The sequence below is a fragment of the Anaerolineae bacterium genome, from assembly GCA_025062375.1.
Lineage (GTDB): Bacteria > Chloroflexota > Anaerolineae > SpSt-600 > SpSt-600 > SpSt-600.
On sequence record JANXAG010000003.1, the window covers coordinates 19,008 to 76,678 of the forward strand.

The 57,671-nt window shown below is 52.1% G+C and carries 48 protein-coding genes and 1 riboswitch (1 of these 49 only partly in view); of the genes, 18 read left to right on the forward strand and 30 right to left on the reverse strand.

Going from position 1 to position 57,671, the window contains the following annotated elements; translation table 11 throughout:
• The 4 genes from NZ653_01505 to NZ653_01520 all read right to left on the reverse strand — a co-directional run.
• A partial coding sequence (locus tag NZ653_01505) for an MFS transporter (GenBank protein MCS7285805.1) occupies positions 1 to 195 on the reverse strand: 195 nt, incomplete at its 3' end.
• A 531-nt stretch (positions 196 to 726) separates the two neighbouring features.
• Entirely contained in the window at positions 727 to 1,086 is a 360-nt protein-coding gene (locus tag NZ653_01510; GenBank protein ID MCS7285806.1) for a hypothetical protein, read from the reverse strand.
• Between the two features lie 478 nt (positions 1,087 to 1,564).
• Positions 1,565 to 3,508 carry a GH116 family glycosyl hydrolase gene (locus NZ653_01515; protein MCS7285807.1) on the reverse strand — a complete coding sequence of 648 codons (1,944 nt, stop codon included), beginning with the start codon at positions 3,506 to 3,508 and terminating at the stop codon, positions 1,565 to 1,567.
• A gap of 10 nt (positions 3,509 to 3,518) precedes the next feature.
• A complete protein-coding gene (locus NZ653_01520) occupies positions 3,519 to 5,396 on the reverse strand; it encodes a hypothetical protein (protein MCS7285808.1) in 1,878 nt (625 codons plus the stop codon).
• Between the two features lie 607 nt (positions 5,397 to 6,003).
• Between NZ653_01520 and dnaN the strand changes: the two genes are divergently transcribed.
• From dnaN to NZ653_01570, 10 genes are all read left to right on the forward strand, one after another.
• Entirely contained in the window at positions 6,004 to 7,218 is a 1,215-nt protein-coding gene (gene dnaN, locus NZ653_01525) for a DNA polymerase III subunit beta (GenBank protein MCS7285809.1), read from the forward strand.
• A gap of 3 nt (positions 7,219 to 7,221) precedes the next feature.
• Positions 7,222 to 8,499: an exodeoxyribonuclease VII large subunit gene (gene xseA / locus NZ653_01530; GenBank protein MCS7285810.1), complete on the forward strand. Its 1,278-nt coding sequence runs from the start codon at positions 7,222 to 7,224 to the stop codon at positions 8,497 to 8,499.
• Positions 8,500 to 8,515: 16 nt separating this feature from the next.
• Positions 8,516 to 9,826 (forward strand): acetyl ornithine aminotransferase family protein, encoded by a 1,311-nt coding sequence (locus NZ653_01535; protein MCS7285811.1) that lies wholly within the window; start codon positions 8,516 to 8,518, stop codon positions 9,824 to 9,826.
• Positions 9,823 to 11,313: a hypothetical protein gene (locus NZ653_01540; GenBank protein MCS7285812.1), complete on the forward strand. Its 1,491-nt coding sequence runs from the start codon at positions 9,823 to 9,825 to the stop codon at positions 11,311 to 11,313. The genes NZ653_01535 and NZ653_01540 overlap by 4 nt, the downstream gene beginning before the upstream one ends.
• Positions 11,274 to 12,857 carry a hypothetical protein gene (locus tag NZ653_01545; protein MCS7285813.1) on the forward strand — a complete coding sequence of 528 codons (1,584 nt, stop codon included), beginning with the start codon at positions 11,274 to 11,276 and terminating at the stop codon, positions 12,855 to 12,857. Before NZ653_01540 ends, NZ653_01545 begins: the two co-directional genes overlap by 40 nt.
• 95 nt (positions 12,858 to 12,952) lie before the next feature.
• Positions 12,953 to 13,948, forward strand: a complete 996-nt coding sequence (locus NZ653_01550) for a hypothetical protein (protein MCS7285814.1) — start codon at positions 12,953 to 12,955, stop codon at positions 13,946 to 13,948.
• Between the two features lie 4 nt (positions 13,949 to 13,952).
• Entirely contained in the window at positions 13,953 to 16,778 is a 2,826-nt protein-coding gene (locus NZ653_01555) for a glycosyltransferase family 39 protein (GenBank protein MCS7285815.1), read from the forward strand.
• A gap of 159 nt (positions 16,779 to 16,937) precedes the next feature.
• Positions 16,938 to 17,148: riboswitch (cobalamin riboswitch) on the forward strand.
• A 173-nt stretch (positions 17,149 to 17,321) separates the two neighbouring features.
• Positions 17,322 to 18,296 (forward strand): ABC transporter substrate-binding protein, encoded by a 975-nt coding sequence (locus tag NZ653_01560; protein MCS7285816.1) that lies wholly within the window; start codon positions 17,322 to 17,324, stop codon positions 18,294 to 18,296.
• Positions 18,283 to 19,323 (forward strand): iron ABC transporter permease, encoded by a 1,041-nt coding sequence (locus tag NZ653_01565; protein ID MCS7285817.1) that lies wholly within the window; start codon positions 18,283 to 18,285, stop codon positions 19,321 to 19,323. Before NZ653_01560 ends, NZ653_01565 begins: the two co-directional genes overlap by 14 nt.
• Positions 19,324 to 19,335: 12 nt before the next feature.
• A complete protein-coding gene (locus tag NZ653_01570) occupies positions 19,336 to 20,121 on the forward strand; it encodes an ABC transporter ATP-binding protein (GenBank protein MCS7285818.1) in 786 nt (261 codons plus the stop codon).
• Positions 20,122 to 20,177: 56 nt separating this feature from the next.
• Here NZ653_01570 and NZ653_01575 read toward each other — a convergent pair whose 3' ends face one another.
• The 13 genes from NZ653_01575 to radC form a co-directional block, all read right to left on the reverse strand.
• Complete coding sequence (locus NZ653_01575) at positions 20,178 to 21,641, reverse strand: NADH-quinone oxidoreductase subunit N (protein MCS7285819.1); 1,464 nt, start codon at positions 21,639 to 21,641, stop codon at positions 20,178 to 20,180.
• 22 nt (positions 21,642 to 21,663) lie between these two features.
• Entirely contained in the window at positions 21,664 to 23,175 is a 1,512-nt protein-coding gene (locus tag NZ653_01580) for an NADH-quinone oxidoreductase subunit M (GenBank protein ID MCS7285820.1), read from the reverse strand.
• Positions 23,176 to 23,207: 32 nt separating this feature from the next.
• On the reverse strand, positions 23,208 to 25,262 hold the full coding sequence (nuoL, locus tag NZ653_01585; GenBank protein MCS7285821.1) for an NADH-quinone oxidoreductase subunit L: 2,055 nt from the start codon (positions 25,260 to 25,262) through the stop codon (positions 23,208 to 23,210).
• On the reverse strand, positions 25,263 to 25,574 hold the full coding sequence (locus NZ653_01590; protein ID MCS7285822.1) for a hypothetical protein: 312 nt from the start codon (positions 25,572 to 25,574) through the stop codon (positions 25,263 to 25,265). It abuts the gene before it with no gap.
• 1 nt (position 25,575) lies between these two features.
• Positions 25,576 to 25,881: an NADH-quinone oxidoreductase subunit NuoK gene (gene nuoK / locus NZ653_01595; protein ID MCS7285823.1), complete on the reverse strand. Its 306-nt coding sequence runs from the start codon at positions 25,879 to 25,881 to the stop codon at positions 25,576 to 25,578.
• A gap of 6 nt (positions 25,882 to 25,887) precedes the next feature.
• A complete protein-coding gene (locus NZ653_01600; protein ID MCS7285824.1) occupies positions 25,888 to 26,376 on the reverse strand; it encodes an NADH-quinone oxidoreductase subunit J in 489 nt (162 codons plus the stop codon).
• Positions 26,377 to 26,392: 16 nt separating this feature from the next.
• A complete protein-coding gene (locus NZ653_01605; protein MCS7285825.1) occupies positions 26,393 to 26,917 on the reverse strand; it encodes an NADH-quinone oxidoreductase subunit I in 525 nt (174 codons plus the stop codon).
• A gap of 15 nt (positions 26,918 to 26,932) precedes the next feature.
• The gene (gene nuoH / locus NZ653_01610) at positions 26,933 to 28,066 is read right to left on the reverse strand and encodes an NADH-quinone oxidoreductase subunit NuoH (protein ID MCS7285826.1); all 1,134 of its coding nucleotides are present in this window, start codon (positions 28,064 to 28,066) and stop codon (positions 26,933 to 26,935) included.
• On the reverse strand, positions 28,063 to 29,172 hold the full coding sequence (locus tag NZ653_01615; protein ID MCS7285827.1) for an NADH-quinone oxidoreductase subunit D: 1,110 nt from the start codon (positions 29,170 to 29,172) through the stop codon (positions 28,063 to 28,065). The genes nuoH and NZ653_01615 overlap by 4 nt, the downstream gene beginning before the upstream one ends.
• Positions 29,173 to 29,187: 15 nt before the next feature.
• A complete protein-coding gene (locus NZ653_01620; GenBank protein ID MCS7285828.1) occupies positions 29,188 to 29,694 on the reverse strand; it encodes an NADH-quinone oxidoreductase subunit C in 507 nt (168 codons plus the stop codon).
• Complete coding sequence (locus NZ653_01625; GenBank protein MCS7285829.1) at positions 29,691 to 30,203, reverse strand: NADH-quinone oxidoreductase subunit B; 513 nt, start codon at positions 30,201 to 30,203, stop codon at positions 29,691 to 29,693. The genes NZ653_01620 and NZ653_01625 overlap by 4 nt, the downstream gene beginning before the upstream one ends.
• Positions 30,204 to 30,207: 4 nt before the next feature.
• The gene (locus NZ653_01630) at positions 30,208 to 30,564 is read right to left on the reverse strand and encodes an NADH-quinone oxidoreductase subunit A (GenBank protein MCS7285830.1); all 357 of its coding nucleotides are present in this window, start codon (positions 30,562 to 30,564) and stop codon (positions 30,208 to 30,210) included.
• Positions 30,565 to 31,102: 538 nt separating this feature from the next.
• The gene (radC, locus tag NZ653_01635; GenBank protein ID MCS7285831.1) at positions 31,103 to 31,813 is read right to left on the reverse strand and encodes a DNA repair protein RadC; all 711 of its coding nucleotides are present in this window, start codon (positions 31,811 to 31,813) and stop codon (positions 31,103 to 31,105) included.
• 28 nt (positions 31,814 to 31,841) lie between these two features.
• On the opposite strand from radC, the gene NZ653_01640 reads away from it, so the two are divergent.
• Positions 31,842 to 32,807: a LysM peptidoglycan-binding domain-containing protein gene (locus tag NZ653_01640; protein ID MCS7285832.1), complete on the forward strand. Its 966-nt coding sequence runs from the start codon at positions 31,842 to 31,844 to the stop codon at positions 32,805 to 32,807.
• Here the strand turns inward: NZ653_01640 and minC are convergent.
• The 5 genes from minC to NZ653_01665 are packed head-to-tail and all read right to left on the reverse strand — an operon-like array spanning position 32,804 to position 37,660.
• Positions 32,804 to 33,436, reverse strand: coding sequence for a septum site-determining protein MinC (gene minC / locus NZ653_01645; GenBank protein ID MCS7285833.1), 633 nt, complete (start codon positions 33,434 to 33,436; stop codon positions 32,804 to 32,806). The genes NZ653_01640 and minC overlap by 4 nt on opposite strands.
• Entirely contained in the window at positions 33,433 to 35,343 is a 1,911-nt protein-coding gene (gene mrdA, locus NZ653_01650) for a penicillin-binding protein 2 (GenBank protein ID MCS7285834.1), read from the reverse strand. The genes minC and mrdA overlap by 4 nt, the downstream gene beginning before the upstream one ends.
• Complete coding sequence (mreD, locus tag NZ653_01655; GenBank protein MCS7285835.1) at positions 35,340 to 35,858, reverse strand: rod shape-determining protein MreD; 519 nt, start codon at positions 35,856 to 35,858, stop codon at positions 35,340 to 35,342. Before mreD ends, mrdA begins: the two co-directional genes overlap by 4 nt.
• Positions 35,821 to 36,696: a rod shape-determining protein MreC gene (gene mreC, locus NZ653_01660; protein ID MCS7285836.1), complete on the reverse strand. Its 876-nt coding sequence runs from the start codon at positions 36,694 to 36,696 to the stop codon at positions 35,821 to 35,823. The genes mreD and mreC overlap by 38 nt, the downstream gene beginning before the upstream one ends.
• Positions 36,656 to 37,660, reverse strand: coding sequence for a rod shape-determining protein (locus NZ653_01665; GenBank protein MCS7285837.1), 1,005 nt, complete (start codon positions 37,658 to 37,660; stop codon positions 36,656 to 36,658). The genes mreC and NZ653_01665 overlap by 41 nt, the downstream gene beginning before the upstream one ends.
• A gap of 550 nt (positions 37,661 to 38,210) precedes the next feature.
• On the opposite strand from NZ653_01665, the gene NZ653_01670 reads away from it, so the two are divergent.
• Positions 38,211 to 40,067, forward strand: a complete 1,857-nt coding sequence (locus tag NZ653_01670) for an aldehyde ferredoxin oxidoreductase family protein (protein ID MCS7285838.1) — start codon at positions 38,211 to 38,213, stop codon at positions 40,065 to 40,067.
• Positions 40,068 to 40,176: 109 nt separating this feature from the next.
• Entirely contained in the window at positions 40,177 to 41,460 is a 1,284-nt protein-coding gene (gene hisS / locus NZ653_01675; GenBank protein MCS7285839.1) for a histidine--tRNA ligase, read from the forward strand.
• Positions 41,461 to 41,500: 40 nt separating this feature from the next.
• Here the strand turns inward: hisS and NZ653_01680 are convergent, their stop codons facing one another.
• Positions 41,501 to 43,048, reverse strand: coding sequence for a hypothetical protein (locus NZ653_01680; GenBank protein MCS7285840.1), 1,548 nt, complete (start codon positions 43,046 to 43,048; stop codon positions 41,501 to 41,503).
• 457 nt (positions 43,049 to 43,505) lie between these two features.
• Between NZ653_01680 and NZ653_01685 the strand changes: the two genes are divergently transcribed.
• The 4 genes from NZ653_01685 to NZ653_01700 all read left to right on the forward strand — a co-directional run bounded on the left by NZ653_01685 (position 43,506) and on the right by NZ653_01700 (position 48,030).
• Positions 43,506 to 44,291 (forward strand): citryl-CoA lyase, encoded by a 786-nt coding sequence (locus NZ653_01685; protein ID MCS7285841.1) that lies wholly within the window; start codon positions 43,506 to 43,508, stop codon positions 44,289 to 44,291.
• Between the two features lie 15 nt (positions 44,292 to 44,306).
• Entirely contained in the window at positions 44,307 to 45,521 is a 1,215-nt protein-coding gene (locus NZ653_01690) for an acyl-CoA/acyl-ACP dehydrogenase (GenBank protein MCS7285842.1), read from the forward strand.
• Positions 45,518 to 46,612 carry a peptidoglycan bridge formation glycyltransferase FemA/FemB family protein gene (locus NZ653_01695; GenBank protein ID MCS7285843.1) on the forward strand — a complete coding sequence of 365 codons (1,095 nt, stop codon included), beginning with the start codon at positions 45,518 to 45,520 and terminating at the stop codon, positions 46,610 to 46,612. Before NZ653_01690 ends, NZ653_01695 begins: the two co-directional genes overlap by 4 nt.
• A gap of 200 nt (positions 46,613 to 46,812) precedes the next feature.
• The gene (locus tag NZ653_01700) at positions 46,813 to 48,030 is read left to right on the forward strand and encodes a hypothetical protein (GenBank protein ID MCS7285844.1); all 1,218 of its coding nucleotides are present in this window, start codon (positions 46,813 to 46,815) and stop codon (positions 48,028 to 48,030) included.
• A gap of 4 nt (positions 48,031 to 48,034) precedes the next feature.
• Here NZ653_01700 and NZ653_01705 read toward each other — a convergent pair whose 3' ends face one another.
• From NZ653_01705 to NZ653_01735, 7 genes are all read right to left on the reverse strand, one after another.
• Complete coding sequence (locus NZ653_01705) at positions 48,035 to 49,177, reverse strand: SPFH domain-containing protein (protein MCS7285845.1); 1,143 nt, start codon at positions 49,175 to 49,177, stop codon at positions 48,035 to 48,037.
• Between the two features lies 1 nt (position 49,178).
• Positions 49,179 to 50,294 (reverse strand): hypothetical protein, encoded by a 1,116-nt coding sequence (locus NZ653_01710; protein MCS7285846.1) that lies wholly within the window; start codon positions 50,292 to 50,294, stop codon positions 49,179 to 49,181.
• 439 nt (positions 50,295 to 50,733) lie between these two features.
• Positions 50,734 to 52,011: a nickel-dependent lactate racemase gene (gene larA, locus NZ653_01715; protein ID MCS7285847.1), complete on the reverse strand. Its 1,278-nt coding sequence runs from the start codon at positions 52,009 to 52,011 to the stop codon at positions 50,734 to 50,736.
• Positions 51,968 to 52,486, reverse strand: coding sequence for a (2Fe-2S)-binding protein (locus tag NZ653_01720; protein ID MCS7285848.1), 519 nt, complete (start codon positions 52,484 to 52,486; stop codon positions 51,968 to 51,970). The genes larA and NZ653_01720 overlap by 44 nt, the downstream gene beginning before the upstream one ends.
• Positions 52,487 to 52,594: 108 nt before the next feature.
• Complete coding sequence (locus NZ653_01725) at positions 52,595 to 55,069, reverse strand: penicillin acylase family protein (protein MCS7285849.1); 2,475 nt, start codon at positions 55,067 to 55,069, stop codon at positions 52,595 to 52,597.
• A gap of 39 nt (positions 55,070 to 55,108) precedes the next feature.
• Positions 55,109 to 55,693, reverse strand: coding sequence for a hypothetical protein (locus NZ653_01730; GenBank protein ID MCS7285850.1), 585 nt, complete (start codon positions 55,691 to 55,693; stop codon positions 55,109 to 55,111).
• A gap of 1 nt (position 55,694) precedes the next feature.
• The gene (locus NZ653_01735; GenBank protein ID MCS7285851.1) at positions 55,695 to 56,825 is read right to left on the reverse strand and encodes a DNA double-strand break repair nuclease NurA; all 1,131 of its coding nucleotides are present in this window, start codon (positions 56,823 to 56,825) and stop codon (positions 55,695 to 55,697) included.
• Between the two features lie 139 nt (positions 56,826 to 56,964).
• On the opposite strand from NZ653_01735, the gene secD reads away from it, so the two are divergent.
• On the forward strand, positions 56,965 to 57,671 hold the beginning of the coding sequence (gene secD / locus NZ653_01740) for a protein translocase subunit SecD (GenBank protein ID MCS7285852.1). 760 nt of this gene lie beyond the right edge of the window; only the first 707 of its 1,467 coding nucleotides appear in the window; the start codon lies at positions 56,965 to 56,967; its stop codon lies off the right edge, out of view.

Below are 57,671 nucleotides of genomic sequence, written 5' to 3' on the forward strand. Positions count from 1 at the left end.
GGGGTCGGTTATAGCATCGTAGACCTTGCTCAGCAGGATGACCAACCCGGCCAAGCCTGGCCTCAAGCGTACCACATCGGTCAGAAACATGAGGTAATAAAAGGATATGAGCACTCCAGAGCCACCGCCGTATATATCCCCCAGGCCATAGCCGATAATACGCCAGAAACCCAAGCGCTCCTTTGGGTGTTCCATGGTTCCTCCTCATTTTGTAAGCTTCCTTCCCCATGGGCCCATGGCTTCAGGCCTCCTCTGGGGACGAAGGTGTGAAATATTTTTGCTGCCTTCAAATCGTGGTAACACCTCCAGAGTTCCCTCCATTTCGGGCAAGCTCGTATCTTAGGAAGCTATAGATTCTGCAGTTCTTTTTCCAGCTTTGTCAGACGCAGAATCAAAAGGTCCGTGACCTGATATAAGGCCCACACTCCCGCTCGCTTAAGTGCTGAAAATCACCACCCTGGGCGAGAAATTGCCGCAGTCGCTTGACATAAGCCAAATGATGGTTGATAAGCGTGTAAATTTTTTGCAGAAATTGCTCCATAGGGCCTCCTCTTTACCGGAACTGTCTTTTTTTAACATATCGCACAAATTTTAGCAAATTTTGACTTTGCCCCAATCTGTGGTTGGCTTCCAGCCAGGCATGGATCCTCTTTGCCTTCAGTGGCAGATTAAGGCTGGTCCCACGGACTTCGGCGATTTGGGGTCCCGAAGCTATACATAGGGAGCCTATCTATTTCTAAATTCGCGCCGAAGGATTTCCCTCAGCGAAGACTTAACGGGACAAAACTCCTGAAGGGGCAGTCCTGGACGACAGAGGCTTATATAATCTCCTTCGGGGCTATAATGTATGTGAGCGAGCATCGCCGAAACGCTGGCTGGACTACGGGGGTCTACATCCAGGCGCTTATAAAGGATCAAATCCACTCCATAGGGCAAAGATTGAGGATCTGGTCTGATTGTTGTGCAATCCCCGGAAGCAGCGGTCAGGAAGAGTCGGACGATTTCCTGGACAACCGGTTGTTCAGTTAGCGGGATACTGTATTGCTCCACCGGAACCCCTCTCGGGCTGTATTTGAAGATTTTCACCTCTACGGCACGGGTTTCAGAAGCAATACGGTCAGGGTTAAAGGTTAAGTCTATAGCCGGCAGAGGCGTCGGCGTAGGGGTAAAAGCGAGTTCCGGTGAGGGTTCACCCAGGCATCCAACAAAAAAATGGTCAGGGTAATCAATCTTTCAGTTTGATGTTGTCAGGTCATCCGGAATGTCCGCCTAACCACTCTTTATACAGCCACCAACAGGGCGAAGGCACGGCGACTCCTTGAAGGGTAAAAGAGCGATGCGGACCGATCCAGAAGGCCTTCCATGGAAAATTTTGCGTCAGCCTCATCCACTAAGATGCCTCCGCGGAGTCACGCTGGGCCACATTTGGCAGATAGCCATCGTAACTTCGTTCAAACCAAGCCAGGACAACGGAGACGGTGCTGGCTATCAGCAATATCCCAAATGCCGACAACGGTTGGTTAAAATTTTGCAAAGTGTCCACTGCTCCCCGAAAGCCCCGCTTTCACCCTCTGCTTCCTCCCAGAAACCGGGAGGGGATTGTCCAAGTATGGGGTGAAAGCAAAGCTGCTGCTGGCATGGAGCTCCATCCCTGGAGCTTTCCCCCCTCGGGATAAGGGGGGGAATAATACTCCACAGGGGTGAGCCATCCCCGCTCCAAGCCATATTTCCACCATCGGGTTAGCACATACCAGGCATCTTCATCCCCCTGTTCCAGCAAAATCGCCCCATACACGCCGTCCCAGAAAGGCCAATCAGCACCGTTGTGGTAACAGTAAGGATAAACGCTTTTACCAAAGAGGTCCCTTTTATGCTGGTAAGGTGGAAACACACACATCACACCCCAGTCCCCAAAGGGCTGCTCTTCGTTAAAGCGGGTCTGAAGGCGACGGGCAGCCTTGAGAAGGCTTGAGCTCTTCTCCTCATCGGTCAGCCCGAAGTAAATAGCTATGAGGGTATCAATAGAAAAGTTCATCTCCACGCAGTCAGGACGAAGGTAGTTTACATAATACCCATGTTCGGGGATCCAGAGGTAACGGTCCATGGCTTCCAGGGCTTTTTCGGCCTGAGCCCGGTAGTGGTTTGCCAGCGCTTCCTGTCCGATGCGAGAAGCGATAACAGCCCCAGCCCGCAGAGCAGCCACGTAGAGGGCCTGGTCGTAGGTTACCCAGACACTGCGCCGGATATTGTCCGCCCAATCATTTGGCTTCCAGGGTTTCTCCAGGAGTCCGTCCCCATCATGGTCCTGAGAAGAAAGATAAGCCAAAGCCTTTTGGGCCAGAATCCACAGGGAATGCTTGCCTTCACCAACGGGCGCTTTCAAGATGTCCCAGTCCTCCGTGAAGCGAAGGTAATCGGCCAGAAGAAGGACGAAAAATGAAGGCGAGTCCAGATGGTTTGGCAACCAGTCAATTAAATCTCCCAGGAGGTCCGGTGGGAAAACTCCACTGGGGCAACGACCGTCGGAGTGCACACCGCGCGCTAAACTGAAAAGATGACGCTTCACCAGGTCCGGACGCCAGGGCAGAACAACCTGAGCTGTCCAGTAACCATCACGGAAATAGAGGCGGGGTGGGTAAAAATATTCTGGTCCCGCTGTAAAACCGGCAAAATCTTCTCCTAATTCTTTAAAGACGCTCAGGGCCGTATTAAGCCCGGCCGCAATCAAAGAACGGGTCAATGGGTCGCTGCCCGAAGAAGCTACCCTCTGAAGCCAGCGGGCATAATTTTGCGCCGACTCCAGCTCACGCACCCAATGGTTCAATCCCTCCAATGTCGGCCCCAGGCTCCATACGATTTCCTCCTTACCACCAGCGGGAATTTCCAGAGCATATTCCAGGACGACCTCTTTTCCCGTGCAGAGCATTTCCTCAGGAACACGGTTTCCCTGCCATACCCACCGCCATCGCCGGGGGCCTTCCACTTCAATCTGACCACCTTGAAGCCGCAAGCGCACCTCAGACGGCAAAAAAACTTTTGCCCATCCCTCCTCCCACAGTTGCTTCTTTCCTATTAGCTTTGGGATCCAGTTTGCCAGAAAATGAAGCGTTCGCTCGCGCCAGGAAACAGGCAGATGGGGAGACCAGCGAAGCCGGATTTTCAGGGATTGACGCTGAGGGGATCGGTTATGCAGAGAGCATCGCTGAAAAATTGAAGCTTTTTCCGAAAGGAACGAGGTCAAAGTAACATGACACTCTTCTACCTCCCCCTCTAACTCCCAGAGGCGCCCGAGAGCGCGGGCCGTCTGGAAAGAGAGGGGATGCCCTCCAGCAGTGATCTGAAGGCTCCACCGACCAAGGAAAGTCCCATCCGTCAAAATAGCACGATTCACACCGCCCAGACCATCAAAGGTCACGAATAAATGCAGGTTGCCCGTATCATAAAGGCTGGAAGCATTTGGAAAGTTCACCCTCAATGAGCCATCCTCAAGAGGCACAGCCACACGCATTTCGCTTCCCCTATTCAGAGGTTTTCTGAAGCAATATAACTGCGTATACGTCCAGAGGGAGGGTAAACTCAGGCCCCATAGCTTCTCTGGACTTCCCTTCGGGGGTTATTATACGCACCGGTCCAGCTTCGCCAAAGAGAACCCGTACTTCCTGGGGGGCATCTGCATAATTGACAAGATGCAAGGCTTTCGCTCCGGTTTCAGGATTTCGCCAGATTTCCAGCAGGACTGGGCTTTCCCCCTTAACCCGCGGGCCCGATACAGGCCCTAAAGCGTTGAGGAGGGCCTGGCGCCAGGGCTCTGGAGGCAGGCGGAAGTGAGGAGATTGGGTAAATAAACGCACCATACCGATACGATCAAATATTCGTCGAGCCCCTCGGCTTTCAAAGTAAGCCCTATACAACCGGGTAGCGACTGATTGGGTTAAAGTCCTGAGCCAGGGCTTATGCTCCAGAAGGGAAGTTTTCCGAGGAGACCAGCCCGGGATCTCAGCCAGAGCTACCCGGCGAGGGTGGGTCTCCGGGTGGGAGACTGCATGGGATCGCGCATCCAGAATAACTTCCAGCCCCTCTTTGCTGTCCTCCTCCCGCACGACCCGCCATGGGATCCCGGCAACTGTAAGGGTTTGAGCTGCACCGAAAAAGAGAGGAGCTACCACAGGCCACTGTTGCCAGAGAGCATCGCCAGGGTAGAGTAGGCCCACCGGCGCAACAGGCGCCCACCCCTGATAGAGGTCCGCATGTGCTTCCAGCCACCGATGGTAGTGTCCAATTGCCTCCCGCTGAGGGGCATATTCCGCAGCTGTTAGAAGGGTAAAAACCCTGCGTTCCACGTATTCTGTCCCTTTGATCACTGCGATGGCACCGCAGGCAGCGGCTTCGGCAATTGCCTGACGGAACCGCCGGGGTGGATAAACCGGATCAAAGCCGATCCCCTTATCGTAAGGTATGGTGCTGATGGGAGTCTGACCAGCCAGAGCCCTGGCAACCCGCAAAGTCAGGGTATTATTTACCAGCAAAGGACGCTTCTTTCCATCCGGACTCCAGCGAGGCAACCCGAAATCCTCTATCATCAGTATGTCCTGGACTCTGGCCAGTGCGGGAAGATCAATTCCCAGGACGAGATAGCTGGGCCGCATTACGGCATCAAAGTTATTTGCACTGATCAGCACATCTGGTTTTAGGGAACGGGCGAACTCAGCCAGTTCTTGGAGAGTGGATGTGACCACCCGGGCACGCCAGTGCAGGTAAGCCTGGACTTCCTCCTGAAGGGGATCTATGGTCACTGGGATCTCCAGACCAGTATCGCGGCGGAAAGCCTTTTTACAGCGTTCGCAGTGACACCCGGCCACCCCGAGCCATACACCTCCGAAAAAGAAAGGCTGGGCCCCCATCCATGGATTGTCAAAGAAAACGCCATCGGCCCCGGTTTCCACAACCCGGCGCACCATCTGTTTGAGATGTTCCTTCCACTCAGGGTGAAGCCAGCAGACCATATAGCGGCCGGTGTAATAGTAAAAGGGGCGCCCATAAGGGTCGCGGGCATACCAGTCTTTTCCTTCAAACGATCCTGAGTTTACATAATTAGAGGTTTGAACGTAACCGAAGACCTGGATCCCGTGGCGGTGATAGACTTTTACAGCCTGGCGAAAAACTTCCCAATCTTCTTGTTCCACTTCAGGGGGAAATCCCCAATTGCAGGTGAGGTAGGCCCAATTGCAGGCTGCCTCTTCAGCCACCCGCTTAGCACCCTGATCAGTGTAAGCCTCCAGGTGGACTGCTTCATTTACCGGTGCCCCCATGAACTTGAGGCGGTTCATCCGGATTGTGCCTGGTCCAGCCCATAGGTAAATTGGGCGGTGCAAACCTACCGTTAGAGAGAAACGCATTGGCTCACCTTGCTCTGTAACTATGAGTTAGAACGCTGAATAAATTAAACTGCAAATGCGTGCATCTGTCAAGCCACACCGCTGGAGGGGGTAGGGGAGGGGATATCTTTACATAAATTAAAATGAGTTTACTGGGGGCTCTGGCTATAAATAGATGCCTCCGGGGAGGGGATTAAGCCCGAATTTCGCCGATTTCTACAATCAAAAGCCTCCCGATGCGTTTGGTCTGGAGCCTGAGACCTGGGCTTCGAAGCGGGTTATCTGGCCTGTCCTCGGGGCCAAGCGAGTGATTTTGGATGGTTCAGATTATTTAAGATAATGTACCTTATCGTAAATTTACCTCAATGCCCCTCCACCCTTGGCCCTCTCCCACCTGCCCCGCTGAAAACTGCCAGCTCGCCCCCTTCCCCAAATCACCTCCCTCCCGCTGACCTTCCCCATCCCTCTGGCTCTGTTCCATTCACCCTGCTGGAACCTGTTGCCTCACCTCACTATTTTTCAAACAGGGAGTGTTAATTTATGTAAAGCTACCCACCCTTACCATTCCGGCGAGGACCCCCACCCTAGGAACTGCACTTGATTGCCAATATTGGACCTTTAAGGTATAATGAGCCGAAAAATTCGGGAGGGATTGGCCGTGAGATTAATTTGCCTTCAGGATAATCTTTCCACAGCTCTTTCAATTGTGGAGAAAGCCGTAGCCACCCGCAGCACCCTACCTGTCCTCAGCAATGTCTACCTGGAAGCCAGAGAGGGGAGGCTCATGCTCTCAGCCACAAACCTGGATATAAGTATAACATGCTGGATAGGAGCAAGTATCGAAGAAGAAGGAGCCACTACCGTCCCCGCCCGCTTGTTTTCCGATTTTGTGGATTCCCTTCCTTCCGAGCCCGTAGAGCTTGAATTGATCGTCCGAACTCAGACCCTAAATATCCGATGCGGCCGCTTTGAAGCCAACATAAGAGGGATAGATGCCACTGAATTTCCAGAAGTAATGACAGCTTCCAGGCTGGAAGGCCAGAGCACCCGGATTATTACCCCCCTGAGGCCAGCAACTTTACGTAAGGTTATCCAACAGGTGACCTTCGCCGCTGCCTCTGAGGAAACCCACCCCTTTCTGAGCGGGGCTTTCACTTCTCTGGAAGGGGACCGGCTAACTCTCGCCGCTACGGATGGATATCGTTTGTCAGTGAGGAATGTAACCCTGCCTCACCCCGTGGAAGAATCCCTTGAAGTTATAATCCCGGCCAGAGCCCTCAATGAGTTGGCCCGTATCGCCTCCGAAGCCGACGAATCCCAGCCAATTGAAATCCTCGTTCCCCAGGGCAGAAATCAAATCCTCTTCCATCTGAGAGGACGACCCGAAGGCCCCCTTATGGCCATTGAGCTTCTATCTCAGCTGATAGAAAGCACATACCCCGATTTCCGGGCCCTGATCCCCAGAGAATATACGACCAGGGCGGTGATAAAAAGGGATGCTTTTCTCAAAGCCCTTAAAATCGCCCACCTTTTCGCTAAGGATAGAGATAACATGGTAAAGCTGGATATAGCGCCAGCTTCAGAACTTCTCCCGGGTTCCCTCACCGTAAGCGCCACAAGCCGCCAGTTCGGGGATAATGTAAGCCAGGTGGAAGCCAGGGTACAGGGCGAGCCTTTGGAAATTGCCTTTAACGTGAAATATCTTATAGAGGCCCTTTCGGTGATGGAAGAAGATCTGGTAGCCTTAGAGGCCACCACCTCCTCAAGCCCCGGAGTCCTCAAACCGGCCGATGGGGAAGAATTCATCCACGTAGTTATGCCTATGTACCTTGAGGAGGAATGAATTTTGCTGGAAGAAGTAAGATGCCTGAGGGTTTCGGAACTCACGGAACACATAAGGCTCTTGATTAATTCCGATTTCACCCTTCAGGACGTCTGGGTCGAAGGGGAAATCTCCAATTTCTCCCCGGCTCTTTCCGGCAATTATTATTTTTCCCTCAAGGACGAAAAAGCCGTAATTCAGTGCGTCATGTGGCGGGAATCAGCTTGGTCCCTCTCCTATGTCCCTTCCGATGGCGACCACGTTATAGCCCATGGCTATGTGGACATTTACCCCACGAAAGGGGTTTACCAGCTTTACGTTGATAAGATAAAGCCCGTAGGAATAGGTCTTTTATATGTAAAGCTAGAGCAATTGAAAGCTCGCCTGAGCCAAGAGGGGCTCTTTGACCAGAGCCGCAAAAGGCCGCTACCACGGTTCCCTTGGCGCATCGGGCTTGTTACTTCGCCTTTCGGAGCAGCTATAAGGGATATCCTCAGGATTATAGGCAGACGCTACCCCCTGGCCGAAATAATTCTCTCACCGGCCCAGGTCCAGGGAGAAGAAGCCCCCTCCAGCATCGTCAGAGCTCTTCAGCTCCTTAATACCTGGGGACAGGTGGACCTGATAATTCTGGCGCGCGGTGGTGGATCCTTTGAAGAACTTATGGCTTTCAACGATGAACAGGTGGTAAGAGCCGTGGCCTCTTCAAACATTCCGATCGTCTGTGGCGTTGGCCATGAAGTGGATTACACCCTGGCCGACCTGGCCGCTGACCTCCGGGCACCAACCCCCTCAGCAGCTGCAGAAATAGCCGTCCCCGACCGGGAAGAGCTCCGGCAACACATCCGAAATTTTGAGAGAAGGTTAGAACTTGCCCTTCATAATAAGCTTCAAGAAGCAAAGCAAAAGGTGGAAAGGGAAAAGAGAGCTCTTGCAGCTTACTCTCCCCTGACAAAAGTCACCCTTTGGCGCCAGCAAGTGGATGAACTTGAAGCACGCTTGAGCCAGAGTTCCCTTACCGCTTTAGCGATGAGGAAGGGCAAAGTTGAGGCCTTAAAGGAAAAGCTGGAGGCCCTCAATCCCCTTGGGGTTCTAAAGAGAGGCTATGCTCTGGTTTATTCCAGACAGGGGAGGATAATAAAAAGCGTAAAGCAGGTTAAACCAGGCGATAAGTTTAACGTCAGGCTGTGGGATGGAAGCTTTAGAGGGAAAGCCATCGCAGACAAAGAGCCCAAATCTCCCCCCGGGCCGAAAAAGCGAGGGGCTCTACCCCTATTCAAGCCCGAAGAGATAGAAACCTGAGCAAAGGAGGTGTTTTATGAGACCTGGACTCAAGGCCAGAGAGTGGGTTGAGAGAGACCATAAGGTCCTGTCCCCCTCTTACACTCGCCCTTACCCTTTTGTAATGGAGAGAGGCTTCGGTGCTGAGGTCTGGGATGTAGATGGAAATCGGTACATTGATTTCAACGCTGGGGTTGCAGTAGTGACGGCAGGCCATTGCCACCCCGAAATAGTCCAGGCTATAAAAGATCAGGTTGAGAAATTCATCCACATGGCCGGCACGGATTTTTATTACCCCCTTCAGGTGCTGTTAGCGGAAAAACTCAATGAGATCGCCCCGATGGAAGAAGAAGCCATGGTGTTCTTCACCAATTCGGGGACTGAATCTGTAGAAGCAGCTTTCAAGCTCGCCCGCTATGTAACCAGGAAACCGCTGACGCTGGCCTTCATAGGTGGCTTTCACGGCCGCACCATGGGCTCCCTGAGCCTGACGGGTTCCAAAGCTGTCCAGAAGCGAGGCTTTTTCCCCCTTGTCCCTGGGGTAATTCACGTCCCTTATGCCTACTGTTACCGCTGCGCTTTTCGCCAAGAATACCCTTCCTGCGACCTTTACTGTGTGCAATTCATTGAAGAGGTAGTTTTCAAGACATACGCCCCAGGAGATGAATTTGCGGCCGTCTTTGTAGAGCCAATCCAGGGCGAGGGCGGATATATAGTTCCACCCCCTGAGTTTTTCCCCCGCTTGCGAGCTCTGGCCGATAAATACAAGTTCCTCCTCATAGTAGATGAAATCCAGAGCGGAATGGGACGCACAGGCAAGATGTTCGCCATTGAGCACTGGGGAGTTGAGCCAGATATCGTCTGCATAGCCAAGGGGATAGCTTCAGGATTGCCTCTCGGGGCTATGGTGGCACGCAAATCCCTCATGATCTGGCCTTCAGGAGCCCATGGCAATACCTTTGGTGGCAATCCTCTCGCCTGCGCCGCCGCTCTGGCTACCATAAAACTCCTTGAGAACGGGCTCATGGAGAACGCTGCTCAGGTAGGTCAACACGCTCTTGAGCGCCTTCGTCAAATAGCCGAAAGGCACCCCATTATCGGGGATGTGCGAGGGAAAGGGCTGATGATAGGGATTGAACTGGTAAAGGACCGCCAAACCCGTGAGCCCATACCCGAAGTAAGAGACAAGGTTCTCTACCGGGCTTTTGAGAAGGGCCTGCTTATCTTGGGCAGCGGTCTGACTTCCATAAGAATAATGCCTCCTCTGGTTATAACCAAAGAGCTTATGGACGAGGGGTTGGAAATCCTGGAAAGCGCCATAGCCGAGGTGGAGGAGGAGATACTTTGAGGAGAAGCCCTCTGATCCTGGCTGCCCTCCTCATCCCGGCAGTTGCCCCCCTCACTTATCCCGGTTTCATCCGCACCCTGGCCACATTCCTCCCCACCTACAGGGTCGCGGACTGGACCTGGAACCCCCTAAGTGAGGGGGGCTTCCTAGCCTGCTGGCTGGGTTCCCTGCTCTGCAGGGCTGGCCTTCCAGGACCAGAAGCAGTAAAAGCCATATGGGCTCTTAGTCTGGTTTTAGCCGGAACGGGGGTTTTCCTCCAATCCTGTAAAGAAGGTCCCATGGTCGCTCTGCTAGCTTCGCTCCTTTATGTTTACTCCCCTTTCGTGCTGGCAGTAATTTATGTGAAGGGGGAGCTGGCAGAGCCCCTGTTCTGGGGTTTGTTTCCCTGGCTCCTTGCAGCGCTCAGCTGGGATAAAAGAGACCCCTGGGCTAGCCTTGCTGCCCTGTTTGTATTCTTTCTGCTCTTGATGGCGCACCCGGGTCTGGCTATCTTCGCCTTGATGGCAGGCTTGGCCTGCGGCGCAATTTACCGGCGCTGGACTTTCCTCCCTCTTTCCCTGCCATCCCTATGGGCTTTTTTCGCCCTGAACCGGGGAATCTTGCTCGAGCCCAATGAAGAATTCTTCGCTCACTTTGTTCTTCCCTTCCAGCTCTTTTCAGCGTGGTGGGGGGTAAAGGCAAGTTCTCCGGGATGGATTGAAGAAATGCCCTTCCAGCTCGGAGTTGTGCCTCTGACTCTGGCCTTTCTGGCTTTGCCAGGCTGGGCAAAGGTTAGAGATAGAGAGGGAAACTTAGCCCTGGCTCTGGCTATAACCCCAGTGATTTTAGTTATGCCCATTGCTTCTACCTTCTGGAAACTCACCCATAGCTGGAAACTCCTCCGATATCCGTGGGAAATCCTGGGGTTTGCCGCCCTGGGCCTGGCTCTGCTGGGAGGCTTTTCCCTCAAGTACATCCCTTCCCTAAAGGATTGGCCTGTATGGGCTGGCCTGGCCATCCTGGCTCTGCTGGGAAGCTACCGTTACCTTGAGCCTGAGTTTGTGCCTTTTACCCCACGCTACGAGCCCTTAGCTGTGATAGGCAATGACAACGCAATACTTGTTGAGTGCGAAATAAAAGGGAAGCCAGCACCAGGCAGCGGACTGGAGATTGAACTGCTTTGGCAGGCTTTGAGGCCTTTTGACCGAGATTATTCCATCTTTGTGCACCTTCTGGATGCGCAGGGCAAAAAGTGGGCTCAGCGCGATCAGCCCCCTCTAAACGGCGAAAGACCCACTTCCTCATGGGCTCCAGGTGAGCTCCTGAAGGATAGATACCCCATGGTTCTTGGCCCTGATTTGCCCCAAGGACCTTTCTCTCTGGCTGTAGGGATATACCGATGGGACACAGGGGAACGATTGAAAGTGCGAGGGCGAGAAGATGGACAGGCGGTAATCCCCCTGGAATTATGCAGGGGGTGGGAAGGGACGAGTGGCTCTGGACAGTGACGGCTTCGGTTTTTATCGTAATTCTGACCACTGTCCCTTACCTGGCAGGATATCTGCTATCCACGCCTGAGAGAGCATTTACCGGCGCTATTTACGATCTGAGCGATTACAACAGCCACTTAGCCAAGATGCAACAGGGTTACCAGGGCAGCTGGCGGTGGAAGCTTCTGTTCACTTCGGAGCCTCACGAAGGGAAGTTCGTTAACCTTTTTTACCTTTCCTTAGGCCATTTAGCTCGAGCCCTCCGCCTGGACCTGGCCTGGACCTACCATCTGGCCAGGCTCTCAGGAGGTATACTGGTTCTGGTTCTGGCTTACAGGTTCATAGCCCTCTTTTTGGAAGAGAAGGAATGGCGCCGGACGGCATTCCTCATGGCTTCTCTTGGCTCGGGGTTAGGGTGGCTTCTCCTGCCTCTCTTCCCGCCAGACCTTTATCCCATAGATTTCTGGCTCAGTGATTTCTACCTTTTTTTCTCCATCATGGCTTTCCCCCATTTCTCTTTTTCCATCTCTTTCATGCTTGCAGCCTGGATCCTACTCTTAAGGCAGAAGAAGGGTCTGGGACCACTGGAGGCCCTGGGAGCAGCTCTCTCCGGCCTGGCCCTTACCCTGATCCACCCCTACATGCCCCTTATCCTGAACCTGGTGCCGGCTCTTTTCTGGACTATAGAGGCCATCGCCGAAGGACATATCCCTTTCCGGAAGTTCGCCATCCTGGGGCTAATGTTTCTCTTTCAGATTCCCTATGTTCTTTATTGCTACCTCCTTTTCACCCGCGATCCCGTTTTTTCCGGGTGGACATCCCAGAATATAACCCTCTCCCCTCCCCCTCACTATTACCTGCTGGGGGCAGGGCTGGTGGGCCTTCTGGCGCTTCTGGGAATTTTTGCCCCCACTGTGCCCTTCAGGAAAAAGGCTTTTCCTCTGCTCTGGGCCATCCTTACCCTGGCTCTGGCCTATGGTCCCTGGAACTTCCAGCGCCGCCTCACTCTGGGATGGATGCTGCCCGGTAGCATTCTGGCCTCGCGGGGATGGCACAACGTCCTGGAACCCCTCCTACCGGGGGCTCTTAAGGAGAAAGCCAGAACCTTAAGGTTCGCCCTGGTGGTCTTTGCCTCCGTCTCAAATCTTGTGCTCATAGCCCTGGCTCTCTACAACCTGGTGACAGGTCATCCCGATTCCTTTTATCCTGTGGAAGTAGTGAAAGCTGTGGACTGGCTCGGAGCCCACTCCGCTCCCGAAGAAATAACCCTTTCAGCCTACCGGACAGGTAACTTCATTCCAGCCCGGACTGGACGTCGGTCCTTCCTGGGACATGAGATGGAAACGGTAGATTTCGCCAGAAAGAAGGAGGTAGTTCAGGCTTTCTTCGGCAATCTTAGCGGAGAAGAAAAGTGCGCCCTTCTTGAAGGTTACAGCATCAGCTTCATCTTCTTTGGCCCCTACGAGAGAGCCATCGGCTCCCTGAACCCCGAAGAGCTTAAGTGCATTGAGCGGATATACCGGGAAGGGGGTGTGGAGATTTTCCGCTATCTGGGGCGTTAAAGCACCGCTTTCCGCAAATCGCCGGGCAGAAGGAGCTCTTTGAAAGTTTGACATCCCTCCTGTTTTGTGATATAAGCTGGCCCGGGAGGTGCCCGTTGTGGGGGAAAATTCGGCTTTTTTTTATTTCGCTGAACACCGCATCAATCCTCCTTTTGCTTCTGACTATCTTCTCTCTCCTGGCTGGATTTTTCCCCCAATTTCCTCGTGATTCCATAAAGAATCCATCTGAAGCTCAATGGTGGTGGAACGCAGCCCGCGAACGATACGGCATTTTCTTTCCGATCCTTAAAGCTACCGGGCTGTTCACTATCTTTTACTCCCCTGTTTTCTGGGTGCTTTTAATTCTGATCTTAATTGGGGTACTCTTTTGTTCTTGGACCCAGCTTCCCAGAGGGTTCCATGTGCCCCGCTTGAGCTCTATCTTGGCCCATTCCGGGCTTCTCCTTCTGGCCATAGGGTTAACCCTTTCGGGGTTTCTCCGATACACAATAGATAGCCCTCCCCTACCCCCGGGGGGAAGGTTTGACCTGAACCGAACCTCTTTCACCATCAGCAGGGTGTGGGTTGAACGCTCGCCAGAGGGCGCGCCTCTGGCTTTCGGCTGCGAGGGGAAGATTGAAGGAAAAATCCTCAAGCTCTCCCCTGGATGGCCGGCTCTGGCCGAAGGGTTCTGGATCCTTCCCCTTTCCTATGGGCCCGCCTGGAAGATCAGGGCAACAGGGCCTGCGGGGGAAGCCCTGCGCTTGACTTGGAAAGAGGAAGCGGAAGGCGAGCTCATAATTCCGTTTGCACGCTTGGGAGAAATGCAGGAAATAATCATCCCGGACGCCGACGCCAGGCTGGAAATATCGGTTCAAACCCGGGGCACTTTTGTAGATTTTTACGAGAAAGGGAAGCTGGCCCAGCGAATGATTATCCAGGAGGAAACGGAGATTAAAGGCGAAAGGGTGCGCTTACAGTTTTCCCCTGAGCATTACATTGTCCTGCGGGTGGTCAAAGACCCGGGGTTCTGGCCGGCTATGGCGGGCGCCGTTGTGATAGCGGTGGGTTTTGGAATTGCTTTCCTTACTACCAGAAAAGTGAGCACCTGAACCCATGAAAGCCAGGCTTATAATCCTCCTAATGATCTGCGGTGGGTTCCTCCTGCGGCTTTACAGACTCGGAGCTCAAAGCCTCTGGTATGATGAGACCGTAAGTTTGCTTCTGGCTCACAAAAGCCTGCCCGCTCTGACCGCTCACACGGCAAGAGATATCCACCCTCCCCTATATTACTACCTTCTGCATTTCTGGATCAGGCTCGCCGGAGACTCAGAATTCTGCGCTGCTTTCCTTTCCCTCTGGTTCGGAGTTCTCCTCCTGGCTCTTATCTTCGGACTATCCCGTCGCCTTTTAGGAGAAGAAGTAGCTTATATAGCCTGCTTTCTGGCGGCCATTTCTCCCTACCAGCTCTGGTATTCCCAAGAAGTCAGGATGTATACTTTGGGAGCCTGCCTGGGGCTTCTGGCGGCTGATTTTCTCCTCCGTTCCCTGACTCATCCCCGTCGCCCGGGCAATTGGGTGGCTTACAGTCTGGTGGCCGCAGCAGGGCTTTACACCCTTTATTACTTCGCCTTTCTCCTGGTGATTCTGGCCCCTTTCGCTTTGTGGGCTGGTTTCAGACGCTGGGGTAAGAGGTACATGCTGCCCTGGCTCGGAGCCCAGGTTCTTGCTCTGGTCTTTTACTCTCCGTGGATTGGGATCGCCTTCCGCCAGGCCACGAATCCTCCTGTGCCGCCATGGCGGAGCTTCACCCCCTGGCCGGAGGTTTTAACCCTTTCCTGGTCTACTTTCTCTTTCGGCCATTCGGCAGAGCCCGAAAAGGTGTGGCCTTTCTTGCTGATAACTCTCGCCTTCTACTTGATTGGACTGAGACCTCAAAGGGTTCAGAACCACTACGGCCTTTCGCCATGGGAACGTTCCATAATCCTGGCTCTGTATTCCTTTGGCCCACTGGCCTTAATTCAGGGCCTTTCCTACATTACCCCCCTTTATCACCCTCGTTATCTTTTCCCCTTCTCGCCCCCGTTTTACATCGTGCTGGCGCATGGTGTGCTGGGATTTCGCAGCAGGAAAACCTCTTTTCTGATTTTAGTGTTCATTGCTATGGTATCTAGCTGGTCAATTTTGCGGATGCATTTTGACCCCAAATTTGCTCCTGATGACCACCGCAGTGCCGCTAAATTTCTGGAAGCGCGGCTCAGAGCGGGCGATGCAGTCCTGATAAATGCGGGATACGTCTATCCAGCTCTGATGTATTACTACGAAGGCCCAGCAGGTTGGATCGGGAGGCTCGTAAACTATAAGCCATCGGGAGGTGAAAGCCCCGTTTTTCTGATGACGGGCTCCATAGGAGGAGCCGAATCTTTGGGCTGGGGAAACCCCGAAGCAGATTTCTACCCCACTACAGCCGAAGAAACGGCCCGAGCCTTGAGGGAAGTTTTTGCCCATCACCCACGGGTGTGGGTTTACCGGTGTTACGATACTGTGGTGGATCCGGAAGGGTTTATACGGCGCTGGCTTGAGGATAACGGAGTAAAATTTGAGGATGCCCTTTTCGCCGGGGAAAGCTTCATAAGAGTGCAGGGATATCTTACCCATTACCTCCCACCCTATTCCTCCAGAGCAGGGGTCATCTTTGGGGACTTTCTGGAGCTGGAAGGTTTTTCCATTCTGAACACTGAAGTGGAATCAGGCAGCTCTGTGGAGGTAGCCCTGTACTGGCGTCCCTTAGCGCCCCTCCAGAACGATTACAAAGTCAGCTTGAGGGTTTACACCAAAACCGGGAAACTCTTAGCTCAGTCTGACGAGCAACCTCTGGGCTCTTCTTATCTTCCCTCTAACTGGCCACCGGGCAGGACTATCTACCACCCGATGAAGGTGATTGTTCCCGCAGGCACTCCTCCAGGCCTTTATTTCCTGGACCTGCTTGTATATTCTCCCGGCACCATGGTTCCCTTGCCGGTAAGGGATGAGAGCCGGGTAGTGCAGGGGGTGAGAGCCAGGCTGGGAGAAGTGGAAGTCCTCAGGCCTGCGGAGCCTGTAGCCCCCCCTGAGCTTCCACGCAGATTAAGGGTAAACTTCAGTGGTATGGTAGAGCTTAGAGGAACAGGAGAGATTCCTGAAAAGCTCAAGGTCGGAGAAGCCCTGCAGTTCAAAGTTCTCTGGCGATCCCTCAGCTCTTCCTTGCCGGATTTGATCGTTTTCGCCCAGCTCCTGGATAAGGATGGTAACCCTGTGGTCATAAGAGAGGCGATGCCCGCTGATAATCTCTATCCCACAAGCCGCTGGGAAAAGGGGGAATTTGTCCTGGAAGAGATAAAATTTTACGTTCCTGGCGAAATCCCCTCAGGCCGTTACCCCCTCATCCTGGGGCTTCTCAAGGCCGATACCCGGGAATATATCGTGGCGGGTAAGAGGAAATACGTGCTTTTGGGGCACGTTGAAATAGAAGGGCGCAAGCCTGAGTTTCATTACGAAAAGCAGCCTTCCCATCTGGTGAACGCTCAGGTGGGGGATTTTGCTGTCCTGCGTGGGTTTGATTGGGAAAAGGATGCTGGCCATTTGTTACTAACCCTTTACTGGGAAGCCCTAGGTTCTGCGTCCGAGCCTTACAAAATTTTCCTCCACCTCGTAGCGCCTGATGGCCGGGTTCTGGCCCAGGCCGATAGCTTTCCTCAAGGGGGCACATTGCCCACCACAGCCTGGATCAAAGGCGAACGGCTGCTGGATAAACTGAAACTGGCTCTGCCTCCTGACCTCCCCCCCGGCCTCTACAGATTGATAGCTGGGATGTATGACCCTGATTCCGGTAAAAGGGTCCCAGTGATTAAGGGAGATGTGGCTCTGGACCACGTGGTTCTCGGGTTGATGGAATTGCCCTGAGATAACGCCTCAAAGTTTTTCCTTTGTGGTTGTGGCCACAAGCGCCCAACTTGGAAGTCCGGGCACTTTTGATGTGGAACTACCATGGTTTTTCTTCTGTCCCAGGCCCCTCAATTTGCCTAAACTTGCCTGGCGTGCTATAATGCCTTTGCACCTTACCAGTTGAATAGGCGGCGAGGTGAGCCTGACCGAAAGGCAGGCCTTAAAAGGGGAAGTCCGGTGATCTAACCTGAAGCCCCGTCAGGTTAGAGAGGCCGGCGCTGTGCCGCAACTGTAATCCTGTCCGGGGGTACGCAAAAGGCCGGGGCTTTTTAAGCCGCACCCTGCGGACAGGAGAGCCAGGATACCTGCCTCGTCGCAAGGGCTCCGTTAACTTTTCCATGAAGAGCGTTTTCGGGGCCCGGTTCCAGGAACCTGCGAGCACAGGGGAATGGAATGATGAGTTCCCCCTTGTCTGTAGCGCAGGCAAGGGGTTTTTAGTTTCTGCCCCCCAGCCAGCAGGGGGGCTTTTTGTTTGATCAAACCTGAGCAAGGAGGTGCTCTATGAGGCGATTAATATCCGTAGCAACCATAATCCTGACCATCATCGCTTTCCTTATGGCGGGATGCCAACCGGCACCCACACCCACTCCCACTCCTCCGCCTCCAACTCCAACCTTCACCCCTGTGCCTCCGACACCCACCCCGACCCCCTCGCCTTACCCCATGACTGTAACGGATCCGGCCGGCCGTCAAGTTACCATCAAAGCCGAGCCTAAAGCCATCGTCTCCCTGGCCCCTTCTATAACCGAGATTCTGTACGCTCTTGGGCTTGAGGATAAAGTAGTGGGGGTAACTGAATTCTGCAATTATCCGCCCGAAGCTCAGGCCAAACCAAAGGTTGGAGGCTTTGCCGACGTTAGCATTGAGAAGCTTCTGGCCCTGAACCCCGATCTGGTGCTGGTCTCCAGCATCCATATCGCCCAAGTCCTTCCCGAGCTGGAAAAGCTCGGCCTTACAGCAGCGGTGATAGATGCCCACGACCTGCCTCAGGTTCTTGATAGCATTTTGCTCGTGGGAAAAATGACCGGCAGGGAAAAAGAAGCAGAAGCCCTTGTGGCCGAAATGCGGAAGAGAATGGACGCTGTGACTAAAGCAGTGGAAGGAAGGAAGAGGCCCAAGGTCTTCTGGGAGCTATCCAGCGACCTTTGGACGGTAGGGCCGGGCTCCTTCGTCCACGACCTCATCGTGAGGGCTGGAGGTGAAAATATCGCCACAGGCCAGCCTTACCTGCAGCTTACCAGCGAGGCCATAATCTCCGCAGACCCGGAGGTCATAATCTTGGCCGATCATCCTTACGGGGAAACGGCCGAAACCGTGGCCAAGCGTCCGGGCTGGAACAAGATAACGGCTGTGAAGGAGGGACGCATCGTTGAGCTAACCCAGGAACAGACAGACATCGTTTCAAGGCCGGGTCCCAGGGTTATAGACGCCCTGGAGCTCATAGCCAGGACGTTACATCCAGATGCTTTCCGTTAGGCTGAGCTTAAGGAAGCGGCGATGGCTCTCCTTGGCTGTCGCCGCTTTCTTCCTAATAATCGTCGGGTTGCTGGCTACAACCTGGGGTGCTGCTGGCATCCCCGTCTCGGCGGTGGTGAGAATACTGATGGGCGCCAGTGTGGAGCCAGCGACCTGGGAGACCATAATATTTCAAATTCGCATTCCCCGGATCGTGCTTGGGGGGATTGTGGGAATGACTCTGGCCATAGCCGGAGCTGTCTACCAGGCTATTTTCCGCAATCCCCTGGCTGACCCTTACCTCCTCGGGGTTTCTTCAGGGGCATCCTTTGGGGCAGCGGTGGCCATTTATTTTGTCTGGCGTTTCTCCTGGGGAGGATTGAATGCCGTATCCATAGCGGCCTTCGGGGGAGCTTTGCTGGCCACCGCCACCATCTATTCATTAGCCAGAGTGGGAGGCAAGGCCCCTGTAACAACCCTTATCCTGGCAGGTGTGGCTATAGGAGCTCTGCTCTCATCAGCCACTACCTTCCTCATGTTTACTACTCGCGAGGCCTTCCACACCATTAACCTTTTAGGCTGGCTGATGGGAAGCCTGGCTCTGGCTGACTGGACCCGGGTTAAAACCGCAGCCACCTATATAGCTATAGCCTTAAGCGTCATCGCCTATTATTCTTACACCCTGAATGTCCTCCAACTGGATGAAGACCAGGCCATGGCTTTAGGGGTGGAAGTGGAAAGGGTCAAGTTTATCATTATAGCTGCCGCTTCCCTGGCCACAGCTGCTGCCGTCTCCGTTAGCGGGGTTATCGGCTTCCTTGGGATAATAATCCCTCACACGGTGAGAATTCTGTGGGGTTCCGATTACCGCTTTCTTTTACCCATGAGCGGAATTTTGGGAGGCCTTTGCCTCATCTTGGCTGATGGTTTTATCCGTCTGCTCTTTGCCCCCAGAGAACTGCCCATTGGAGTGGTGACAGCTTTCTTAGGAGCTCCTTTTTTCATTTATCTATTGCGCCGCTATAAGAAGGAGGTTTTTCCATTTTAAGGGAGGGAGGACATGTTACCGCTGGTGGTCAGAGGAGTTCATTTCAGTTACGATGGTAGACCGGTGCTCAGAGGGGTTAGCTTAAGCGTTGCTGGAGGAGAGGTGGTAAGCCTCATAGGCCCTAACGGGGCTGGAAAATCCACCCTGATCAAGCTCATAGCTGGCATTCTGTCACCACAAAAGGGGGAGATTGAGGTTCTGGGTTGTCCCCTGCGAAGGTGGAAAAGAAAGAGCCTCGCCCGAGTAATAGCCCTTGTCCCCCAGGGAGCTTACATACCGCCTACTTTTTCCGTTTGGGAAAGCATCTATCTGGGCCGAACGCCTTACCTTAATTTCCCGGGAATCGCCAGAGACAGGGATATTAAAGCCATTGAGAGAGCCATGCGCTGGGTAAAAGTAGAGCATTTGAAGGACAACCTAGTGGGGGAACTGTCGGGTGGGGAACGCCAGAGGGTGATATTAGCCAGGGCGCTGGCGCAGGAACCGAAGATCCTGCTTCTCGATGAACCAACAGCTCATCTGGATATACACCATCAGGTATCAATCCTAAAGTTTATCCGAAAACTTGCCCGTGAAGAGGGCCTGGCGGTTTTAGCCGTGCTTCATGACCTCAACCTGGCCTCTTCTTTTTCCGATAGAATTGTCCTTATGGCGGGGGGAGAAGTTCTGGCCCAGGGGGCTCCGGAGGAAGTTATAAAGTGGGAGAGGCTCCGAGAAGTTTACGGCACTGGCATTATAGTGATGCCAAGGCCCGATGATTCCCGCCGCCCTGCAGTGCTCCCGGAATTTTCCCTTTAATGGCTGACCTTCTTCTGGCTAAAACAAAAAGCCGGGGGTCTTCCTGTCCCCCGGTTTTAGAAAAGGGCAGAGCCCAGGATATGAACGGCTTCGGTTCCTACGGAGATGAAGGGGTGTGGGTAAAGGCCTATGATGAAAACCATTACCAGGCTTACCACCACAGCCCATCTGAGGGAACTGCTCACCGAAATTGGACTTTCGTCCCCGGGCCTGAAGAACATTTGCTTGACCACATTTAGATAATAGAAAGCTGAAATCACGCTGTTTATTATCCCCACAAGAGCCAGGATGTAAAACTGCATCTGAATAGCAGCACCAAAGACGAAAAACTTCCCCACGAACCCTCCGGTCCCCGGTATGCCGATGAGAGATAGCAGAAAGATGATCATGGCGCCTGCCAGAAGAGGGTCGCGCTTTATAAGGCCGGCATAATCGGCGATGCGGTTGGAACCAATAGCTCTTTCCACCGCTATCACTACGGCGAAAGCACCGAGGTTAGTGAAAAGATAGGCCATGAGGTAAATGAGCACCCCGTTCAGCCCGGTGAAATTGCTGGCCACTCCGCTCACCATGCATACGATACCCATGAGGATGTAGCCGGCGTGAGCGATGCTGGAATAAGCCATCATTCTCTTTATGTTTTCCTGACGAAGGGCTATCAGGTTCCCCAGGGTCATGGTCACCATAGAAATTCCCGCCAGGAGGGCAGTCCAATCCGGCTGGAAATCGGCGAGGGCGGTGATGAAAACCCTCATGAGCACTGCCAGGCCAGCAGCCTTGGGCCCCACCGAAAGGAAAGCTGTCACTGGAGTGGGGGCTCCCTCGTATGTGTCAGGGGACCACTGATGGAATGGGACGAGGGCGATTTTGAAGCCAAATCCTGCCAGAAGAAGGATCATGGCGGGAAAGGCCAGCCATCCTCCTACCTCGCTTTTCTTTAAGGCCGGCCCTATTTCAGTCAGATACAGCGTTCCCGTGACCCCGTAGAGAAGCGACATGCCGTAAAGCATCAGAGCCGAGGCTGTAATTCCGTAGAGGAAGTACTTTATAGCCGCTTCGCTGGACTTGCCTTCCTCCCGCAGGTACCCCACCAGGATATAGGAGGTGAGGCTGAGGAACTCAAAGGCCAGGTAAAGCATGAGCAGGTTTACGGAGCCTACCACCAGCAATATGGCCAAAGTTACCAGGAGAAAGAAGGCGTAGAATTCTCCCCGGTAAGGGGTGTGGCCCTCCAGATAGCGGTAAGAAGAAAGGAGGACAAGCCCCGTGCCTACCAGAACAAGCCCTTTGAAGAAGAGAGCAAACCTGTCGGAAGCCAGCATACCAAATAGAGGGGAGGCGGAAACTTTCCCGAAAAGGAGGAGCAAGAGGAAGGAAAGAGCTGTGAAAGCCACAGCCAGGCTCAAAATTACCGCTTCTTTCCTTTCTTCTGCCCTTCTCCAGGCCATATCCAGGGCCAGAAGGGTCAGCCCTCCCAGGAAAAGGGCCAATTCCGGAGCAAAGGCTGAAAGAATGTCCATGACGCTCAAGGCTGACCTCCTTTTACAGTTTGCCCATGAGAGCTGTTGTAGCCGTGTTAATTATGTTGAGCAGAGGTGCGGGATACAGCCCGAATCCCACCATGAAGAGCAAAAGCGGCCACATGGTTACTTTCTCAAAGGCTTCCATATCGGTTAGGTAGCCCCACTTTTCCTCGTTGAAAGGTCCCAGGAACATAAACTGCACTACTTTCCAGAGGATGTATCCAGCCGTGGCTACTACGCCGATAACTCCAAAAGCGGCAATGTACGGGATAATATGGAAAGCGCCCCTGAAGACCAGGAATTCTCCCCAGAACCCGGCCAAACCGGGAAGACCGAGGGAAGCCAGACCAGTAATCATAACCACCGCATAGTAATAGGGGAGCTTGGCTCCGAGACCTCCGAAAACCTGAAGGTCTCTGGTGTGAGCTCGCTCGTAAATCATGCCCACCAGGAAGAAGAGCCCCCCAGTGATGATACCATGGTTGAACATTTGCATTGTGGCACCGTTCAAGGCAATGGCTGCGCTCTCCTTGAATGAAGGGTGGTTGAAGTTGAGGCTGGCAGCCGCCGCTGCAATCCCCAGAACCACGTAGCCCATGTGAGCTACCGATGAATAGGCGATGAGGCGTTTGAGATCCCACTGAGCCATGCACACGAAAGCCCCGTAGACTATGCTTATAAGCCCGAGGATAGCCACGATGGGAGCATAGAACCTGAAAGGTTCGGGGAAAATGGGGAGGACTATCCGGAGGAGGCCGTAACAACCCAGCTTCAGCAGTATTCCGGCCAGGATAACGCTGCCGGCGGTGGGAGCTTCAGTGTGAGCATCGGGCAACCAGGTGTGGAAGGGGAAGCTCGGGACCTTTATGGCAAAGGCGACAAAGAAAGCCCAGAATGCCAGGCTGGCCAGAGTGAAATTGTCAGCGAAGGGGTGAACTTCCGCTGCCTTGAGGATATCAAAGCTCCCGGTGGTGAAGTAAATTCCCAGAATGGCCAGGAGCATAAAAACGCTGCCGGCCAGAGTGTAGAGGAAAAACTTTATGGCTGCATACTCACGGTACTTACCACCCCAAACTCCGATAAGGAGATACATTGGCACGAGGCCTATCTCCCAGAAGACGTAAAAGAGGACAAAGTCCAGAGCCACAAAAACGCCATTCATGCCGGTCTGAAGCAGGAGGAAGAGGAAGTAATACTCCTTGACTCGTTCATGGATGGTGTAGGCAGAGTAAAAGTAGCCCAGGGTTGAAAGGAGAGAGGTGAGAAAGAGCATTGGGACGCTTATCCCATCAACGCCCACGTGATACCAGACATTGATAGCGGGTATCCAGCGGTAGCGCTCCACGAACTGGATTCCGCCCTCGCTCTGGTTATAAGCAATCCAGAGATAGGTTGAAAGGGCCAGAGGTATGAGGCTCACTGCGATGGCGAACCACCTTATGAGGTTGACCCTCTCCTTGGGGAAGAAAAGGATGATCAACGCTCCAAGGGCTGGGATAAAAGTTATAGCTGAGAGAATCGGGAACTCCATTTCTCAAGCCTCCTCTTTACAAGATTTCGGCTTCATCTGACCATGTATAGTCCAATGAGCATCAGCACGGTAAGGACTGCTACCAGAAGGTAGTTTTGAGCTTTGCCAGTCTGGGTAAGGCGCAGAACACCACCGAAGGCTGAGGTAATTATCCCCAAGCCGTTGACAATCCCATCTACAACCTTAACGTCAAAGAGCCCACCTATTTCGGAAAGCTTCCGGCCTAGTTTTCCAACCCCATCCACAATGGGGTCAATGATCCAGCGGTCATCGAACTTAAAGGAGATTTCCGAAAGCCAGAGAGCGAAGCGCACAACAGTGGCCTGATAGAGTTCGTCAATGTAATACTTGTTCTTGAGGACAGTGTAGATGGGGCCCAGGGAGATGGAAAGGGGATCGGGCTGGCCAGCCTTGAGGGGCTCACGCCCGTAGACCACCCAGGAAAGAGCGAGGCCTGAAAGGCCCATGAGCACCGAAAGGCCCATAACCCCCAGGTTGAGAGGGGCAGCCGGGAATTCTTTTCCTACCAGGTGATGGAATGGGTTGTTGAGAGCAGGGCCGAGGATCGGGAAATCGTGAGGAACTCCAATGAATCCCAGGAAAGTGGAGAAGATTGCAAGGATTATAAGGGGCACAGTCATGACCCATGGGGTTTCGTGAGCCTCTTCAGCGTGGTGGCTGCGGGGCTCACCAGCAAAGGTGAGGAAAACCTGGCGGCCCATGTAAAAAGCCGTTAGGAAAGCCGCCAGAGTCCCCAAAATCCACACAAACCCGGGCCAGGATAAGAACCCTTCTTTGGAAGCGTGATAAAAAGCATGTCCGATGATTTCATCTTTGCTCCAGAACCCTGCCCAGGGAGGGATTCCCGCCAGAGCCAGAGTTCCTGCAAGGAAGGTCCAGAAGGTTATGGGCATCCGTCTGCGGAGCCCTCCCATCTTCATCATGTCCATTTCGTGATGGGTGCCGATGATCACAGAGCCGGAGCCCAAGAACAGCAAAGCTTTGAAGAAAGCGTGCGTTACCAGGTGGAATACGGCAGCTACATAAGCTCCAACTCCAAGGGCAGCGATCATATAACCAAGCTGGCTTATGGTGGAATAGGCCAGCACTCTTTTTATATCGTTCTGAGCGATGGCTATGGTAGAGGCGAAGAAGGCCGTGAAGGCTCCGATAAAGGCTACGAGTCCCAGCTGAGGCCCGTGCTCCACCACGGAAAAGAGGGGGAAAGAACGGGCGACGAGGTAAACCCCCGCAGCTACCATGGTAGCAGCGTGGATTAAAGCGCTCACAGGGGTAGGACCTTCCATGGCATCGGGGAGCCAGACGTGGAGGGGGAACTGAGCGCTTTTGCCCACCGCTCCACCGAAAAGCAGTATCGCTATAACTGTGGCGACAGGGAGTTCACCCACAAGCGGCAGGGTCACTGTAGAGTGGGCGAGCTCTTCCAGGACTTTGGGCTTGAAAATTTCGGAGAAAGTCAAAGAGCCAGTGCGGGAGTAAAAGTAGATAATTCCCAGAAGCATCATAACATCGCCGATGCGGGTGGTGATAAAGGCTTTGAGACCTGCCCGCATAGCTGAAGGCTTCTCAAACCAGAAGCCAATGAGTAAATACGAACAAAGGCCCATAACCTCCCAGAAAATCATGAGCATAAGGAGGTTATCCGCGAGAACCATCCCTAACATTCCGCAAGCGAAAAGAGAGATATAGGCGAAATAGCGAGAGTAACGGGGATCACCGTGCATGTAGCCCACTGAGTAAATGAAGATAAGAAGGCAAACGAAAGGCACCATGAAGAGCATAGCCAGAGTGAGGGGGTCCACCATTACGCCCATCTTGAACCAGGTGGGGCCAGTAGGGAACCAATTCCAGCTCATATGAAAAGCTTTTTCACCCGTGCCTACGTGGTGCTTTATCCCTTCGTAGAGGGCACCCCAGGAAAGTATCCATGCCAGAGCGATGCTTCCTATAGCTACGGAATGACTGAGCTTCTTGCTGGGGTTGGTGAAAAGCACTATTATCCAGAAAGAAGCCAGGGGCAGAAGAGGTATCAGCCAAACCAGCTTAAGGAAGAAGATCCCCTCCATTCACTGCCTCCTTAAGAAGGTGCTTATGGATTCCCCAAAGGCTTCAAAATCACCTGTGTTTTCCCGGACAAAATTAAGAAAGGGGCGAAAGCGCACCATCCTCACCAGGCCCCTGGCCAGGGTTTCGCCCGTGCACTCCATATTATTGGTTGGAGCCCGATACGCCACCCTGGCAAAGGGGAAGCAAAGGTCCATCTCATAACCGAAGGCATTCAGGATCTTGGCCCGGTCCAGGTCGTTGAAGGAACCGTGGATATAGGCGAAAATGCTCTTTTCCTCTGGCTTCAGAAATTCCTTAAGCCTGGTGCGCATCTTACCCCCGCATAAGGTCCACTTCTTCCACGTTCACGGTATCGCGGTTGCGGTAAATGGAAATAATTATGGCTAAGCCTACCGCCGCTTCGGCAGCGGCCACCGCTATAACGAAAATGGCAAACACAAGGCCTGAAAGGTCGGAGGGATTAATGTAGCGCCAGAAAGCTACAAGGTTGAGGTTGACGGCATTAAGCATGAGTTCCACGCCCATCAGGATTCCTATAGCGTTACGGCGGGCCAGCACCCCGTAAAGGCCGATACAGAAAAGAGCTGCTGCCACTAAAAGATACCAGCTAAGAGGAATCATCGCTCACCTCTCCCGGGCAATAATTATGGCTCCGATAAGGGCCGCCATTAGCAGTATTGAAACCACCTCAAAGGGGACAAGGTATTCCCCAACAAAGGAGGCTCCGAGGTTCTCTATCAAGTTCTGAGGCACAGCCACCGCTCTGACCGGCCAGGGGACGCGCACTATCATGGCCAGAAGGATCAGGAAAAGAAAGCCAGCGGCCAGCGCCGCAATCCACCACTGGTCGTTAAAGGCCCTTGCCTTTGGATCCATGAGATGCCTTGTTAACATTATCGCAAACAGGATGAGGAGAGCGATGGCTCCTACGTAGATGAGAATCTGAATGGCCGCCAGAAATTCAGCTTCCAGAAGGATGTAGAGGCCAGCTACCCCTACGAAGGAGAGGACGAGGGCCAGAGCGCTGTGGAAAAGCCTCCTGGTGGTAACCACCAGTAAAGCTCCGACTATGGCGATCAGGCTAAAGAGGAAAAAAGCGATCTGCATTCCCATAGCTTTACCCCCGAAGTTATTTCCAGGCCCATCCCTGTTCGGTTATCCCGCTTCGGTCACCGATTTTGAGCAAATCCTCAAGGCGGAGCACCATCCTGTTCTCGTAAGTAGCCAGTTCATACTCGTGGCTCATTTCAATGGCTCCGAAGGGACAGGCTTCCACACAAAGCCGGCAGAAGATACATCTTCCCAGGTCGTAGAGATAATCCACAAGCTTCCTCTCCTTGCCTTTCCCCTCCGCTACAACCTCAATCACCCCGTGAGGACAGGCCAGGACGCATGCTCCGCACGCTGTACACTTGGGTTGTCCGGTTTCAGGATCCCTCAAGTGCACAAGGGCTCCTCTGAAACGGGGGAACATGGAATACCTTTCTTCGGGGTACTGGAGGGTGAAAAGCCCAACCCCTTCCGGTTCCAGCCTGGGGACAGGTCCTTCGGTAAAATAGCGCTTGAAGAAGGGGTGCTTGTATCCTTTGAAATAGGTCATAATTCCGTGCTTAAGGGTCGTAAAAAGCCCCTTGAGAAGTCCCGATCCGAACATTTCCCATCCCTCACTTCAGGCTAAAGCTTTCTTGGGGGTAAGGCGGCCGAGAAGGTAAAGGCCCAATCCTCCCACCAGGATATTTCCGACCCAGTAAGCGATTACCCTCACTCCGTAACTTATTTCCAGCTTCGCTACGAGCCCCGTCACCAGAAGGTTCGCCATGGCCAGGGGGACCAGGAATTTCCAGGAGAAGTTAAGGAGCTGGTCTATCCTCAGGCGAGGGAAGGTGGCCCGGAGCCAGAAGAATACGTAGACCACTATAGCCACTTTGATGAAGAACCAGAGGTAAGACGGGAGCAAAGGTCCCCTCCATCCGCCAAGGAAAAGGGTAACCACCATGGCAGAAATGGCAAAAGTGTTTATGTATTCGGCCAGGAAGAACATCGCCCATTTTACACCTGAATACTCAATGTGATAGCCAGCGATAATCTCCGATTCGGCTTCCGGAAGGTCAAAGGGGCTCCGGTTGGTTTCTGCAACGCCGCATATAAAGTAGATGAGGAACGCTACTGGTTGAAGGAAGACAAAAGGCAGAGGGCTTTGAGCTTCCACGATTTTTTGGAGGGACATGGAGCCTGCAGCCATAACCACGCTCAAGACGGCAAAAGCCATTGGAACTTCATAGCTGAAAAGCTGGGCTACTGCTCTGAATCCCCCCAGCAGGGCGTATTTATTGCCCGAACCCCACCCGGCCATGAGGATGGCGATGGAAGCTACGGAACCAAGAGCTATGACGTAAAGGACGGCAATGTTGAGATCGGCGGCCACAAGCTTCTTGCCGAAGGGTATCACAGCCCACACCATAAAGGCCGGGACCACTATTATCACTGGGGCCAGGAAATGGAGGAGTTTATCAGCTTTTTCCGGGATTATGTCTTCTTTCACTAGGAGTTTTAAGACATCAGCTATGGGCTGGATGAGGCCGTAGGGGCCAACCCTATTGGGGCCAAGCCTGTCCTGAAGCCGGCCCAGGATCTTGCGTTCCATGAGGGTGAGAGCCATGACCACTATTACCATCAGGAGAATTATGAGGAGCCCCACTATCACCATCATCACCAGATCAACAAGCCATGCCGGAAGGAAGCCTTTAAGCCAGCGGGCTATTAGTTCTCCCAAGTAAGGCAAGATGTTTTCAAGATCTATCATCGGTCCACCTCTCCCATGGTTATGTCAATGCTTCCCAGGATAATGACCACATCGGCCACCTTGTGGCCTACTGTTATTTCTCTCAGGACTCCCAGGTTTACAAAGGAAGTGGGGCGGATTTTGAAACGGTAAGGCTTATCGGAACCATCGCTCACCAGGTAAAAGCCGAGCTCGCCTTTAGGGGCTTCTATCCGACCGTAAACTTCCCCTTTGGGTGGGCGAAGCCTTCTGGGGACTTTCTCCGAAACGGGCCCATCTGGAATCTGGTCGAGGGCCTGTTCCAGGATGCGGAGACTCTGCTTCCACTCCAAAAGCCTCAGCATGTATCGGTCATAGACATCGCCGTTGGGCAGGGTGGGAATTTCAAAGTCAAAGCGATCGTATATGGAATAGGGTTCAGCCCGGCGAACATCATATTTAACGCCCGAAGCTCTCAGGACAGGGCCAGTGACCCCGTAAGCTATAGCGACTTCTGGGGGAAGCACCCCGACCCCTCTTGCCCGCTGCAGGAAGATTTCATTTCCGGACAGGAAAGTGTCCAGCTCATCGGCGAACTTCCACAGGTGGTCCACCAGTTTTTTAGCCTGAGGTATGAAGCCTTCGGGTAGATCGCCCGCCACTCCTCCGGGGCGAATGTAGTTGGGCATCATCCGCGAGCCTGAAGCCCATTCAAAGAGGTCCAGGATATGTTCCCTGGCTCTGAAGGCGTAAAGCACGGGGGTAAAATAGGCGCCGAGATCGTTGAAGAGAAAGCCTATGGCCATCATGTGGTTCAGGATACGAGTGAACTCGGCCATTATGACTCTTATGTATTCGGCCCTTTCGGGGGGTTTGATTCCAGCCAGCTTCTCTACTGCCACAGCATACGCAAATTCGTTAGTCATAGCGCACATGTAATCCAGGCGGTCGGTTATGGGGACGGCCTGGAGGTAAGAACGACCTTCGCTCAATTTTTCAATTCCCCGGTGGAGGTAGCCATAAACAGGTCTCAAATCCGTTATAGTTTCTCCTTCCAGGGTTAGGACCATACGGAACACCCCGTGAGTGCTGGGGTGCTGGGGTCCCATGTTAAGGACGATTTCCTGGGTTTTGAGGGCCACGGCCATGGTTCTTTTCCTCCGTTACCAGTAGGGTGGTTCTGGCCTTGTGGGTTCCAGTTCTTTAAAGGTGAAAATTCGGTTTTCAAAATCTTTGCGCAGGGGCCAGCCCGGGAACCCTTCCCACATGAATATCCTCCTCAAATCCGGGTGGCCTTCGAAAACTATTCCGAACATATCGTAAATTTCCTGCTCCTGCTGGAAAGCCGATGGCCATATATCGCTTACTGTTGGCAGGGAAGGATTAGTTTTATCTTCAACGAAAACCTTGATGGCTAAGGGGCCAAGGTTATTGCGAATAGGCTCTCGTCCCATGGAGTAAAGGTAATAGACCACCTCAAAGCGCTCTGGAAGGTCCACGCCAGCCATGAAGGAAAGGTAATTGAAACCAATCTCATCGCGCAGGAAAAGGGCCACTTCCCGGATGTGTTCTTTCCGGACAATTACAGTGGGGTCTTTGGTTTCTGCCGGGATTTCTACTATTGCTTCGGGGAACTTTTCTTCGAGGAGCTGGAAGATTTCTTCCGTCATGCTTTTTCCCTCCTGTACCAGGGGACCGTAAGGATGGACTGGCGGTCAATTTTCTTCTGGAGTTTGATAAGGGCGTCCAGCAGGGCTTCGGGCCTTGGGGGGCAACCCGGCACATAGACATCGACAGGGATTATCTCATCCACTCCTTGGAGGACAGCGTAGGAGTTAAAGATTCCTCCTGAAATAGCGCAGCTTCCCATCGCTATCACGTATTTTGGTTCGGGCATCTGGTGGTAGAGCCTCAGGACCTGGGGGGCCATTTTATGGGTAACAGTTCCGGCCACAATCATGAGGTCAGCCTGACGGGGGCTTGCCCGGAAAACCTCAGCTCCGAAGCGAGCTATATCGTAGCGCGAAGCGGAAGCCGCTATCATCTCTATAGCGCAGCAGGCTAAACCGAAAGTAAGGGGCCACAGAGAAGAGCGTCTGGCCCAGTTATAGAGTTTATCCACAGTGGTAATAAGGATATTGCGTCGGAGTTCGGGGGGGACGAGAATCTCTTCAGCCATGATTTCACCTCCACATTAGTGCCCCTTTGCGCCAGGCATAGGCCAGTGCTACCAAGAGGATACCCAGGAAAATGAAGACATCCAGAAGGGCTACGAGGCCCAGTTTATTGTAAGCCACAGCCCAGGGCAAAAGGAAAGCTATTTCCACGTCAAAGATAGCGAAGATGAGGGCATAGAGGTAATACTGGACCCTGAACTGGACCCAGGTTTCTCCGACGGTTTCAAGGCCGCATTCGTATATAGATTGCTTTATGGGGTTAGGCCTTTTGGGGCGGACAAGCCAGGCGAAGCCTATGCCTATTAGGGGAACAGCCAGAGCCATAAGCATTAGAAGTCCTATGAAGAGATATTGGTTCAACAAGGTCTGGCTCCTCCTTATCAGGTTTGTGAAAAACCTCCCATATTATATCCGTTCCGGTGAAATTGGCAAATCTCCGACCGCAAGCCGAAGCCAGGACTCCTCGCCCGCACTTGAGAGATATGGGAGCGATCAACCACCCTTTGTATCCCACCCACGAGGGCGGAAAAAAATCGGGGGATGGATGGGGGCTTCGCCTTCATCCCCGGGACTTTGAGAGTGTCCCCCAAAACCTCAAAAAGGGAGCCATCAGCCACCCCCTGCATCCCGCCCACGAGTGGGACCCTAAACCCTGGCAAACCCTATGCCCACGAGGGTGGGAAAAATTTGGGGGGTCCAGGGGGCTTGCCCCATGGCAGGGGACTTGGGGGATGTGCCCCCAGAAACCTTAAAAAGGGAGCGATCAACCATCTCTCGCATCCCGCCCACGAGTGGGACCCTAACCGTGGCAAACCCTATGCCCACGAGGGCGGGAAAAACCGGGGGGTTGGTGGGGGCGGCCCCCCCCATCCCGGGGGTTTGGGGGTGTCCCCCAAAAACCTTAAAAGGCTTCAAACCCTAAATTCTTTTCCTTCAAACTTATGAACCTCTGCTTGCCTATGATAATATGGTCCAGGACTTCAATATCTAAAAGCTTACCAGCCTGAACCACCTGACGGGTGAGGGCAATATCTTCAGGAGAGGGAGAAGGGTCTCCCGAAGGATGATTGTGCACAAGAATTATAGCCGAAGCATCAGCCTTTATAGCTTCTCTGAAAATCTCCCCAATCCTCGCCGAAGCCATATTGAGAGCGCCCACACATATGGTGGGTATGCTTATGACCCTGTTCTTAGTGTCAAGAAGGATCGTCCTCAGATGCTCCTTGGGGAGAAAGCCCATCTCCAGAAGAAGGAGGTTAGCTGCATCGTAAGGAGAACGAATTACAGGTCTTTCCTGAGGCGAAGCCACCAAAAGCCTTTTGCCAAGCTCAAAGGCAGCTTTAAGCTGTGCAGCTTTAGCCTCCCCTACCCCTTTCTCAGCGCAAAGGTCGGAAAAATCGGCTTCAGCCAAACCTGTGAGACCTCCATATCGGGCCAGAAGGCGAGTAGCCAGTGCCAGAACGCTCTCGCCTTCCACTCCAGTCCTCAAAATTATAGCCAGAAGCTCAGCAGTAGAAAGGGAAGAAGCCCCGTAAAGCTTCAGCCTTTCCCGGGGCCTTTCCGAAGCTGGAAGTTCCTTTATAGTAGGGTGATACTCAACTTTATTGCCCATAAGCCCTCCTTATCAGGGAGTAAAAAGCATGAGAAAGTGCATTCCCTTATTTCTTGCAACTTTTAGCCTGTTGAGCCTGAGCCTTGCCTGCGGGCAAATAATAACTCTTCCAACCCCCACCCCCCCAAGAGCTCCCACGAGCGACTTTACCCCTTCACCCTCGTTTGCTTTCACCCCTTCCCCCTTTACTCCTCCGCCAACCTTCACTCCTACCTTCACCCCCACCCCCATAATATACGTAGTCCAACCTGGCGACACCCTCTCAGGTATCGCCGCAAAATTCGGGGTCAGCATCCGTATTATTCAAGAAGCCAACGCCATCACCGACCCCAAAGCCCTGCAGGCAGGCCAAACCTTGATCATACCCCAGGGGGAGGAAGCTCTGCCAGGCACTCCAACGCCCACTCCCACTCCGATCCCTCTCAAAATAACTGGAATTAACTTTTACCGGGAGCCCGGGGGAAACCTCTGGTGCTTTGGCGAAGTCCTCAACCCTGGTGAAGTAACTGTGGAAAGCGTAGCAGTAAGAGTCAGGCTCTATGGACCCGATAGCTCCCTCTTAGCTGAAAGCCAAACCTTTGTCGCCAGAGATTTAATTCATCCTGGGGAAAAAGGGCCCTTTGCCGTTGTCTTCACCCAGCCCCCCGAAACTTTTTCCCATTATGATGTTACCGTGATGAGCGCATACCCTGCTCATCACCCGTCGGCCCTGGTTCATTCCCTGGTTTTAAAAGAGCACTCGTGGGAAAAAGGCCCGGGCAATTTCTTCTCCGTAAGAGGGGTTATTTTCAATGCCGGGGAAAAAACTGTGAAAGACATAAACGTAATAATAGTGGCTTATGACATCTCCGAAAGAGTCGTGGCCCTTAACAAAATCGTGCCTGAAAAAGAAATCCTTCAGCCAGGCGAAGAAACAACCTTCTACTTTACCTTCTTTCCTGCCAGCAACCTTCCGGTCACTTATACCCTTTACGTTCAAGGATTAACCCCCTAATCCAGCTCTTCCACTACTATTCTATCGCCCTGAACAAATGCCACCTCTGGTTTAGGAGGGCTTTCCCTGGTCTCTTCTGGGGCACGAGCAAAATATGGCCCAATCTTTATAATAGAGGGTTCCAGGCGCAGAGCATAAATCCTGCGGGATGGATCGTTTGGAGTTCCAGCAGAAGCTACCCCTTTAAGATGTCCTAAAACGATTATATCCCCTCCCGCTACTATCTCCGCTCCAGGGTTTACGTCCCCGATAACCACAATAGAACCCTCGTATATAACCTTCTGGCCGGAACGAACGGGGCCGCGCTTTACCAGGGCAAGCTCAGTTTTTTCCTCGCGGCCTTTTTCCACCTCCAGCCCAAGGGCGTAGGCTGCCTTTCGCACCCTCTCCTCATCGCTTACAATCTTTTCTGGAAAAAGGCCATGGTTTCTCAAAATTTCCATAGCCTTGCTTAATTCATCCACCCCCATATCCGGGACTTTTATCTCTAAGACGACCTTGTTTCCTTCCAGCAAGGAACCCGCGGAGCTCAAGGTTGCTTCCAGTTCCAGAAGCACCTTTTCACTATTTCCGCCTCTGAGAACTATGACAATCCCTTCACGGGTCCCCTTTATAACCACAGCTTTCATGGCTGCCTTTCCCAGTCCAGATAATCAAAATAATAGCGGATGATCTTAGCTGCTATGGGGACAGCATTTTCAGAGCCTCCCCCTCCACCCTGGAGGAACACCACCAATGCTATTTTGGGATTTTCATAAGGAGCAAAACCTGTAAACCAGGCGTGGGTCGGTAAATCGCCTTTGGGCCCTCTTGGCCCATAGAATTCAGCAGTTCCTGTTTTCCCGGCTACGGGGATATCAGGCCAGTTGGTCCGCCAGGCAGTTCCTCTGATGACAGTTTCCCTCAACCCTCTCCTCACCAGTGCGATGGTCTTTTCCGAAGCGGGGAGAGTGCGGATTATTTCTGGCTTGAATTCTTCCACCACATTCCCCTCGTGGTCCACCATTTTGTATAAGAGCTTGGGTCTGTAGAGGGTGCCACCGTTAGCGATGGCAGCGGTGGCGTTCAGAATTTGTAGCGGAGTGGCCAGGAAGAACCCTTGGCCTATTGCCATATTGTAAGTATCGCCCAGAACCCATACTTCTCCATAATTCAGGCGTTTCCAATCGGCCGTAGGAACAAGACCTTTGCTTTCACCTGGCAGGTCAATCCCTGTCTTTTCTCCGAAGCCAAAGAGCCTCGCCCAGTAAACGAGTCTATCAAGACCAAGCCCTCGAAAATCCTTAAATCCTCCGGCAACCTTGTAGAAAAAGATATCGCAGGAGTGGACAAGAGCATCTATCACGTTTATAGGACCATGCCCTTTTCCGTACCTGTGAATCCAGCAGTAAAAGGGCTGGGCCAGGGTGGGGTCATCGGGAAAATACTGGTTGGGGACCCAGAGGATACCTTCGCAGTTCAGATAGCTCTTTTCGGTTATAACCCCCTCCTCCAAAGCAGCGGTCGCTGGGACTATTTTGAAAGTTGAACCCGTGGGATACTGGCCTATTATGGCATGGTTCACTAAGGGATGGTTTGGGTCTTTTTCAAGTTTGGAATAATCTTCGTAGCTTATACCCCTGGCGAACAGGTTGTTATCGTAGGAAGGAAGGCTCACCATAGCCAGAATCTGGCCGTTTCTGGGATCCATCACTATAGCTACCCCCACCGGTGACTGGGCTTTCTTCATACCTTCTTCCAGAGCTTCCTTGACCATAGCCTGCAAGTCCCAGTCAATCGTAAGGTAAAGGCTGTATCCAGGAATTGGCGCTCTTTCATAGCCTATGGTGCGGATTTCTCGGCCTGAAGCGTCCACTTCCACGAGTTTCTGTCCCTTTTCTCCCTTGAGGTAATCTTCGTAAACAAACTCAATACCCGTAAGACCAACCTTATCGCGGCTTAAGTCGTATCCCTTCTCCCTGTAACTGGCCTCCCATTCCTTCGGTATAAGGCCAGTGTATCCGATTATGTGCGAAAAGAGAGTGCTGCTTATATACTCCCTGATAGGTTCCACTTCCACCTGAACCCCAGGAAAGCTCAAGTGCTCCTGCTGGAGAAAGAAAGCTGTTTCTCTATCCACATTTTTCTTGACCACAATAGGCTTATAAGGGTTCTTCATCCCTTCCTTCACCAGAGCTTCAAGGTCCGGAGAAGCCCTGACGGGAGAGGCAAGTGCGGCGCTTTTCCCAGAGGAGAAAAGGAGTTCAGAAAGCCTCCTTAAAACCTGGCGGCGCTCCCCTTCCTCTTCGGGAAGGTAAGCAGGGGTAATGGACACAGTGTAGCTCGGAGTATTCCTGACCAATGGTCTTCCCCATCTATCGTAGATTATTCCGCGAAGAGCTTCAGTCTGAACCAGTCGGAGGCGATTTTTCTCCGAGAGAACTTTGTAGTAATCGCCTTTCAAAATCTGAAGGTGCCAGAGACGGAAGACAAAAGTGATAAGAACTAAAATAGCCCCTATCTGGAAAACCAACAATCGGCTCCTGCTTCCGTTCACTTCTTACCTCCCTGGTAAATCCTGGCCAGGATTAGACACATTGGAACCGCTACAAACGCATTCAGGAGAGCCGATGGCAGTGTTATAAGGGAAAAGTTTTCAATTCTGAGAAGGTTAATCCCAAGAAAGCGCAGGACTGCCAGCTGAAAGAGGTCATAAAAAATGAAGAGCAAAGCAGCCACCGCAAAAGAGGAAAAAGGATTGGCGTAGGATACATGTTCAGATATAAGGGCCACCATAAAAGCTATAACTGGCAGCGAAATGGTGAAAGGTCCCACCGGCCCGCCGGAAATGAGATCCAGAAGTAAACCTGTTCCAAAGGCCCAGGCCAGCCCTGCGTTCCCGCCTCTGGTGATAGACCAGAAAAAGACCAGGATGAAGACCAGATCTACCCTCGCAGGGCCAAGCCTGAAACCGGAAATCAAGGCCTCCTGCAATAAAACCATCGTTAACATGAGGGCTAAATCCAGGTAAAAATTAATGGCCTTCCTCCTCAGGGATTGAAGCTTTGCCACCCTTAAGCACCAGCACCAGCTCTAACCGGTCAAAATTCACCGAAGGCTTTATGCGAACTTCCTGAAAAGGGGCATAATCCTTTCTCTCAATTTCAATCACCTGGCCTATCACTAAACCCTTGGGAAGAGTTCCTCCCAATCCCGCAGTTAAAGCTATTTCCCCTACCGAGACTTTCGCTTCTAAAGGAATATAGCGCATAATAAGCATTCCTTCCGGTGTCCCTTCCACCATTCCGGTGGCTTGACTTCCCTGAAGGTAAGCAGCTATGGAGCTTGTGGGGTCCGTTATGAGCAAAACTTTTGAGGCAGTGTGATAGACATCAACCACTCTTCCCACGAGCCCCCTTTCCGTTACCACCGCCATCCCTGGCAGCACCCCTTCCCGCTGCCCAGCATTAATGAGCACATAACGGGTAAACCCCGAAGGGTCAAATCCTATAACTCTGGCCGTAACCCTGGCGGCTGTGTAATCAAAGGCTGGATTTTCCTGAGTGAAACGAAGGAGCTCTCTTAAATTTCTGTTTTCGGCTTCAAGTTCCCGGAGCTGGACGTTTTCAATAATGAGGCGCTCTAATTCCTTCTTGAGCTTCTCGTTTTCTTCCCTCAGGTGCCTTAGCTCTTCAATGGAAACCACAGTCTGACGCAAGAAGGAAGAAGCGATGGAAATTCCATACTGGGCGGGAGTGGTAATCCTAAGGATAAGATCCTGCACCGGATTTAGAAGTTTAGCCCTGTAGAAGGCTGAAAGGAGGAAGCCCAAGAATAAAAGAAGCAGGAGAAAGCGCCAGTTGGGCTTTTTAGCCCCTCCTGAGTCCAGAAAGAACCTTGTAGTAGACATCTAAATACTCCAAGATTTTAGCGGCCCCCCTTACCACACAGGTTATCGGATCTTCGGCCACGTAAACTTTAATCTTGAGTTCTTCGCTCAGCCTCCGGTCAAGGCCTTTGAGGAGAGCTCCTCCTCCCACCAGAGCAATACCCCTTTCCATAAGATCGGCCACGAGTTCAGGAGGTGTATCATCCAGGACATCTTTGGCCGCATCGATTATAGCGGAAAGGGAACCAGAAATTGCCTCCCTTATTTCCACACTGGAAACTTCCACCTCATCGGGGAGGCCAGTGATGAGGTTGCGTCCTCTTAGGACAAAGGTTTCCTCCTTAGGCAAGGGGTAAGCCGAGCCTATGGCTATCTTGGCCTGCTCCGCCATCCTCTCCCCTATCAGGAGATTGTATTTCTGCTTAGCGTAGCGAATTATATCCTCGTCCATCTCGTCACCAGCCACCCTTATGGAAGCACTTTGAACGATTCCTCCCAGGGATAAAACGGCGATTTCAGTGGTCCCCCCTCCAACGTCAATGACCATACTGCCCACGGAATCGTTTATCGGCAGGTCAGCTCCAATGGCAGCAGCTACGGGTTCTTCTACAAGGTAAACTTCTCTGGCCCCCGCACTTACGACTGCATCGTAAACCGCTTTCTTCTCCACCTCGGTCACTCCACTGGGTATACCCACTATAACCCTGGGCCTTGGGATCCGAAAAAGGAGCTTTTCGTGGACTTTGCGGATAAAGTAATGGATCATTGCCTCAGTGACGTCAAAATCGGAAATAACCCCATCTCTTATGGGCCTCACCGCCTCTATGGTGACCGGAGTTCTGCCGAGCATTTCCTTGGCTTCTGCACCTATGGCCAAGATTTTACCGCTTTCCTTTTCCAGGGCCACAATGGAAGGTTCATTGATTAAAATCCCTTTGCCCTTAACGGCTACCAGAGTTGTGGCTGTTCCGAGGTCAATAGCCATATCAAAGGAGAAAAGACCAAGGAAAGCATTCACAGGGTTAAACACTTTTCCTCACTCCTTGCCCGATTTTAGCCCATTATACCACACAAAGGAAAGGTTAGCCAAAAATTTGAAGTCAGGCCCTTCGGAATTAACCTAAACGCAAGAGGTTTGAAATGTACACCCCTGGAGAACTTCAGAGGGGCAGGTGAAACCCACCCGATATTTTTTCGGCCAGGCTTTAATTGCGTTGAGCGTGTGGATCGTGGTGGTTGTGAATGCGGGCTTAATTAGCCCAATCAACTGTTTAGGCTGGAGGGTTTAGGAAGGGGCATAACGACCTTGCTACGAAACGGTCTTTATTCCAGGGGCAGGTCGGTCTATCACGTCCCACCTTATTTTGCCACGTTGAGAAGATATAAGGAGCGGGTTACAGTCACCCGCAGTTTGCTGCGGCAGAGGCCCAGAGCTACAGCAAAACTCCGCAGAAAAAAGGCCAGGAGATGCTTGCATACAGACCATGGCTCGGATAAAATGAGATAAACCAAATTCCCCAGGCCAAGGAGGTGCTATGCCCTACGGTTACACCGGGAAAATTCTCCACGTTAACCTTTCAACGGGATCTTTTGGGATAGAAGAAACCGATGAACTGTTCCGGCGCTACTTTTTCGGAGGATGGGGTTTTATCCTCCACTATCTCTTCAAAGAGATGGATCCATCTGCAGACCCCCTGGGGCCAGACAACGTTCTGGTCTTTTCCACAGGCCCCATAACCGGTGCCCCTATATCTGGAAGCGGGCGCCATGCCGTTGGAGCAAAGTCTCCGCTTACAGGAGGATTTGGAGCTTCGGAAGCGGGGGGGTTCTGGGGTGCTGAGCTTAAGAGGGCTGGCTTTGATGCTATAGTTATAAAGGGCAAAGCCCCTTCACCAGTATACCTATGGCTCCACAATGGCCAGGTGGAAATACGAGAAGCATCTCACCTCTGGGGAAAAACCACAGCCGAAGTCCAGGAACTCCTTCACCAGGAACTCGGGGACAGAAGCATTAAGATTGCTCAGATAGGCCCGGCGGGCGAGAACCTCGTCCGCTATGCCTGCATAACTCATGACCTGCGGCACTTTGCTGGAAGGTGCGGCCTGGGGGCAGTGATGGGCTCCAAAAACCTAAGAGCCATCGCCGTAAAGGGAGAAGGCAAATTGGAAGTGGCCGACCCTGACCGTCTTGCCAACATAAGGCAGTGGCTCAGTAAGAACGATGAAGCCCTTCTGGCCGGATTCCGCCACACAGGGACAGCAGGCATCCTTCCATACCTCAATGCTGCAGGAGGACTCCCCACCCGTAATTTCACCCGGGGCCACTTTGAAGGGGCCGATGAAATTTCTGGGCAGAAAATGGCTGAAACTATCTTAGTGGATAGGGGAAGCTGTTATGCCTGTATTGTCCGCTGCAAAAGGGTTGTAGAGGTTAGAGAAGGCCCATACCCCGTGGATCCGGTATACGGTGGACCCGAATACGAGACCATCGCTGCTTTGGGCTCATCCTGCGGGATAAGCGACCTCAAAGCTATTGCCAGAGCTAATCAGCTCTGTGGAGCTTATGGCCTTGACACCATATCCGCTGGAGTTACCATAGCTTTTGCAATGGAATGTGGAGAAAAAGGGTTGCTCAAAAGCGATGAAGTGGACCTCCGTTTTGGCGACCCTGAAACCCTTCTCAAACTTCTGGAAATGATTGCCTTCCGTCGTGGTCTGGGAGATTTGCTGGCCGAAGGGGTCAGAAGGGCCGCCGGAAAGATAGGACCTGAAGCCTACCCTCTGGCTATGGAAATAAAAGGCCAGGAAATACCCATGCACGAACCCCGTTTCAAGCAGGCCCTCGGCCTCGGCTACGCCATCAGCCCAACCGGAGCTGACCACAACCACAACGTCCATGATGATGGTTATGTCAAGGAAACCAGAAGCGCCTTCCGCAAAGCACGTGCCTTGGGCGTCCTTGAACCCCTCCCCCGCAATGACCTCGGTCCCGGTAAGGTTCGCCTTTTCTTCTACGAGCTCCTCTGGCAAATAGGCTATGAACTCTGGGGTCTGTGCCGCTTCCTGCCTTACGATAAACACCAGGTTTGTGAAATCCTGCAGGCTGTAACAGGGTGGGATGTAAGCATATGGGAAATGATGAAAGCGGGCCAGCGCATTTACACCCTGGCCCGAATATTCAACATCAAAGCCGGATTCTCTCCTTCTGACGACCGCCTCCCGGAGCGTTTCTTTGAACCTTTCGTTGATGGCCCCCTGGCGGGCGAAGCTATAAACCCCGAAGCTTTTCAGAAAGCCAAAGAGCTCCTGTACGGAATGATGGGATGGGACCCGCAAACAGGCATGCCTTACCCCCATACCCTGGCGGAGCTGGACATTAAGTTCAATCTTTGAAGGAGGGAAGCCTTTAACCGGTGTGTGCAGCAGCCGCAACTTTAAGGTATTTTGACAAAAAATACGGGAAAGGTTAAACTTTCACAAACCACTTGAGCTGGAGGAAGAAGTGTTATATAAAGCCCCAAGGGGAACGCAGGATATTTTGCCTCAAGAGCAGCCATACTGGATTCACGTCAGAAATACTGCTCTACGTTTGCTGCACCTCTACGGCTACCAGCCAATAGATGTACCTATCTTTGAAGACACAAGGCTTTTCGTCAGAAGCGTGGGGGAAACCACCGATATCGTGGAAAAAGAAATGTATACTTTCCTGGATAAAGGGGGTGATTCCCTCACTCTGCGGCCAGAATTCACAGCAGGAGTAGTCAGAGCTTACATAGAGCATGGTATGCATCTGTGGCCCCAGCCTGTCCGCCTGTACTCCATAGGCCCCGCCTTCCGCTATGAAAGACCTCAGGCTGGGCGTTTCCGCCAGTTCCACCAGATTAATGTGGAAGCTCTGGGGGAAGGGGATCCGGCCCTGGACTTTGAAGTCATGAGCCTGGCCTGGCAACTTTACGAGGAACTGGGCTTCAAAGGCCTCTCCTTTCAAGTTAACAGCACCGGTTGCCCTATATGCCGCCCCTCCTATGTCGCTGCCCTTAAGGATTACTACAAGGATAAAATTTCCTCCATATGCGAGGATTGCCAGAGGCGTCTTGAACGCAATCCCCTGAGGCTGTTAGACTGCAAAAATGAGCAGTGTCAGCCCTTCATCGCGGAAGCTCCCAAAATGATGGATTTCCTGTGCGATGAATGCGCCTCCCACTTCCGCACCCTGCTGGGTTACCTCGATATGGAAGGCCACCCCTATACCCTGAACCACCGCCTGGTACGAGGGCTAGATTATTACACCAAAACGGTGTTTGAAGTCTGGGCTGAAGGTATAGGAGCTCAGAATGCCGTTTGCGGAGGGGGCCGATACGATGGCCTTGCTCAGGAGCTTGGAGGCCCCCCAACGCCAGGAGTTGGTTTCGCTGCTGGGATTGAGCGAATCGTAATGATCATGAAACATCAGGGAATAAAAGTCCAGCCCATTGAAGGGCCAAAAGTTTTTATAGCTTTCGCTAACGAAACCCTTAAAAAAGAGGCAGTGAAACTAACCTCCAGACTGAGGCGTTTCGGCATTGCTGCCACCCACGCCCTGGGTGATCGCTCTCTGAAAGCGCAGCTCAGAAGAGCCGATAAGGCTGGCGTCCTCTACACCGTTATAATAGGAGAAGAAGAACTCGCCCGTGGAAATGTCAGCGTGCGAAACATGAGCGATGGCACTCAAAGGGAAGTGAGGATTGAGGAGCTAAACCAATGGCTTGAGGAAGCCCTTTCGCGATTTCCGGTGTTTGTCCCCTGAAAAAGGCGCACACGAGCTTCTGCTAAGCCTCTTTTAGGTCTCAAGGACAGGGTTCAGGAGGCGAAGAAATACCCAGTTCCCACGGGTGTACGGGAGAACTCAGACGGTAATATACCCGGAAATTTTTCACTGTAACTTCTTCCCAGGTAATTCCAAGAGCCTGGAAGCCTTTTCTGAGAGCCTGGTCCAGGGCTGGTGGGCCGCTGGTTACGTAAGCTATATCCTCGCTCCGCACTACTAAACAAGTATACAAGGGGTAACGGTCATCCCACGGAGAATAGCGCAAGTCAAAATGATATGGAAGACGCGGGGCAAAAATCAGCTTTTCTCCGGATAAAAAAGCTAAAGGGTAAGCAATCCAGTAGTTTGTGTATCCGTGAACAAGACGGTTTCTCTCCAAGAATTCCGCGAGCTCTGGCAATCCGCTCAAGTCAATGCGGCTGGCAAAATTGAATTGAGGGTTCAAAAAGCCTGGTCCCCACGTTAGGATTAAAAGGCTTAAAGCATAATAGCCTGTGAAGCCCCAGAGCAAAATGGCGCGTAATTTACGTTGAGAAACTTGCGAGATGCTTCCAGCCAGAAAAAGAATCCAGGCATGTGTGGAAGGCAGGGCATAGCGTCCGGAAACGTCCCCGGCAAAAGGGGTAGCCCACCACAAAAAGAGATTGAATCCAGCCAAAACCAGAGGCCAGGTCAGAGCCGAACTAATGGGTTTGCGGGTCACCTTTACAAGAAGCAGGAAAAGTAGCAGAGGAACCACTGCCAGCGGCCCGCCGATAAAGATAAATTCCCAGGGTGGGCGCACTCCCATCACGACTGTGAACCACGCCAGGACTAACAGGCCAAGGCGTTGCAGGGGATCGCTAAGCAATGGATGCTGGGGAACGCGAGCTCCCCTTAGGTCCGCCAGGACCGCGTACAATCCTTTTGACCCGATGTGTAAGAGATAAGGGATGAGCCCTATGGTTAAGCCAGCAGCGAGACCTGCCCAGAAAGGCCATCGAACCTGTAAGCCACGCCATTGTTTGTAAAGCAAAATGAAAGCCAGTGGCAAAACGTAGATAGCAGTAAGGTGAGTGCACCAGAGGCCGATGCCCGCCAAACTTCCCCAGAGGAAACCGTCCCGCAGCAAGATGCGCTGTCTTTGTGAGCAGCGCCAAGTCCACCAGAGCAAAACAGATCCAAAAAATAAGGCCTCACCATAACCACCCAACGAAAAAGCTGTGTAGAGAAGAAACCCCACAGGTGGAAAGAGAAGAAGCAATAGAACAGGACACTGGCTTGATTTTCCCGCCACCTCGTAAAGCCACGCTGCGGAAAAAACCATGGTGCCTGCATATAGCAAAGCCTGAACCATCCGGATCACCGTTACCGATTCGCCGAAGAGGGCAAAACCCAGGGCAGTTAGATAAGCATCAAGAGCTCCCATGTAGGATTGTCCGTAGAAAAACAAGGGGCGTTCTCCCTGGAGAATGTGGCGAGCCATGAGGGCCACTACAGCTTCATCGGCGTGAAAGGGTAGTTCATCCTTCCACCATAAAATCAAACGCAAAAGCACCGCTGCCACCAGCATCGGAGCCCAGCACACTTTATCCTCCAGCCATTTGGAGAAGGCTCTTCGAACAAGTTTTCGGGACGAGGCACCTTGAGTTTTGGCCTTCAGGGCCACCTTGCACCTCTGCAATGGCCTCCCCTGATGGGCGGAATTCTGGACTGCTGTGCAATGGGGTACAAAGCCAGCTCTAAACCTCACAGCTCAGTAATTGCTCCTTTCCGTTAGCCAGAGGTTCCTGGAGAAAGAAGCATCACCCAACCCTAAAATCCAGGGAAAAACACTGCCCATAGCAAACCTGACCCGCAGGTAAATATATCAGATGACCACGGTGGGAAGCAAGAGAAAGGTGCAGCCAGAGTTCAATAGCAACCAGGGCAGCTCTACAGGCGAAGCGACGCCTCTACCACCTGATGGCGCCTTCTGGCTTTTGCGCCCGTTTCGGGCTATGGTATAATCTTTGGCGCTTTTGAACCCTTATAAAGGAGAAAAGATGGCAACCCGTCGCTATTTCTGGCGAACTTCCATAACCTATTTTGAACCAAACGTTATCCGCATCCGCGGTTACGCCATAGAGGAGTTAATAGCCAGGCTTTCCTTCGGCGACGTTTTCTACCTCCTGATTAAAGGAGAAGTTCCCAGACGTAACGAAGGAAAATTGATAGAGGCGATCCTGGTTTCCTGTTGCGACCACGGTTTCCTTGCCCCTTCGGTAAATGCCGCCAGGTTCGCAGCCTCCAGTGGAGTACCCCTCCCTCAGGCGATAGCTGCAGGACTCTTAGCCATTGGCAAATACCATGGAGGAGCGATAGAGGACTGCGCTTTCTTTCTTAAAACAATAGCCGAATCCAGTTCACCCCTGGAAGAAGCCCGCAGGATAATCAGAGAAAAGCTCTCCCAGGGGGAACGTATCCCCGGTTATGGCCACCCCATCCACACTACTGACCCCCGCATTGAGGCCCTTGTTCGCAAAGCCAGGGAATTGGGTTTTGCTGGAAGCTACGTGGATCTTGCTTTTGAAGTGGAGAAAATCGTCAGAGAGGAAACGGGTAAGCCCATAACGATGAATGTAGATGGAGTTATAGCGGCGCTGGTGCTGGAAATCGGCTTTGACCCCCGTATAGCTTCGGCCTTCTTCCTCATCTCCAGAACTTTAGGGCTTGTGGCCCACGTATATGAAGAAACTGTCAGGGAAAAGCCTTTCCGAACTGTGCCGGAGGGAGACATCCTCTACGATGGCCCTCCGCCTCGCTCTTTAGACTTTCCCAATAATCCCTGAAAAGGAGGAATAACCATGGATTTTAGCTGGAGCGAAGAGGAAAAGATTTGGCGCAGCACCGTAAGAGATTTCGCCCAGAAGGTAATAGCCCCCAGAGCAAGAGAAATAGATACAGAAGAACGCATCCCCGAGGACATAATCAAGGGGATGGCTGAGCTCGGGCTTCTGGCTTTAACCGTCTCAGAAGAGTACGGAGGTATGGGAGCCTCCTGGACTATGGCAGCCATTGCCGCAGAGGAGCTCGGCCGGGCCGATATAAGCCTTGCTGTTCCTGTGCTGTACCTTGTGGAAGCTGCATGGGGCTTCATCTTTGACCGCTACGGCACACCCCAGGCTAAGGAGGAGTACCTCCCGCGAGTCACCAGAGGCGAGGCTTTCCTGGGAATCGCCACCACTGAGCCGGAAGGGGGCTCCGATATCCTCGGTGCTTGCCGCACCAGAGCGGTTAAAGAGGGAAACTCCTGGGTCCTGAACGGAGAAAAGGTCTATATAAGCGGGGTGCTGGAATCCCTCCGCTGGGGTGGTATACACCTCACCCTGGCTCGTACTGATTTCCGCCCCGAAGCAGGACATCGGGCCTTCACCTTCTTCGCCGTTCCCCTCAAAGATACGCCCGGTATCACTACCACCCGATTTGTAGACATGGGAAGGATGGGCATATCCACTGGCGGTTTCCATATGGATAACGTCCGCATCCCCGAACACTATATGGTGGGTGAATTTAACCGTGGTTTCTACCACGCTATGGAAGGCTTTACCGCCGCCCGGGTCCTCATCGGTGCTACCTGTATCGGCGCTACAGAAGCGGTTCTGGAAATGGGGATAGAGCACATAAAGCAGCGACACGCTTTTGGCCGCCCCCTTGCTTCCTATGAAGGAATTCAGTTCCCCCTGGCTGAACATTACGCCAACCTGGAACGCAACCGCCTCCTGGTCTATAAAGCTGCATGGATGCTGGACAAGCTTTACCAGGAGAAAGCTTTCACCCATCACGAGACAGCCCTCGTAGCCGCCATGGTCAAGCTGAGAACGCCTATCGATGGCTTTGCTGCCATGAACGAAGTGGCTGATTGGTTCGGAGCCCTTGCGTATACCAAAGAGGCGCCCATTGAGATGGCTATAAGAGGGATTCGGTCCTATTCTATCGGTGCAGAGGGAGCTCAGAACATAATGCGCCTCATCATCGCCCGGGAAATATTGGGGCCAGAATTCCTGCCTTACAGACGATGAGCAAACTTGAGCTTTTGCTGGATTCCGAAATAAACTCTAGCGAGTGGGATGATTTCACACGGCACGCCCAGTATGGGCATCTCCTCCAGAGCTCTCTCTGGGGAAAGCTAAAGGAGGGCTTCGGCTGGAAGGCAAGCCGGATTCTGCTTTTAGAAAATGGCTTCCCTCTGGCCGGAGCCCAGATTCTCTTCAGACCCCTCCTGCCAGGTCTCTGCAAGCCCGTGGTGGCCTATGTGCCCAGAGGCCCGATTTTACCGCCTGAAGAGGGAGAAATTTCCAGGGTTCTACTGGGTGCCATCCATATCCGGGCCCGAGAAGAAGGTGCTATATTCCTCAAAATTGAACCCGATTGGGTTGAATTTTCCTGGCCTGAAAGGATAGAGGAGCCTTCTCACTGCCAGCATTCTATTCCTTTGCAAAAGTGGGGTTTCATTCCAGCTCGCACCATTCAGCCCCGCAGCACCATAATCCTTGACATTTCAGTGCCGGAAGAAGAAATCTTGTCCAGAATGAAACACAAAACCCGCTACAACATTCGGCTTGCCTCCCGGAAAGGGGTCAGGGTGCGCAGAGGCAGTACCGATGATTTGCCCGTCTTTTACGCCCTGATGGAGATAACCTCAAAGCGCGACCGATTCGGAATCCATACCTGTGACTACTATCGGAAAGCCCTGGAACTTTTCGCCCCTTCTGGCGATGCGATCCTCCTCCTGGCAGAATATGAGGGGGAGGTTCTGGCAGGGCTTATGGCCTTCAAATGGGGAAAAAGGGCTTTCTATATGTACGGAGCCTCCTCCAACTTCCACCGAAATCTCATGCCCAACCACCTCCTTCAGTGGGAAGCCATTCTCTGGGCCAAAAATGCAGGCTGCCTGACCTACGACCTCTGGGGCATACCTGATGAAGTGGGACAGGATCCAAAGCGTTACTGGGACGAACCCCCGGAACGCCACGACGGTCTATGGGGGGTTTACAGGTTCAAACGGGGATTCGGAGGTAATGTGGTCCGTTACACAGGAGCATGGGATTACGTCTACTCACCCGCCTGGTATACCCTTTACAGGCTGGCCTTAAAATTCCTCAGACCTTAAACAGAGCACAATTTATTGAAAAACGCCTCTAGACCCCCTGGGAAAAGCTCTTAAACCTACTCTGCCTCAGATTACCCTGCGAGCGGGAGAGCGCCCGATGCTTTCAAGAGATATTCCGAATCCGCTTACTCATGGATTACAGGATTTTGGCCCCAGGCCTAAGCCAGGGTATAATTTAGAAAAACTATAAGGAGGTGAAATTGACGGCCAAAATCTTCCGGGGACTTCTCAATTTGGTGATCCTCGCCAGCTTTCTCCCCATGGTTAACACCTGTGGGTTGACCCCTCTCCTTTCAGAAGCCAAAGTATGGCCAGAGCACATAACCCCTAACGCCGATGGCTACGTAGACGTGGCCGTGATAAGCTACCGGCTAAACCGGAACGCCTTCGTTTCCATTTACTTTTTGGATGAAAACAACCAGGCCCATTACTTTCGGAAAGAACAGAGGCGCTCCATAGGCGAACACACCGTGTATTTTGGGGGCGTAGTTCAAGATCGGGTCCTGCCCGATGGCCGCTATACTTGGGTGATTGAAGCAACCGATGACTACGGTAAAAGGGAAAAAGCCCAGGGCACTCTGATAATAACCAACGCCGATACAAATCCCCCCCAGCTTCTGAACTTCACCGTATACCCGGAAGAATTCACCCCCAACCAGGATGGCCTGGACGATAGGGTTACCATATCTTACTACCTTACCAAGAAAGCCGAAACCCATGTTTACCTTGTAGGGGCCGACGGCCGACGTTATCCACTGGTGGAAAAGGAAAGGGATATAAAACCTGGAGAGCCAGGGATACACATCTACGACTATGAAGGAGGTGTGGACCAGCGAGCTGAACCCCCACCCGACGGCACCTATTTCGTAGTAGCGGAGGCCCGGGACCTCGCCGGCAACCGCACGGTAGTAACCAGGACTTTGGTGATCAGAGAAGGAGGCGTCCCCAGAGCCGACATTTTAGAGGGAGAAGTGGAATTTAACCCTAAAATTGTGCCTCTGGGCTCAACCCTCTGCTTCACCCTTACTGTGGAAAACTATGGTGCTGTCCCCATCCGCACCAGTGGCCCACCCCCTGGCACCACATACAAAAGCATTGAAAACTTCAACACCTTGGGGTGGTATGAAGAACCGGGAGTATGGAGGGTAGGGATAGATTTTGAAACCAACTCCAGCGGACGACCCTACCCTTACCGATGGGCAATATGTGGCGATAACTGCGAGGTCCGGATAAAGGATGGCCGTGAATACCGCTTCCTGATGCCTGGCCAGCGGTCTCTCGTAACCGGTTGCATCCAGATAGTTCACAAACCTCCTCGCAATCCCATCCATTTCTGGGCTGGCCTTATCCATGAAGATGTGCGCATAGACCCCTTCAACGACCGCGTGGACCCGCAGGAGATTTCCATTGGATTTTAAACTCTTAAGGCAAAGCCAGAATCTTCTTAAAGCGGTCAATTTGCTCCAGAACCCAGGAAGGGATGAGGAAATGGCTCTCATCCTTCAGGATAGAAACGAGGTTATCCAGAACGTTTATGCAGGCTATCGCTAAGATTATCTGCTTATGCAGGGGGGCTTGACCGGCCCTTTTGATTTCGTAGGCTAAGGCCTCTACGAATTGAGCTTCGACATAAGCTCGGGCCTCGTTTTTAATCCGTAAAGCGGATACTTCTGCTTCGGCCTCTCGGGCTCTGAGCTTTGCCAGCCTCAACGACCTCCACAATCCAAAGTTTTTGTCTCTTACCCTTTCCCTTATTTCTTCTCCAGCGTCCAACATATTGACCTGAAGGCGATTTATCTGGTATCCCCAGCTCCTTAGAGGAACCCTTAAAGCGTTGAAGAGTTCTGATTCCAGAAGCAATATTATACCTCTTGAAAGCAGCCCATGCCCTTCTTCCGGCATAACCTCCGGGTAAGAAACAAGAAGTTCGCTGAAATTATACTTCTCTACAACCCGTTGAAACCAGTAGGAAACTTCTTCTTCAACAATCTCTCTATGAGGCACCAAAGCTCCTTCTCTGACGGGAGTTCTATAAACGGCGTTAAGCATTCCTTCCCAGGAGAAAGTGTAAAAGGCTCTGAACCTGCGATCCCTCTGATCAGTCTGGTCTAATTCAATCCTGCTCAATTGGCGGCTCTGATATTCTATTTCCACTTCCCCCTGTACCGGGATCCCATCCTTAGTAAAACCCCTCACCTGGACTCTGTGGACCTGGGGGCGCAGATCTACAGCTCCTCTTAGCCTTTCAAAGGGCACAAGCCGGTGGTAACCAGGGCCCAGAACACGCGTGATTCTGCCATACTGCTCAAATACAGCGGCACTGTCTTCCCGGATAATCACATATCCAGGCCCCCCAATCTTGACTGCAGGGTGTTCCGGATCGACTATTTCCCCTTCCCTGATCGTAAAGTCAATAAACTCTCTGAAAAGGGGACAGATGGAGCTCAGGAGCCATATGATCGCATCGCCCAGCCTTCTTATTTCGTGAAAATCCCTTAGAAAATTGCACACCGTTAGAAAGGCTGCCAGAATCCCTGCAAAACCAGCGATAAAAACTAAATGCATCTCAACTACCTCCAGGCGAAAGGGCTTTGAAAACGCCAGCTTTTTCTAAAGTTCGAGCGATGTCAGAAGTTAAAAGCCCCTTATTGGCCAGAGAGTAAGCCAGTTCCTCCACAATCTTGGTTAACCGCATAGTCAAGGTCATTTCCAGATCGCCCGGGCTCACTCCGGTGAGCACTTCAGCAATTTTCTCCACTATATCCTGAAGGAAGTTAAACCGTGCTTCACTCAATTGCCTCCAGTAGGCTGCTTCTGCCCTTGCCTCCCAGGGCTTCTCTTTTACTTCTACGCTCGCTTCCCAATTCCTCAAGGAATATTCCACGACCCTTGATGGCACTTTATGTAATGTGATTCGCATCAGGTTAATTTTATAAGGCCAAAAGTTACTCCCCAGCTCTTTTCTTAGCCCCTCTTCAAGGATTTCTGATGAAACTGTTTCGTGGGAATTCCCGTAAAGGTCTCCCAGAGTATAGCGGGAAACAACTTTAATTAGCCCAACTCTGGCGATGGAAAAAGCCCTTTCATCCCATCCGTCTGGGCCTTTAAGGTAAAAGGCGCTGAGCAACTCCGCCGGTTCATAACGATAGTAAAAATCCCCTCCCCTTTGTCCATAGTCTGCTAAGGAAAGGTCCAGGAGGAGCCGCAGTTCAATCTCCATATTATCGCTTGTTATGGCTTTAACATAGCTTATCCTGCGCTGAGGTCTGAGGTCAATGACTCCTCTTATACGTTCATAGGGTTCAAGGAAATAGATGGTAGTGCCCTGGTTGTATTCACCTTCTATAATCAGCCCCCGGCGGCGGTTTATGTTGGGTCTAAAGACTGCCTGGTTCCCCACAACCCGAGAAGGTTCCACAAATAATTGGACCACAGCAACGCTGTCGCTTCTTACTAAAACTGGGCTTCGCAAGTGATCCCTCAATAAATATGAGGCAAACCCTGCAGGAATTTTTTCTTCGTAATGGTCCCCTTCCACCGTGTAAGCTGAAGGATGAAGGTGTAACGCTCTTTTGACAATATACCGCCAGAGAAGCCAGCGAACGCGGTTGAATTCCTGATGATGGCGGGGAAGAGGGGTTATATAACGCGTCAGCCAAAACAGCGTTAACAGCCAAAACAACCCAAATACAGCGAGTAAGCCTAAACATTTAAGCAAATTGAACACATTTTTCCCTCTTAAAAGGACAAAACTGTAAAGGCTCCCATAGCTTTAACCTCAAACGGCTTCTGTTTACCCCTAAACTCTGACCCACAAGGGGTGCAATGTTTCCACTTAAAATTTTAGCCTCAGATTTTAAAGATGTCAATTAAATTTAGGATTGCAGATAATGGCTTCAAAAAAACAGCAAAAGCTTTTATACCTCTCGGCCCAAAACCTTGAATCAACAAAGAGGAAAAATAGCCCGAAGACTTCAATCCCTGGCAAAGGGTATGGACCTTGCAGCCTTCCCGCAAGTAAGCTTCAGGGCAGCAGGAAGAACAAACCTCACCTCCCCTGCGCACAAAGCAACTCCCCACCCGCACCCGAAAGATTGCTTCGCCACAGTAAAACACTACTTTCAAACCGCCCCTCTGATGTAGGGGATTGTCTGAGGGCCTTCGGGGAGTATGCACACCCTGGCTTCAGGGCCGTATCTGGCTAAAAGCTCTTCCAGAGTTTCCTCTATAGAACGGCAGGGCTTCAGAAGAGCCTCTTCTATTTGTCTATCCGTAAGGTAGGAGCTTTTAACGTAAACGTCGGCTTTAAGTTGTATGAGGGCCTGGATCTGAGCCTCCCACTGATCCTGAACCAGAAAACCCGGCTGGCGTATTATCCTTAAAAGCTCCGCTGGAGAAGAGGCCATCTTCAGGATATTTTTGTATTCCCCGTGGTCCGGAATACCATCTTTGCATTCAGCAGCTATGATTATACTTCCCCCTTCCTTGACTATTCGCGCTGCTACTGACATGCCCTTGACCGCCTGGTAGAGGTTTATATCCAGGGGGTAGCCTGAGTTGGTAGTTATAACAATATCAAAGGGCTCTTCCACTTCCACCATGGCCGAAGAGGCAGCAAACTTCACCCCTTCAGCATGAGCTTTCCAGACATCACCAGCAAAAACCCCCGTTATTTGTTTCTCCCGGTTCAAAGTTACATTGACCAGGAACGATGGCTGGGTTCGGGCGGCCACTTCCCTTATCTCTTCCCAGATGGGATTGCCTTCCGTTACACCCCAAGTAGCTCTGGGATCATCTATCATTTCGGCCCCGTGGTTAAGAAGGATGGTATCAAGGCCAGCTATCCCCGGTAGCACTGCTTTGGGCCCCCCAGAAAAACCTGCAAAAAAGTGAGGTTCAATGAACCCGGTAAGGATTTTAACTGACGCTTCCATGTAGGCTTTGTTAACCCAGGCTGGATGACCAAAGCTCGTTTCTCCAAGGTATTGAAGGGTTGATTTGTCGTTACAATCGTGCTGAAGAATAGCGTAATTGGAAACGATGTCCGGACCCAGCATTTCCTCCAGTTCCTCTCGGGTCTGAGGACGGTGAGCTCCAAGGGCGTTTATGAGCAATATGTTTTGCCTCGGAACATGAGAGAGTTCTTCCAGAATTATCGGAAGGACCTTGCGGTTTGGCATCGGCCGGGTTATATCACTGAAAACAATGGCTACAGTGTCGGAGGAGCGGACCAGTTCCCTGAGGGGAGGAGAAGCTATAGGTTCTCTGAGAGCTTTCCTGATAGCCTTTTCTTCCTCCGGCAAGCCAGGGAGGAACCGGGGCTCAATAATTTTTACCTTTAAATCATCGGGCAGCTCAATCCACAGCCCTTCTCTGCCGTAGGCCAGGCGGACCTTCATTTTTCTTTCCCCCTTTCATCTTAACCGCAGCGGCTTTTATAGCATCTATTATCTGGTAATAACCAGTGCACCGGCAAAGGTTACCGGCTATGGCTTCTTTGATTTCCTCTTCGGAAGGGTCTGCATTTCTATCCAGCAGAGCTTTAGTGGACATTATGAAGCCTGGAGTGCAGTAACCACATTGAGCGGCAAAGTGTTCTATAAAAGCTTCTTGGATAGGATGCAGTTTTCTGTCTAAAGAAAGCCCTTCAATCGTTTCTACCCACGCCCCATCCACTTTCATGGCTGGATAGATGCATGAAGTGACAGCCTTACCGTTCACGATCACAGTGCATGCCCCGCACTCCCCCTCCTCGCACCCTATTTTAGTGCCCACGAGACCAAGCCTTTCCCGCAACGTATAGGCTAAAGTTTCAAAAGGCTCTATCTCAACGGTTCGTTTCTGCCCATTAAGGGTAAAAGTAATCACCGGCATAATTTGAACCCTCCTTTAAGTTTTGTTCAGCGATCCCTTCGCAGAAGTCACTGTTAACTTCAAGGGCAAAACAACCCCGGAGGCCTTCCGGAAACTGCATCATCGCTGTCACTTTGGCTTTAAGGTTAAGATAGCTTCAGCGTGATGTTTTACCTGCTCTTTGCTCCAAAGCATCGGGTGATATTCTCCCCTGGCCCATTTCATTATGAAGTCACCATAGTGAGGGTGGTAAGGGTGACCAGACTGGCCTGTAGTATGAATGGATAGAGAATTATCCCACGCTCCAACGTCTATGATCTGCCTGTACGACGGCAGAGCCATCACTTCAAAGGGATTTTCAGGGTGATAAAGGTTGTTGTTCACCGTTTCGGAGCTCCCGCTTACAGGTACGGGACCGCGGTTGAAGATATTTTCAATGGGCTTTATCCCGGATCTTCCCAGGGTCTCGTTCTGGAAGATGGCTACGTGGACTTTGCCCCATTGCCACTTCTTCATATCTTTGCCCAGCCTTTCCTCAAGCTCATCCACAGCTTCCTTGAAAGCTTTGAGGAGTATTTCGTCCCTCGTCTCAGTTTGAGGTGTATAAACGTTATCGTACCAGGGAGAGTGGGGTTTGGCCAGGATGGAAGCTAAAACTTGCATTGTGAGGGATTCAAAGTCCAAAAACTTTAGGAAAGCCTTCTCCCCAAGCTCATCGGCAAAGATGTTCCTGAGGAGGCTAAGCCTAACGGCCTCAAAAATGGTAGCTCCAACCGATTCCGTGGTAGCATAACGGTCCCATCGCCGGAGAATTTCCAGAGCCTCCTTGAGGCGAGGGTCCTCCAGGGAAAGAGTGGCAAGGTGAGGGATAACTTCTTCGGCATGGAGGACGTAGGAATCCATCTGAATGGCTTTGAAATCTTCAATGCTGAGCTTGTCCTTGGCCGTTATTAGGTTAACTATGCGCTGAGCCCGATAGCCTCGGTTCCAATCCAGGGTGATAAAATGCGGGAAATCTGGCCTAACCACGGCATTATTAGCTGTGACCACGTAGCCCTCTGGAGGGTTAAAGGTGCGGGGAAGTTCATCAAAGGGAACGTAGCCAACCCATTCGTATTCGTTGTTCCATCCCGGCACGGGAATTGAGCCGTCTCCTTTCTTGCGGATAGGGATTTTGCCAGGCATCTGATAGCCAATGTTACCGTTCACATCAGCGTAAACGAAGTTCTGGCTTGGAACATCCCAGTAACGGAGGGCCTCCCTGAACTCCTCCCAGTTGCGGGCCTTGTTCAGAAGGAGCACAGACTTCACGATGGTGCATGGTTCGAGCGCTGTCCAGCGGAAAGCCAGAGGCTGCCACCCGTAAGCCCACGCTTCTTCAGTCCCACCAGCCACATCGTTTATTATGGGCCCATGGCGGGTAAGACGAACCCGCACCCTCACCGGTTCTTCTCTCCCCCGCACTTTTATCTCTTCCCAGATTATCTGCATATTTTCCCATTTCCCATCAACTTCATACTGGTCGGGGTTTTCAGGGTTAATTCGCTCCACATATAGATCCTGAACATCAGGGTTGACATTGGTTACACCCCAGGCTATGTATTCATTGTGGCCTATTATAACTCCAGGGACTCCGGCAAAAGAGGCTCCAACCACTCTGAAAGGACAATCTTCGCTTACTGGTTCACAATGAAGGCCTATTTCATACCAGATAGATGGCATCTGAATCCCTAAATGGGGGTCGTTGGCCAGAAGAGGGCGGCCGGTGGTGGTACGGCTGCCGGAGACCACCCAGTTGTTGCTTCCCAGGCCAGGCCCCATGCGGAGGATTTCCAGAGCTTCCCACGGAATGCTTTCAAAAGTGGCCTGGGATAAAGGGATCAATGTTTCGGGAGCGTGAGAGGAAGACCCGGTTTCAGGATGAGGTACTATAACTGGCTTATCAGGAGGATAAGGTGGATCTATATCCTTTAAACGAGTGGAGCCAACTCTGCTCAAAACCATCGCTCTGAAGATTTCATTTTCCCAGTTTCCTCCCAGGTTCCAGGCCATAACTTTTGCCCAGGTTAAAATGTTATAGGGAGTCCAGGGTTCAGGCTCAAACTTTGCTCCTATAAGGCCAAGGATGGTAAACTCCAGGCCCAGTTTCCCCTTGTTCTCCTTGAGATAAGCGTTGACCCCTTTAGCGTAAGCTTCTAAGATGGCCTTTACCTCAGGCTCCAGCTGTTCAAGCTCCCGGGCAGCGACCCTGTGCCACCCGAGGGTGCGGATGAATCGGTCTATTTTGAGGGTGGCTTCTCCGAAGATTTCCGAAAGCCGTCCACTTCCGATCCTCCGCCAGTATTCCATTTGCCAGAAGCGGTCCTGAGCATGAACGTAACCCTGAGCAAAGAAGAGATCATGGGTATTGGAAGCATAGATGTGAGGCACACCCCATTTGTCTCTTACAATGGTTACCGGAGCTCTGAGCCCCTCCACAATTATAGTTCCGGTGGTCCTGGGCCAGGGTTTACGGATGGTATAGTAAAGAAAGCCGGAAAGGGATAGCACCAGGATTATGAGCACTGCTATTACTATAGTTACAGCTTTAAGCGCTCTGCGCATGGTACCCCCTTATATCTGAGTCCTGAATTTGCGGTAAAACTAAGGCCTTATGCGACGCAACAGGCTTTCAAGTCTAGTGGTATCTTTGTAAAGTAACCTGGTAAGCTCGCGGCCCACATCTACCAGAAAATAACGCCCCTCTTTACCAAGAGAGCCCGCCATCCGCCTTATGCCTACCGCTATCAAGTCATCGGCAGGGATGCCCGGGTTGCTGAGGATGGTACGGAGAAAATCCAAACCCGAGAGGGCAAACTCCCTAACTTCTTCATCGGAACAGCTTTCTACCACGCTGAAAGGCATCGGGGGCTGAGGCGGCATCTCTTGACGGATAAAACCATAGCGCTTATATCCCACCACTACTACTGAAATTTCCACAGGAAGCAGCCTGTTTTCTATATGGTCCCTTATGTACTCCTCCGGCAGATTTTGCGCTGTAATAAGCTGTCGCACGGACGAATCGCTCTGGATAGACACATTGTAAATAAAGCCGTAAACGATGCTACCATCCTGGGTGAGGACTTTGACGAAATCGCCGAAGGAAGGAATATCGTGAAGGAGAGTGCGACAGCCGGCAGTAAACTGGGTTGTATTGGCGTGGATTACTCTCCCTATCTCCTGCCCCATTTTACATTAACCTCTTCCACCTTTCCTTTGGAGAAAGCTGTGGGATTAGACCTTTCCGCATCATGGCGCGTTCTATCATCTCCTCAAGACTTTTCCTTTCCTGAGCCTTTATCACAGCTAATTCATGAGCCCTTTCGAGAACATAAGGATACCCCCCAGTGTTTTCGCTCTGTTTCAGGATCGCTCCCTGGATAAAGGCCACAAGCTCTCTATCTCTGGCTATCCATTCAGGCACTTCAACCCTGGCAATTTCTCCCTCAACGTTGAGGTAAAAGAAGAAAACGCGATTCTCTCCGTAGTAATCGTTCAGGACTGATGGGCTTTCAAAGAGGGCAGAACGCCACCCTTTCGGCAGGAAGGAAAAGAGAGTGGCGTCGGTTAAGCGACCCCAAGGGCGCCGGAGAGTAGGTTGCTTTAAAGTTTCCTCTCCAAAATGCATCAGCCTTAAAAGGTCCACCACTTCGCAATAACGAGGACGACTTATGAACCCGGCCAGGAGAGCCCCGGCATTGCGGATTTTATCCATCTCTTCCGTGTAAGCCCTGATTTTATCCTGATGCAGGTTCTTTTCTTCCTCTAAAATCCAGAGGAGCAGTGTCCCATCAATCAGGGCCAGAATTGGTGTCTCTTCCCGCCTGGCTTTCTCCACCACTTCCTTTACCCTTTCAGAAATTTCCTTCAGCTCCGCCAGCCCCCTTCTGACATCTAGAAGGCTACCCTGCACCAGGCGGTTGCCTTCGTAAAGGTCTTCGTCTCTATAAAAAAGGAAAGGCATGCTTCTGGGGATAGGGGTTTCACCGCTGCTCTCTCTGAGAACAATGCTCCCTATGTTTATGAGATAGTAAAGAGCAATGCCGTGACGGTCAGGCTGAACCTGAGAGCCATCGGCAGCAATGGCGAAGAAAGAAGAGGGTACAGGCTTGGGAGGCTCCTGAAGATCTATGGGTTCATTGGATGGAACTGCAGCTCCTAACTCTTTGGCTTTAGTCCTGAATTCAAAAGCTGAAATGGAATAACGTTTAAGAAGCTCCCGGGCTCTATCGGCCACCCTCTGGTAGCGAGCCCTTTCTGCAGTCAATTCCTCGGCCATTTTTTCCACTTGAGGAATCAAGTGAGGTAGATAAAGACTCACTTCCGACCTCCAATTAATTTTAGCACAAAAACGCCAATATGGGAAAAAGGAGCCTGGTGAAGTCAAGCTCACCTAAGTTTGACACCTGATAGCCTTTAAAGTATAATCCGCCACAGATTTTGCAAAAAAGGAGGAGCAATTGCGAGAGCGAAACCTTCTAATCCTTCTTGGGATAATTCTTCTGGTTGCCTTTTGCCTGTGGATTGACCTACCCCAAACAGAAGCTCTTAGCCTTCAATTAGGGCCTCTTAAAATTTACCGGGAGATAAAGTTTCGTCTTGGCCTCGATTTGAGAGGAGGCCTTCAGGTAGTTCTGGAAGCTGATCCTCCACCGGGTGAGAAGGTTACCCCCGAAAGTATGGAGGCGGTTCGTAATATAATCCAGAACCGAGTTGACGGCATGGGTGTAGTGGAAGCTGTAGTCCAGCGCCAGGGAGAAAACCGCATCCTTGTGGAACTCCCTGGCCTTGTAAACCCTGATGAGGCTATTGCCACTTTAAAGGCTACAGGGCGATTGGAGTTTGTGGAGGCGGGACTGACCCCATTGCCTGAAGGCCTGAAAATCTTGACAACCTATGAAGTTCCCCTAGAGCCCTCACCAACCGAAACCATTACCCCCACCCCGGGAGCTGCTCCTACCCCCACGCCTACAATTACTCCTACCGTAACTCTAACCCCCACCACCGAAATTACCCCCACCCCGCAGGTTTACAGGACCATAATGACCGGTAAACACCTTAAGTCGGCAAGGGTTGGGAGTGATGAATTCGGCAGGCCGGAAATAGACTTTGAACTCACCCGCGAAGGGGCCGAAATTTTCGCCAAATACACAACGGAGCACCAGGG

Bases quoted from the DNA above. Each gene is read 5' to 3' on its own strand.
- nuoL (MCS7285821.1), bottom strand. From the start codon at position 25,262: ATGGAGGGGATCTTCTTCCTTAAGCTGGTTTGGCTGATACCTCTTCTG.
- NZ653_01665 (MCS7285837.1), bottom strand. From the start codon at position 37,660: ATGGCTATTGACCTCGGAACAGCCACAACTCTGGTAGCCGTTAAGGGC.
- dnaN (MCS7285809.1), top strand. From the start codon at position 6,004: ATGAGCCGAAAAATTCGGGAGGGATTGGCCGTGAGATTAATTTGCCTT.
- NZ653_01625 (MCS7285829.1), bottom strand. From the start codon at position 30,203: ATGGCTGAAGAGATTCTCGTCCCCCCCGAACTCCGACGCAATATCCTT.
- NZ653_01555 (MCS7285815.1), top strand. From the start codon at position 13,953: ATGAAAGCCAGGCTTATAATCCTCCTAATGATCTGCGGTGGGTTCCTC.
- NZ653_01515 (MCS7285807.1), bottom strand. From the start codon at position 3,508: ATGCGTGTGGCTGTGCCTCTTGAGGATGGCTCATTGAGGGTGAACTTT.
- NZ653_01730 (MCS7285850.1), bottom strand. From the start codon at position 55,693: ATGGGGCAGGAGATAGGGAGAGTAATCCACGCCAATACAACCCAGTTT.
- NZ653_01620 (MCS7285828.1), bottom strand. From the start codon at position 29,694: ATGACGGAAGAAATCTTCCAGCTCCTCGAAGAAAAGTTCCCCGAAGCA.
- NZ653_01670 (MCS7285838.1), top strand. From the start codon at position 38,211: ATGCCCTACGGTTACACCGGGAAAATTCTCCACGTTAACCTTTCAACG.
- NZ653_01685 (MCS7285841.1), top strand. From the start codon at position 43,506: ATGGCAACCCGTCGCTATTTCTGGCGAACTTCCATAACCTATTTTGAA.
- NZ653_01590 (MCS7285822.1), bottom strand. From the start codon at position 25,574: ATGCGCACCAGGCTTAAGGAATTTCTGAAGCCAGAGGAAAAGAGCATT.
- NZ653_01605 (MCS7285825.1), bottom strand. From the start codon at position 26,917: ATGTTCGGATCGGGACTTCTCAAGGGGCTTTTTACGACCCTTAAGCAC.
- NZ653_01640 (MCS7285832.1), top strand. From the start codon at position 31,842: ATGAGAAAGTGCATTCCCTTATTTCTTGCAACTTTTAGCCTGTTGAGC.
- NZ653_01725 (MCS7285849.1), bottom strand. From the start codon at position 55,069: ATGCGCAGAGCGCTTAAAGCTGTAACTATAGTAATAGCAGTGCTCATA.
- minC (MCS7285833.1), bottom strand. From the start codon at position 33,436: ATGAAAGCTGTGGTTATAAAGGGGACCCGTGAAGGGATTGTCATAGTT.
- NZ653_01535 (MCS7285811.1), top strand. From the start codon at position 8,516: ATGAGACCTGGACTCAAGGCCAGAGAGTGGGTTGAGAGAGACCATAAG.
- NZ653_01720 (MCS7285848.1), bottom strand. From the start codon at position 52,486: ATGCCGGTGATTACTTTTACCCTTAATGGGCAGAAACGAACCGTTGAG.
- NZ653_01580 (MCS7285820.1), bottom strand. From the start codon at position 23,175: ATGGAGTTCCCGATTCTCTCAGCTATAACTTTTATCCCAGCCCTTGGA.
- NZ653_01545 (MCS7285813.1), top strand. From the start codon at position 11,274: ATGCAGGGGGTGGGAAGGGACGAGTGGCTCTGGACAGTGACGGCTTCG.
- NZ653_01560 (MCS7285816.1), top strand. From the start codon at position 17,322: ATGAGGCGATTAATATCCGTAGCAACCATAATCCTGACCATCATCGCT.
- NZ653_01600 (MCS7285824.1), bottom strand. From the start codon at position 26,376: ATGGGAATGCAGATCGCTTTTTTCCTCTTTAGCCTGATCGCCATAGTC.
- nuoH (MCS7285826.1), bottom strand. From the start codon at position 28,066: ATGATAGATCTTGAAAACATCTTGCCTTACTTGGGAGAACTAATAGCC.
- NZ653_01615 (MCS7285827.1), bottom strand. From the start codon at position 29,172: ATGGCCGTGGCCCTCAAAACCCAGGAAATCGTCCTTAACATGGGACCC.
- NZ653_01690 (MCS7285842.1), top strand. From the start codon at position 44,307: ATGGATTTTAGCTGGAGCGAAGAGGAAAAGATTTGGCGCAGCACCGTA.
- larA (MCS7285847.1), bottom strand. From the start codon at position 52,011: ATGAAGGTCCGCCTGGCCTACGGCAGAGAAGGGCTGTGGATTGAGCTG.
- NZ653_01575 (MCS7285819.1), bottom strand. From the start codon at position 21,641: ATGGACATTCTTTCAGCCTTTGCTCCGGAATTGGCCCTTTTCCTGGGA.
- NZ653_01705 (MCS7285845.1), bottom strand. From the start codon at position 49,177: ATGCATTTAGTTTTTATCGCTGGTTTTGCAGGGATTCTGGCAGCCTTT.
- NZ653_01520 (MCS7285808.1), bottom strand. From the start codon at position 5,396: ATGCGTTTCTCTCTAACGGTAGGTTTGCACCGCCCAATTTACCTATGG.
- NZ653_01565 (MCS7285817.1), top strand. From the start codon at position 18,283: ATGCTTTCCGTTAGGCTGAGCTTAAGGAAGCGGCGATGGCTCTCCTTG.
- NZ653_01695 (MCS7285843.1), top strand. From the start codon at position 45,518: ATGAGCAAACTTGAGCTTTTGCTGGATTCCGAAATAAACTCTAGCGAG.
- radC (MCS7285831.1), bottom strand. From the start codon at position 31,813: ATGGGCAATAAAGTTGAGTATCACCCTACTATAAAGGAACTTCCAGCT.
- NZ653_01570 (MCS7285818.1), top strand. From the start codon at position 19,336: ATGTTACCGCTGGTGGTCAGAGGAGTTCATTTCAGTTACGATGGTAGA.
- mreC (MCS7285836.1), bottom strand. From the start codon at position 36,696: ATGTCTACTACAAGGTTCTTTCTGGACTCAGGAGGGGCTAAAAAGCCC.